Here is a 57420-nt window from a genome sequence, read left to right as displayed (position 1 = left end):
CGTCTGAAGAAGTCACGCCCGACGCTATTGAAGACACCTTGGCGATGCTGTCCGAAATGGGCGTCAACGTCGTGGAGGCCGAGGAGGACGCGCAGGAGCAGCAGTCCACCGACGTCGCGGCTGCCGCCGGCACCGCCGTGGCCGAAACGCCCGCCAAGTCGGCCTATGACCGCACCGACGACCCCGTGCGCATGTACCTGCGCGAGATGGGTTCGGTCGAACTGCTGAGCCGCGAGGGCGAAATCGCCATCGCCAAGCGGATCGAGGCCGGCCGCGACGCCATGATCTCGGGTCTGTGCGAAAGCGCTCTGACCTTCGAGGCCATCATGGTCTGGCGCGACGAGCTGGAAAACAACCGCATCCTGCTGCGCGAGGTCATCGACCTGGACGCCACCTATGGCGTTCTGAACCCTTCGTCCCTGCCGGGCGCCGCCCAGCCTGAAGGCGAAGAGGAAGAAGAGGCCGAGGACAAGCCGGCCGCCGAAGACAAGCCTGAGTCCGACGACGACGATGACGACGACTTCGACGACGGCGGCGGCATGTCGATCTCCGCGTTGGAAGCCGAGCTGCGCGACGGGGTTATGGACGTCCTGAACGCGATCGCGGCGGACTTCGGCGCCTTCCGCGCCCTGCAGGATAAGCTGGTTCAGACCCGCCTGAAGGGCGAGGTGCTGAGCGCCAAGGATGAAAAGGCCTATCAGGCGCTGACGACGTCCATCTCGGATCGTCTGAAGACGATGAAGCTGAACAACAACCGCATCGAGGCGCTGGTCGAGCAGCTCTATGCGATCAACAAGCGCCTGATCGGTCTGGAAGGCCGTCTGCTGCGCCTGGCCGACAGCTACGGCATTTCGCGGCCCGAGTTCCTCAAGGCCTATTTCGGCTCGGAGCTCGATCCCACCTGGACCGACCGGATCAAGGATCAGGGCGTGCGCTGGACCAAGTTCAGCGAGAATGAAGCCAGCCAGATCGCGACCATCCGCTCCGACGTCGCCGCCGTGGCGCTGGAAGCCGGCCTGCCGATCGACGACTATCGCCGCATCGTCCAGACGGTGCAGAAGGGCGAGCGCGAAGCGCGGCAAGCCAAGAAGGAAATGGTCGAGGCCAACCTGCGCCTCGTGATCTCCATCGCCAAGAAATACACCAACCGCGGCCTGCAGTTCCTGGACCTGATCCAAGAGGGCAACATCGGCCTGATGAAGGCTGTCGACAAGTTCGAATATCGTCGCGGCTACAAGTTCTCGACCTACGCCACTTGGTGGATTCGTCAGGCGATCACCCGCTCGATCGCCGACCAAGCGCGCACCATCCGTATCCCGGTGCATATGATCGAGACGATCAACAAGATCGTCCGCACCAGCCGCCAGATGCTGCACGAGATCGGCCGCGAGCCGACCCCGGAAGAGCTAGCCGAAAAGCTGGCCATGCCGTTGGAGAAGGTGCGCAAGGTCCTGAAGATCGCCAAGGAGCCGATCTCGCTGGAAACCCCGATCGGGGACGAGGAAGACAGCCACCTGGGCGACTTCATCGAGGACAAGAACGCCGTCCTGCCGATCGACGCCGCCATCCAGTCGAACCTGCGTGAGACCACCACCCGGGTTCTGGCGTCACTGACGCCGCGCGAGGAGCGGGTCCTGCGGATGCGCTTCGGCATCGGCATGAACACGGACCACACGCTGGAAGAAGTCGGCCAGCAGTTCTCGGTGACCCGCGAACGCATCCGTCAGATCGAGGCGAAGGCGCTGCGCAAGCTCAAGCACCCGTCGCGGTCGCGCAAACTGCGGTCCTTCCTGGACAGCTGATACGATCAAGGGCGGCCCCGACGGGCCGCCCTTTTTCCTGGCAGGCGACATGGCCCGAAAACACGTCAATCTCGGCACGGCGCCGGCCAAGTCCGACCTGCCGGAAAAGCTCTGCGCCGCCTGCGGCCTGCCGTTCGCCTGGCGCAAGAAGTGGGCGCGGGACTGGGATCAGGTGCGGTTCTGCTCGGATCGGTGCCGGGCCAAGGGCGCGTCCGAAGACCGCCGATAGACGGCTCTCCGCCTCGTGACCACGGCGGCGGCGGGAATCAGCTAAGCGTCGCGACCATGCTTTCCGTGTCGCGCGTCTCTCCCATTCTCATCGGCCTCGGCGTCCTGCTGATCCTCAGCGGCTGCGTGCGGCGGCCGCCCGAGCCGTTGCGGCCGCCATCGCCCTATCCGTCACGCACCGAAGCGCCGCTGGTCGGGGGACTGGTGGATCGGATGATCGACGGCGGGACCCAGGCCCTGGTCGTGCGCGAAGGCGGCGATCTGGGCCGTTGTCTGGCCGAGTTGAACGCCGCGCGCGTGCGGTTCAGCCCCGTGCCGGATCGCCAGAACACGGCCACCTGCGGCTTGAGCAAGGGCGGGGTGCTGGGCGCCGATCTGGGGACGGTAGCGCGCATGGCGCCGGGCGATGTGGAGATGACCTGCCAGACCGCGCTGGCGCTGAGCATCTGGCGTCGCCAGTCGCTGGAGCCGGCGGCGCGTGAGATTCTGGGCTCGGACGTTGTGCAGATCGATCACATGGGGGCCTACGCCTGTCGCAATGTGAACAACGGCGTGGGCTCCAACCGCGTCAGCGCCCATTCCCAGGCGGCGGCGCTGGACTTCGCCGGGGTGCGGCTGAGAGACGGGCGTCGCATCACCGTGACCAGGGACTGGAACGGCGACACGCCCGAGGCGCGCTTCCTGAAGCGTATTCGCGACGACGCCTGCCGCATCTTCGGCACGACGCTCAGCCCCGACTACAACGCCGTCCACTACGACCACCTTCACCTCGAGGCGACCGACACGCGCTTTTGTCGCTGAGGCAACGCTTTGGCGCGGGGCGGATTACGCCCCTATGCGCGGTGAACTGAAGACCTATCAGGCCAAGCGCCGGTTCGGCGAAACGCCCGAGCCGAAGGGCGCGAAGGGCAAGCGCGGGAAGGGCGGCTTCCGCTATCTGATCCAGCGCCACGCGGCGACGCGTCTGCACTATGATTTCCGCATCGAGGCGGACGGGGTGCTGAAATCCTGGGCCGTGACCAAGGCGCCGTCGCGCGACACGGCGGTCAAGCGGCTGGCGGTCGAGGTCGAGGATCATCCGCTGGATTACGGATCGTTCGAAGGCACGATTCCCGACGGCAACTACGGCGCCGGCACGGTACAGATGTGGGATGTCGGCACCTGGGAGCCGCAGGAGCCGGATCTGGAGGCGGCCTGGGCCAAGGGTCAGATCAAGATGATCCTTCACGGCGAGCGGCTGAAAGGCAAATGGGCGCTGATCCGGCTGAAGAGCGACAGGGGCAAACCCTCCAAACGCAACAACTGGCTGCTGCTGAAGGAGAAGGACGACTTCGCCGTGGCGGGCGAGGGTGATGCGCTGGCCGAAATCGACGCCTCTGTGACGACCGGGCGGTCGCTGGCCGAGATCGCGGATGGGACGAAGGAGTGGACGGCGTCCAAACCGACGGGGCGAAAGGGCCCGGCCAAACCCACGCCCTCGAAAGCGGCGGCGAAGGCCAGGAAGCCGCCGGCCTTCGTGCCGATCCAGCTGTGTAAGGTGACCGACCATCCACCGGGCGGGACGGGCTGGGCGCACGAGATCAAGTTCGACGGCTATCGCATCCAGATCGGGGTCGGCGGCGGTCGGGCGGTCTTGCGGACGCGCAAGGGTCTGGACTGGAGCGACAAGTTCTCGGACCTGGCGGCGGACGCGGCGACCTGGCCCGACGCGGTGATCGACGGGGAGCTGTGCGCGCTGGACGACGATCACATGCCGGACTTCGGGGCGTTGCAAGCCGCGATCTCGGACGAGAAGACGGAAGGCCTGGTCTACTTCGCTTTCGACCTGCTGTTCGAGGGGGCGGAGGATCTGCGCAACCTGCCGCTGTCGCATCGCAAGGCGCGGCTGCAGGCCTATGTGGACCGGATCGGAAAGGCGGACGCAGGGCGGCTGCGCTACGTCGAGCATTTCGCCTCGACCGGCCAGGCGGTGCTGGAGAGCGCCTGCCGGATGGATCTGGAAGGCGTGATCTCCAAGAAACTGGACGCCCCCTATCATGCCGGGCGGTCTTCGACCTGGCTGAAGTCCAAATGCCGGGGGCGCGACGAAGTGGTGATCGGCGGCTGGTCATCCGAGGGCGGCACGCGGTTCCGCTCTCTGCTGGTCGGCGTTAGGGAAAAGGGCGGCCTTCGCTATCTGGGCCGGGTCGGGACCGGCTATGGCGAGGCGGTGACGAAGACGCTTGTTCCGGCGCTGAAGGGCGTGGCGGCGGAGAAATCTCCCTTCGCCGGGGCGGGCGCGCCCAAGGCGGCCAAGGACATCCATTGGGTCAAGCCGGTGCTGGTCGCCGAGGTCGAGCATGGCGGCTATACCGAATCCGGATCGCTGCGGCAGGCGGCGTTCAAGGGGCTGCGCGAAGACAAGACGGCCGCCGAGGTCACCGAGGCGCCGCAACCGCCCACGGACATGGTTGAAGCCAAGAAGACCACGACCACGGTGCGACCGGCTGGAAAGCCCGGCAAGGTGGTCGTGGCGGGCGTGACCCTCTCCAGCCCCGATAAGATGTTGTGGCCCGCCGTCGGCGACCGGCCGGCGATCTCCAAGGCCGATCTGGCGCGCTACTACGAGGCGGCGGCTGAGCGGATCCTGCCCCAGGTGGCGGACCGGCCGACCTCGATCATCCGGGCGCCCGAGGGAATCGGCGGCGAGACCTTCTTCCAACGCCACGCCATGGCGGGGTCGAACCCGCGGCTGAAGCTGATCGACGTCAAGGCGCGCACGCCCTATGTGGCCGCCGTCGATGCGGGCGGCCTGGTCGCCATCGCCCAGTCAGGCGGGCTGGAACTGCACCCCTGGGGCTGTGCGCCCGGCCAGCCAGAAATCCCTGACCAGATCACCTTCGACCTGGATCCGGACGAGGGGCTGGACTTCGCCGACGTCATCGCCGCGTCTAAGGTCGTGAAAGCGAAGATCGAGGCGCTAGGTCTGGCCGCCTTCGTCAAGACGACCGGGGGCAAGGGGCTGCACGTCGTGGTGCCGATCAAGACCGACGCCCGCTCTCGCGTGACCTGGGATCAGAACAAGGCCTTCGCCAAGGCGGTGGCGGAGGCCATACGCGTCGAGGCGCCGGACCGGTTCACCACGACCCTGGCCAAGAAGGCGCGGGGCGGAAAGATCTTCATCGACTATCTGCGCAACGGGCGGATGGCGACGGCGGTCGCGCCCTGGTCGCCGCGCGCCCGGCCGGGGGCGGGGATCGCCTTCCCGCTGTCGTGGGGGCAGGTGAAGGTCGGGCTGGATCCCGCCGCGTTCAACCTTTGGACCTATGCGTCCTTGCTGAAGAAGCCCGATCCCTGGGCCGATTTCCGCGCTTCGGCGGTCAGTTTGAAATCGGCGCTGAAGGCGATGGGCGTCTAGGCCGCTGTCTTCTTCTTTGCCGCAGCCTTCTTGGGCGTCGCCTTCTTTGCCGGGGCCTTCTTTGCGGCCGGCTTCTTCGTCCCCGTCGCCGACCCCTTGAGGCTGTTCCGCAGTGCGGCCATCAGGTCGATGACATTGGTGTCGTCGGGTTCGGCGACATCGACCACGCCCTTGCCCCCCTTGGACTTGGCCTTGATCATCGCGCGCAGAGCGTCGTCGTAGCCGTCCTTGAAGTCGGTCGGGTCGAAGTCCGCTTCTTTCTGTCCGATGATGCGCGCGGCGATCTCGACCATGTCGGGATCGGCCTTCACTGTCGGAATGTCGTCGAAGTAGTCGTCGGAATCGCGCACCTCGTCATGGGCGCGCAGGGTGTAGGCGATCAGCCCCTTGCCCCGGACCTCCAGCGCCAGCTGACGCTCCTTGCCGCGCAGGACCAGCTGGCCCAGCGCCACCTTGCCCTGTTTCTCCATGGCGTCGCGGATGACGGCGAAGGCCTCGACGCCCGCGCCTTTCTCGGGAACCACGAAGAAGGGATCGTCCCAATACAGTCGGTCGATATCGTCCTCGTCGACGAACTTGTCGATCGAGATGGTCTTGGTGCTTTCCAGCTTCACCTTGTCGAAGTCGGCGTCGTCGAACAGGACGTATTCGTCCTTGGACACCTCATAGCCGCGCACCAGATCGTTGCGCTCGACGGGCCCGGCGTCCGGGTCGGTCGGCACCATGCGGATGCGATTGTTGGTGTCAGGATTGATCAGGTGAAACCGCACGTCGTTCGTGCTGGTTGTCGCCGTGTAGAGGGCCACCGGACAGGTGACCAGCGACAGCTTCAGATGTCCTTGCCAGGTGGGGCGGGCGGCCATGTCGGTTCTCCTCGATCCGTGACAATGCGTCAGGGCGATTTGCGTTCGAACAGGGCCGCCGCCAGGCTCAGGCCTTGCCTTCGAAGGCGACGCTGAACCCGCCCCACATCATGCGCTTGCCGTCGAAGGGCATGTCCATGTTCGCAAAGTCGGGGTCGTCCTGCATCTTGCCGAAACAGGCGTCGGCGGTGGCGCGGTCGGGCCAGGTCACCCAGGAGAAGACGACGACCTCGCCCTCTTGCAGCTTCACCGCCATCGGAAAGCTGGTCAGGGCGCCGTCCGGCACGTCTTCGCCCCAGGTCTCGACCTGGGACAGGGCGCCGTATTTCTGAAACAGGGGCCAGGAGGCCTCGGCGGACTTGACGTAGCGCGCCTTGTCCTCGGTTTTCACGGGGGTCAGGAAGCCGGTCACATAGGTCATCGGTCGTCTCCTCTTTCTGGATTCAAACATCGGCGACGGCGCGGTCCAGCGCCGCGATGTCGATCTTGATCATGCCCATCATGGCCTGCATGGCGGCCTTGGCGCGCGCGGGGTTCGGATCGGTGGTCAGTTCCATCAGGCGACGAGGCGTGATCTGCCACGACAGACCCCAGCGGTCCTTCAACCAGCCGCAGGCGTTCTCGCTGCCGCCGTCGGCGAGCAGGGCGTCCCACAGCCGGTCCGTCTCGGTCTGATCCTCGGTCATCACCATGAAGGAGACGGCTTCGGTGAAGCGGAAGGTCGGTCCGCCGTTCAGCGCCAGATACTCGCGACCCGCCAGCACGAACTGCACCGTCAGGACCGTGCCTTCAGCGCCGGAGGGCGTATCGACCGGCGAGCGGTTGACGGCGGTGATGCGGCTGTCGGGCAGGAGGCTGACATAAAAGGCGGTCGCAGCCTCGGCTTCGCCGTCGAACCACAGGCAGGGAATGATCTTGTCGCTCATGCCGCATCTCCCTGCGCCAACGCCGCCAGTTGATCGGCGACGGCGCCCCAGCCCTGTTCGAAGCCCATGGCCTTGTGGGTTTCGGCGGCTTTTTCGTCCCAATGCCGAGCGGTGGCGGTGTAGCGGGTTCCGCCGGCCTCGGGCTCGAAGGTGTCGATCCGCACGAAGTTCATGTCGCCGGCCTGCGGAACCCAGCCCTCTGTAAAGGCGCCGGTCGAGACCAGTTTGCGGCCCTGCACCACCTCCAGAAATACGCCGGAATAGGGGTGGCGTTCGCCCTCCGGTGAGGCCAGTTCGACATTGGCCCGCCCGCCGACGCGCAGGTCCCAATCCACGACCGGCGTGGTCCACGGGCGAGGGCAGAACCACTCGCCGGTACGCTCGGTGTAGATCTTCCACACCGTTTCCGGCGAGGCCTCGATCAGACGGCTGATGCTCAGCTCGCGACTGTCAGCCATCACGACACCATGGCGTTGGCGGCGAAGGCTTCGGGACCGGCGGCGACGGCGGCCGGGTCCATCCACATCGGCTCCCAGATATGGCCGTCCGGATCGGCATAGCCGCGCCCATACATGAAGCCGTGATCCTGAATCGGGTTTGGATCCATAAGGCCGCCCGCTGCACCCGCGCGTTCGACCACCGAGTCCACGGCCTCTCGGCTGTCGAAAGAAATGCACAACGACATCTGCGCCGAGGCATGGGCGTCGGGGATCGCCCGGTCGGTGAAGGTGCGCCACTTGTCGTGGGTCAGCAGCATGACGTGGATCACGTCCGACACGACCATACAGGCGGCCGTGTCGTCGCTGAACATCGGGTTCTTGGTCGCGCCGACAGCCTCATAGAAGGCGATCGATCGGGGCAGGTCGGCGACCGGCAGGTTGATGAAAATCAGCTGGGCCACGGCGTTTCCTCTCCTTGTTATTTGCGAAACCTGACTCCGATGATTACGATAGTCAACTATGAAGTCAGAAAAGATAACCTATAGGGCTGGTCGTCGATATCACGACGCCTGTGGCACCGCGCACGGACTGGACCTGATCGGCGAACGCTGGGCCCTGCTGGTGATCCGCGAACTGATGATGGGCCCGCGCCGGTTCGGCGATCTGCGAAAGGATCTGCACGGCATTTCCGCGAACGTGCTGACCCAGCGGCTGGAGGGGCTGGAGGCTTCGGGCATCGTGACCCGCCGCAAACTGCCGCCGCCCGCGTCGGTGCAGGTTTATGAACTGACGCCGTGGGGATACGAGATCAAGCCGGTCTTCATGGTGCTGGGCGGCTGGGCGGCGCGCTCGCCTCGCCACGACCCGACCCTGCCGATCAGCGCGGTGTCGATCATGCAGTCGTTCGAGACCATGTTCGATCCGGCCCTGGCCGGGGACGCGGCGATGACCGTCGGCTTCGTCTTCGGCGACGAGCCTTTCGTCGTTCAGATCGAAAAGGGAACGATCACGACCCGCCGCGGCGCCACGGACGCCGCCGACGTCGTCCTGACGACCCAACCGCCGCTGGTCGCGGCCTGTGTCTACGGCAAGGTTCTGCCCGCCGCCTTCGAGGCCGACGGCTTGATGACCCTGACCGGCGACCGGGCCGTGTTTGACCGCTTTGCGGGCTTCTTCAACCTGCCGGAGAAGGCGCCGGTCTGAAGCTTCAGGCCAGCATGTCCAGCAGCGTGCCGGTCATGTCGTCGGCGGTGCGCAGAACGGCGGCGTTGGCGCTGAAGGCGGTCTTGGCCTCGATCCGCTCCACGGTTTCCTCGGCGAGATTGTCCAGCGGCGCGGCGGCGGTGCGGCGCGCGCTGCTGTCGAACCGGTTCTGCGCGGTCGTCATTCCGGCGGCGGCGATGGCCAAACTCGAAAGGGATTGGGCTTGCATGGCGAAGCTCCGGACGCGGTGGGTTCGATCGCCAGACTGCGTCTTTCAGGTCAACGTCGCCTGAAGGAACAGGGTGAACGGCGTTTTCCGCCCCGCTTGCGCCCTTATTGATGTATACAGCGCCATCATTCGCCCGGCCTGAGGTCTGACCTCGGCCGGGCGCGGTCGTTTCGGCGACCGCCCTTGTCCGTTGTCCCAGGTTTCCTATGCCCTTTCCCGCCGTCCATCCCGCGCTCGACCGCGCCCTGATCAACAAGGGCTATGCCGAACCCACTCCGGTTCAGGCCGCCGTCCTGGAGGCGGAGCATGCGGATCGCGACCTGCTGGTCTCGGCCCAGACGGGCTCGGGCAAGACCGTGGCCTTTGGTCTGGCCGCTGCGCCGACCCTGCTCGGCGACAAGCCGATCTTCGGCCCCGGCGGCGCGCCCCTGTGTCTGGCCATCGCGCCCACGCGGGAACTGGCCATGCAGGTCGCGGCCGAGCTGCAATGGCTGTACGCCGACGCCGGCGCCAAGATCGCCACCTGCGTCGGCGGCATGGATGCGCGCCGTGAAGCCCGCGCGCTCGGCTTCGGCGTCCACATCGTCGTCGGCACGCCCGGCCGTCTGAAGGACCATATAGACCGAGGCAACCTGGACCTGTCCGAGCTGAAGGTCGCCGTCCTCGATGAGGCCGACGAGATGCTGGACATGGGCTTCCGCGAGGACCTGGAGCACATCCTGGACCAGGCGCCGGCCGAACGCCGCACCCTGCTGTTCTCGGCCACCATCGCGCGCGACATCGCCACCCTGGCCAAGCGCTATCAAAAGGACGCGGTTCGCATCGACGCGACCGACAAGACGCGCCAGCACGCCGACATCGAGTACCGCGCTTATCGCATCGCGCCCAACGAGATCGAGCACGCGGTGGTCAACACCCTGCGCTGGTTCGAGGCGCCGCGCGCCATGGTCTTCTGCTCGACCCGCGACAGCGTGCGTCACCTGCAATCGTCGCTGCTGGAGCGCGGCTTCTCTTCCGTCAGCCTGTCGGGCGAAATGGGTCAGCGCGAGCGCACCGACGCGCTCCAGTCGCTGCGTGACGGCCGCGCCCGCGTCTGCGTCGCCACCGACGTCGCCGCGCGCGGTCTGGACCTGCCGGACCTGGGTCTGGTCATCCACGCCGAACTGCCGATGAACCGCGCCGGCCTGCTGCACCGTTCGGGCCGCACGGGCCGGGCGGGCAAGAAGGGCATCTCGGTCATGCTGGTCCCCCATTCGCGCCGTCGCAAGGCCGAGCGGCTGATGGACGAGGCCGGCGTCGACGCTGTCTGGACCGGCGCCCCGACCTTTGACGAAATCCGCAAGGCCGACGAGGACCGTCTGCTGTCGCCGTCGCACTTCGAGGCCGAGGTCTCCGACGAGGACATGGTCGTCGCCAAGCGGATGATCGCCGAGCGTACGCCTGACGAGATCGCCGCCGCCCTGGTGCGTCTGCTGCGCAAGGAACAGCCGGCGCCGGAAGAACTGTCCGATCCCGGTTCGGATCGCGGTCCGGCCAAGCGCGATCGCATGGTCCGCAACGATGACGGCACGGCGGCCCAACCCTGGCCGGGCGAGCGTCTGGGCGCCGACGACGTGGTCTGGTTCCGCCTGGACGTGGGCCGCAACAAGAACGCCGACCCCAAATGGCTGATCCCGCTGATCTGCCGCATCGGCGGCATTTCCAAGCCTCAGATCGGCGCCATCCGCACCTTCCCCGAAGAGACGCGCTTCGAGGTGGCCAAGACCCACGAGAAAGCTTTCCGCGAAGCCGTCGCCGCTTCCAAGGACGAGGTGAAGATCACGCCGTCGGAAGCCCCGACGCCCGGCTCGATGAAGGCCAGCCGCTTCGCCGGCAAGCCGCGCGAGGATGGCGACCGTCCCTTCAAGAAGACACCCTACAAGCGCGCCGACGGCGGCGAGGGCGACGCCCGCCCGCCGTTCAAGAAGAAGCCCTGGGCGCCGAAGAACGACGGCGGCGCCAATCCGCGCTCGAACGCCTCGGGCGACAAGCCCTATGTCAAGAAGCCCTTCAAGGCCAAGCCGGGCTTCAAGAAGGACGTCTTCAAGGGCAAGCCCAAGGGCTGATCTTGCGGGCACTTGCCTGATCGTGGGCGGAGGCGCACCCTCCGCCCATGAGCACGCCGTCCGCACCTGAGGGCCGTTACGCCTCGTTCGAGGCCTTCTATCCCTATTACATCCACGAGCATTCCAACCGGACGTGCCGGCGCATCCACGTTGTCGGCACCTTTCTTGTGATCTCGGCCTTCATCGCCTTCGTGGCGACGCGGAACGCCTGGTGGCTGCTGGCCATGCCGCTGCTGGGCTACGGCTTTGCCTGGGTCGGGCATTTCTTCTTCGAAAAGAACCGGCCCGCGACGTTTAAATATCCGCTGTGGAGCCTGATGGGCGACTTTCGCCTATTCTTCGAGACGGTGACGGGCAAGCGCCGCTTCTGAGACCGCATTTCAAGCTGCACGGTTCGGCGAAACGGATTAACCTCCGCCTGCGGCATGGCGCCGCTGCTGCTGGAGGGAGCAACATGAAATCCATCGCCGTCATCGCCGCTGCGTCCGTGCTGCTCGCCCCTGGCGTCAGCCTGGCGCAGAAAAGCGGGGCCAAGCCCGACTTCACCCTGGACCCCAACTACGGTTCGGTGCGGCTGGAAACCGGCTTCACGCCCGATCCCTGGACCAAGTCCATCCTCGCGGGCGGTTCGATCGCCGCCTCGGCCGCGCAGTCGGGCTGCGAGGGCAAGGTCAGCGCCGCGCCCGACCTGCAACTGAACTTCGAAGCCGGCGATCTGGACCTGACCATCAAGGCGGTCGCCAGCGAGGACACGACGCTGCTGGTCAACAGCCCCGGCGGCCGCTGGTACTGCGACGACGACAGCGGCGGCGACCTGGACCCGATGGTGACCATCTCCAATCCCGAGAGCGGTCGCTACGACATCTGGCTGGGCACCTATAACGACAACATGGTCCAGTCGACGCTGCAGATCAGCGAACTGGGCGGCACGGACACGACGGCGGGCGCGGCGCCCAATATCGATCTTGAGCCCAACTACGGCACGGCCAATCTGCGCGGCGGCTTCACGCCCGACCCCTGGACCAAGTCGATCCTGGCCGGCGGCTCATCGCCCGCCTCGGCCGCCAAGGCGGGCTGCGAAGGTTCGGTCAGTTCGGCCCCCGACATCCAGATCTTCTTCGAGCCCGGTGACGCCGATCTGACGTTCCGCGTTCGCGCTGACGAGGACACGACCCTGCTGATCAATACGCCCAACGGCCGCTTCTACTGCGACGACGACGGCGCGGGCGGCGTCGATCCGAAGGTGACGATCACCAACCCGCAGAGCGGCCGCTACGACATCTGGGTCGGCACGTATAACGGCTCGATGGTCCAGTCGACGCTGGAAGTGTCCGAGTTGGACTGATCGGCGCAAGGCTGCAGACACGAAAACGCCGGCTGACCTTCGCGGTCAGCCGGCGTTTTTCATGATCGGCCGGATCAGTTGGAAGCGGTGGTCCAGGCCGGGGGGCAACCGTCGAAATCGCCGGCGTCCACGATGGTCAGGGTGCGCATGTTCAGGCGCTGCGCCTGGTTCATCGAGCCGCGACCGGTGCCGGTATAGAGGTCAATCTTCTGGCCCTTGATCGCGCCGCCGGTGTCGGAGGCGTACCAGTAGCCGTCGTGGATCGAACCGTCGGCCAAGCGCATGCCGACCGTTTCGCGGATGAACAGCTTGGTGCGGCGCGGGATCACGCGGGGATCGACCGCGACGGTGCGCATGGCGATCGGACGGCAACCCAGCGAATCGTTGCCCGTCGCGCCGCCGCCGCCTGCGTGATACAGGCGCGCCGACGCGCGCCAGTCCGGATCGGAGGCCATCAGCTCGGCCTGTTCGGCGTTCAGGGCGGTCTCGACTTCATCGGAACCGACGATGGCGGCAGGGGTTTCAGTCCTGACTTGATCCGCCGCTACGACGTCATTGTAGGGGACAGGCCCGCCCGTCACAGACGATACGGCAGCCCAAAGCATGGCGATAGCAGCGGAAGCGCCGATCATGAGTTTCGCTCAGGAGACACCGGCTCCCAACGCCGCCGGCGCTGGCCTTGTCGCGTTAACCTGTGGCGAGAAAGTGGCGAAACGCGCCTTGGCGCTGTCTGTTACGATTTGTTTCTAAGTTAATGCCTTGTTTTCCATAACCTATTTATCCCCAACCTTCGCGCTCGGCAACGACGCCCTTAGGCGTCAGAACTTGAAGTTCAAGCCTGCCTGAATCACCGGCAGGACCTTGTAATCATCGGCCTCGGCCTGGATTTCACGCTCTTCCTGATCCAGACGCGCACGGAAGGTGGGATCGTTCGACAAGGTCCCGCCGCGGGCGTCCAGATTTACTTGCGGCGCATCGCCAAAGGCCGCGCCGGCCAGAAGGCGGAAGCCCAGCCTGCCGCCGCGCGTGAAGGTGTTGTCATAGCCCAAGCCGACGAACGGCGCGGTGCTCTCCAGGTCGATGCGGCCGGTCAATGTCCCGACCTGGGCCGGTGTGAAGGTCGCGCCGCCGACATTGACGTTTCCGGTGGGCGTCGCATCCAGATCGACCTTGCGATCGCCGAAATAGGCCCCGCCCGAGATCAGAAAGCCGTTGCGGAACGGGTGCAGATCGACAAAGGCGCCCGGCGACTTGAAGTCGATCTTGGCGTCGTAATCGATGCCCTTGTAGGTCTGGTCCCGATCCCATTTCAGCACGTCATAGCCGCCGCGCAGCACCACGACCGGGTTCAGCGCAAACTGGGCCTGCAGGCCCGCGCCCGGCGTGCCGACCTGGGCGCCGACGGCGAACCGGCCGTCAGCCTGCGCCAGGGCCGATGTGGCGGGCAGGGCGGCCGCGATGACGGCGGCGATCAGCGGGGTCTTCATGGCGTGCAGGTCCGAAACGGCAGGGTTCTCTTAACCTTGCCGGCCAGCTCTGAAGATTGGGTTACGCCGCCCAGTCGCCGGGCGCCGTGTCGCGCCTCGCCTCGGCATCGCGCACAGCCTCCGCCGCGCGGTCCAGCACCTCCAGCCCGGCGCCGGGCTTGATCGCCTCGACCGTCAGAATGCGACGGAACGCCCGCGCGCCCGGCCGGCCGTGCATCAGGCCCAGCATATGCCTCGCCATCGCAGGCAGGGCGACGCCTTCGTCCAGACGCGCGGCCATATAGGGCCGATAGCGCTCCAGCGCGGCGAAGGCGTCGGTGTCCTCGACCGGCTCGCCATACAGGCGACGATCCGCCTGACCCAGAATGGCCGGCTCGTGATACGCGGCGCGACCCAGCATGACCCCGTCCAGCTTGACGCCGTCGATCTCGGCCAGATGCGCCTCGGCCGCGTCCATTGAGGCGATGCCCCCATTGATCGAGATGTTCAGATGCGGCCGCTCGCGCTTCAGCCGGCGCACCAGATCATAGTCCAGCGGCGGCACGTCGCGGTTCTCCTTGGGTGACAACCCCTTCAACCAGGCCTTGCGCGCATGGACGACGAAGACCTCGATCCCGACGGCGGCGCAGGCGTCCGCCGTGGCGAACAGGCTGACGGCCGGGTCCTGATCATCCACGCCGATGCGGCATTTGACGGTGGCGGGCACGCTGACGGCCCCCTTGATCGCCGCCATACAGTCGGCCACCAACTCCGGCTCGCGCATCAGGCAGGCCCCGAACCGACCCGACTGCACCCGGTCCGACGGGCAGCCGACGTTCAGATTGATCTCGTCATAGCCGAAGGCCTCGCCGACCTTGGCGGCCTCGGCCAACTGCACCGGATCCGACCCGCCCAGTTGCAAGGCCACTGGATGCTCCAGCCCGTCGAAGCCCAGCAGCCGCTGGCGATCCCCATGCAACACCGCCGGCGCCGTCACCATCTCGGTGTAAAGCAGCGCCCTGCGCGTCAACGCCCTGTGGAACGCCCGGCAATGCCGATCGGTCCAGTCCATCATCGGGGCGATGGAGAGCGTGCGCGCTTGATTTATCGATCTGGTGGAAGGCATCAAACAGTGACGGGTGACATGGGCGCTCGATCAGGGAGAGGCGCTATATAGGCGAGACCTTCCTCAAACGCGATAATGCGCAGCCTGCGTGAGCTTTGGTGGCTATCGGCGTCACGCAGGCCTTGCTCAATCGGGGCGGATCAGTCGGGAACCGCATCCGCTTTGCGCCATGCCGCGAGCACCGGCAGGACGATCAGGGTGAGGACTGTCGCGGTGGTCAGGCCGCCGATGACGACTGTGGCCAGGGGTTTTTGCACCTCGGCGCCGGCGCCTGAGGCGAACGCCATGGGCACGAAGCCGAGGACGGCGACCAAGGCCGTGGTCAGGACGGCGCGCAGGCGGCTGACGGCGCCGTAGAGCGCCGCCTTGGCCGGCGGGTCGCCCTCGGTCAGGCGTTGGCGGATGGCCTGCATCAGCACCAGGCCGTTCAGCGTCGCCACGCCCGAGACGGCGATGAAGCCGACGGCCGCGCTGATCGACAGCGGCATCCCGCGCAGCGCCAGCGCCAAGGCGCCGCCCACCAGGGCCAAGGGCACGCCCGCGAACACCAGGGCCGCGTCCTTCCATGATCGCAAGGCCATCACCAGCAGCAGGCCGATGGTCAGGAAGACGATCGGCACGATCAGCGCCAGACGGGCCGACGCGCGTTGCAGGTTCTCGAACTGACCACCCCAGTCGATCCAGCCGGATGGGGGCGGCTGGACCTGTTCGGCGACCTTGGCTTGCACTTCCGCGACGAAGCCGCCCAGGTCGCGTCCGCGGACATTGGCCTGGACGATCATGCGGCGCTTGCCGTCGGCGCGGCTGATCTGGTTCGGTCCTTCGCCGACGTCGAAGCGAGCGACGGAGGACAGGGGCACGGTCGGCGCCCCGGACTGGGCGTTCTCGGGCATGACCGGCAACTGCTCCATAACGGCTGGATCGGCGCGCAGGGCGTCGTCCAGCCGCACGACCACATCGAAGCGTCGGTCGCCCTCGTTGACCTGACCGGCCGAGCGACCGGCGAAGGCGATGGCCAGGGCGTCCGCAGCGTCGGAGGCATGGATCCCTTGCGCCGCCGCCACCGTGCGATCCACGCTGGCGGTGATGGTCGGCTGGCCCGAAACCTGCTCGACCCGTACGTCCGCCGCGCCCTCGATGCCGTTCAGGACGCCCGCGACCTGCTGGGCCGTGCGCTCCATGGCGGCGAAATCATCGCCATAGACCATGACCGCCACGTCCGAACGCACACCCGCGATCAGTTCGTTGAACCGCATCTCGATGGGCTGGGTGAACTCGTAACTGTTGCCCAGCAGGGTGGAGAGCCGCGTCTCCATATCCGCCACCAGATCGACTTTCGGCAGTCGCGGATCGGGCCAGTCTTTGCGATCTTTCAGGATAACGAAGGTGTCCGAGATCGATGGCGGCATGGGGTCAGATGCGACTTCTGCTGTGCCGGTGCGGGTGAAGACCCGATCGACCTGGGGCATGGCCTTCAGCGCGCGCTCGACCTGAAACTGCATCGCCTGGCTCTGTTCCAGCGAGGTCGAGGGCACGCGCAGCGCCTGGACCAGCACATCGCCCTCATCCAGTTGCGGCACGAACTCGCGCCCCAATGTCAGGAAGGCGAGGACGCCGGCCAGCAAGGCGACACCCGCGCCGGCCAGGACGCGCCGTGGTCGGGCGATGGCGTGTGCGAGAAGCGGCTGGTAATGCGCCTTGGCCGCGCGGGTCAGCCGCGTCTCCTCATGATCCGCCCTGGGCTCGCGCACCAACAGGGCGGCCATGGCGGGCACGAAGGTGAAGCTGAGGATGAAGGCGGCGGCGAGCGCCAGCATGACGGTGGCGGCCATCGGGCCGAACATCTTGCCCTCGACCCCCTCGAACATCAGCAAGGGTGCATAGACCAGCAGGATAATCGCCTGGCCGAAGGCCGCCGGCCGGGCCATTTCGCGCGCTGAGGCGGCGGCGACCGACAGCCGTTCGGCGGTCTTCAGAGGCCGACCCGTCTCCGTCCGCTTCAGGCTCAGGCGGCGCAGGGTGTTCTCGATCACCACCACGGCGCCGTCGACGATCAGGCCGAAATCCAGCGCGCCCAGGCTGAGCAGATTGGCGCTGATCCCGAAACGGTTCATCGCCGAGGCGGCGAACAGGAAGCTCAGCGGAATCACCAGGGCGGTGATGATCGCCGCCCGAACGTTGCCCAGGGCGAAGAACAGCACGGCGACGACCAGCAGGGCGCCGAGCAACAGATTGTGCTCCACCGTGCGGATGGTCGCCTCGACCAGTTCGGTACGGTCCAGTTCGGGCTTGAGGACCACGCCGGGCGGCAGGCTGGGCGCGATGGCCTTCAGCCGTTCGCCGACGCGGTGCGCCACCTCTCGCGAGTTCTCCCCCTGAAGCATCAGGGCCGTGCCGACCACCGTCTCGCGGCCGTCGGCGCTGGCGGATCCTAAACGAGGCGCGCGGCCGATCTCGACCGTGGCCACGTCGGACACTCGGATCACCTGGCCGCCCCGGTTCAGGATCGGCGTCTGGGCGAGGTCGTTCAGGCTCTTCAGCCGAGCGTCGGCGCGTACGATATAGGCCTCGCCTGCACGATTGACGTATCCGGCGCCGGCGATGCGGTTGGCGTGCTCCAACGCCTCGACCAGTTGCACCAGGCCGACGCCATAGGCGGCCAGTCGGCTGGGGTCGGGGTGGACCGCATATTCCTTCACATAGCCGCCCAGCACATCGACGCCGGCGACGCCGGGCACGGTCTTCAGCTGGGGCGCGACCAGCCAGTCCTGAACCGTGCGCAGATAGGTGGCCTTTTCCTGGTCGGTGACGAGGCGTTCGCCCTCGGGCGTGACATAGACCGCGCCGGTCCGCGCCGCAGGGCCGGTCAGTTTCAGCGTCCAGATGTAGACTTCGCCCAGGCCGGTCACGACCGGACCCATCGAGGGAGAAAGCCCCTCTGGCAAATCCTCACGCGCGGCCTGCAGTCGTTCGTTGACCAGATTGCGGGCGAAATAGATGTCGGTCGCGTCAGTGAAGACGGCGGTGATCTGCGAGAAGCCATGGCGCGACAGGGAGCGGGTCTCGGTCAGGCCCGGCAGCCCCGCCAGCGCCGTCTCTAGCGGGAAGGTGACCTGGCGTTCGACCTCTTCGGGTCCCAGCGCCGGCGCCACCGTCGTGATCTGCACCTGGCGATTGGTGATGTCGGGCACGGCGTCGATGGGCAGATGCAGCAGTTCGCGCCCACCCAGCACGGCCAGGACGACGGCTAGTCCCACGACCAGCCAGCGGAAACGCACGGAGGCGTCGATGATCCGGTTCAGCATGATCAATGTTCGTGCTCGGCTTCGCCCTTGGCCAGTTCGGCCTTGAGCAGGAAGGCGCCGACGCCGGCGATGCGCTCTGTCCAGGTCAGGCCGGACACGATCTCGATCCGACCGTCCGAGGTTCGTCCGGTCACCACCGGGCGCGCACGGAACCCGCCGTTCTCCTGAACGAAGACGGACGGCGCGCCCTTTATGGTCTGCACCGCGTCAATCGGCACGACAGTTGTTCCTGAGCCGACGCCGGCCGAAACGCGGGCCGAGACGACCGATCCCGCCGGGGGCGTCTCGCCAGCAGGACGGGCGCGAACTACGACGACCCCGTTGGCATTGGCCGGGGCGATGGCGACGACGACGCCGGACATGACGCGGGATCCGGCGACCGTGCTTTCCAGCCTGTCGCCGACCTTCAGAATCGCAGCGGCGGCGGGCGGCGCCTCGAACACCAGTTCGACACGGCCGGGATCGGCGACGGCGGCGACCTGCAAGGCCTCTTCGTGCAACACCTGACCCGGTGACGCGCTCAAACGCGTGACGACGCCCGCGATGGCGCTGCGCACCACCGTCAGCCCGTCCGCTCCGGGCGCGCCGAATGCGCTGACACGAGCGCGGGCGGCGCGGTGTTGCGCCTCCGCACGACGGGTCTCGGCGGCGGTGACGTCCAGACGCGCCTGTGACACCCAGCCCTGTTCGAACAGGGTGCGATCGCGCCGTTCGGCGGCGCGCGCGGCCTGAACCGTCGCGCCCGCCGCGTCGGCGTCCGCCCTTGAGGCGGCCCCGTCCGGACTGCGCACAGTGATCAGCGGTGAACCGGCCGCCACGCGATCGCCCAGGCCGACGTGGACGCGCACCACGGCGCCGCCCAACGGCGCATCCACGGCGGCCTCGGCGCCGGGCGCAAAGGCGACGCGGCCCGGCAGCTTCAGTTCGGCGCCGCCGCCGCGCTGTACGGCGACGACCGACACCCCGGCTCGCGCAGCCTCCTGAGGCGTTAGGGCGACGAAGGCTGCTTCGCTGGGTTCTTCTTCGGCGTGGCCTGCCTCGGCGTGTTCGGCCTCGGTTGGCGGTCGGTCTAGAATGCGCGCGGCGCCGAAGCCCGCGCCTAATGCGATGACGACGGCGGCGCCGGTCATCATCCAGTATGTCTTCGAAATCATGATCGATCCTCGCCCGGCGCACGGCCGGGCCCAGAGTTCGGGACGCGCGACGTCTCCGGCGCGCGCAGGGCTCAGGAAGGGCCGGACGCCAGGTCCAGCCGAGGATCAGGCTCTTGGCGGGCGCTCGGGACCGTCAGGCCGCCCGAGCGGGTAAGCGACGCTGTCGCTCCACGCCTGAGGCTGGCCGAAGACCGCGATGAAACGCGGCGTCGCCAGGTCGCTGGACATGGCGGAATGCGGCGCATGACAGCAGCCGTTGGCGCACGCCGGGCCGCAGTCAGGACATTGACCATCAGCGCCGCCGACCGTCTCGACCACCTGGACGCCGCCTGAAGCTTCTGCCGCGCAGGCATGGCTTTCAAACGCAGGCATGGCGAAGGCGACCGTCAGCAGCAGAGCGCTGACGAAGCCAATTCGACGCACCATTTCCCGCAGCGCTTTGGTCATCCGCGGCCTTCCTAACACCCTCGTCCAGAAAAGTCCTCGCTGCAAAAAAACGGGCTCCTCGCCCTCGCGCCACACGCCGTGCGTGTTCGGACTTGCGAACATCAGGCTGTTCTTTCGCCTCGCCCGTCTGCTAGTCAGCCATGGTGACATCCGTCGGGGGAGGGATTTGCGTTGCTCAGAGAGATGATTTTTCTGGCCGTGTCGGCCTGGCTGGTCGCAACTTCGGCGTTTGCGGGCGAGACAATTTTGCGCCAGCCCGCGCCGGACTGGCTTCCTGACGTCGCCCCCCATCAGTCCAATCGACCGGATAATCCGTCCCAGCCTCTTCGCTACGAGGTTGTTGAAAATCACGTGCGAGCCTTCGGCGACCATTCGCATGCCTACATGCACATGCGTTTGAAGGTGCTGTCGCCGCTGGGACTACAGCAGGCGTCGCGACTCAGCCTGCAATGGAATCCCGCCCTGCAGACGCCCATCGTTCACCACGTCCACATTATCCGCGACGGTCAGACCATCGACGTGCTGGACAAGTCCGACTTCACGGTCCTGCGGCGGGAAGCCGGCCTGGAACAGTCCCAACAGATCACAGGCATTCTGACAGGCGTTCTGATCAATCCCGACATCCGGGTAGGCGATACGATCGACTTCGCCTACTCGACAGAGACCCGGTTTGACGTGTTTGAGAACCCGCTTGAAGCGGCCGGATATGCCCGCTCCGCGCTGCCGCTCGATCTCGGCGTGACGACGGTCAGCTGGCCGTCGACCATGGCTGTGCAGACCCGCGCCGGACGACATGCCGATCTCCCACCAATCGGCCAGCAAGGCGACTTCAAGGTGCTGACGTACCGCGTCACCGACGCGGAGGGTGAGGCATACCCCAGCACGCTCGCCCCTCGCGCCCTGCCAGATTACGGGTGGCAGCTCAGCAGCCTGCCGCAATGGAGCGCGGTCACCGATCATGTCCGCCCAGCTTTTGATCAGGCGGCCCAACTGCCCGCCGACGCCGATCTGGCTGCTCGCGTCGCGCGCATCCGGTCAGAAAACGCCACTCCGGAGGCGCGGGCGTTGGCGGCGTTGCGGCTGGTTCAGGATGAAGTCCGCTACATGGCGCTGACCTTGGGCGAGGGAGGCTGGTTGCCGGCTTCGGCAAGTGAAGTGTGGGCCGGCCGCCAAGGAGACTGCAAAGGCAAGACCGTCCTGCTGGTGGCGCTGCTACGCGCGCTCGACATCGACGCGGTTCCGGCCTTGGTGTCTTCCAATAATCTGCCGCTCGACAAGTATCTGCCCATGGTCAGCGTGTTCGATCATGTGATCGTCAAGGCGCGCATCGGCGGTCAGACCTATCTCTTGGATGGCGCGCGCATCGGCGATCGCAGCCTGACGCCGGATGTGCCGCTGGTGCACGAGTTCATCCTGCCAATCACCGAGCGCGCGCGGCTGGAGCGAATACCCCTCGCTCTTCCGACCCGTCCGATCAGCGCCATGGCGCTCGAGATCGACTTCTCCGACGGCATCTACAGTCCCGTGCGCATCACCATCACCGACATCGACCGCGGCAATAGCGCCGCCCAAATGCAGGCTCTCGTCGCACAGGCTCCGGCCGCCGAAGTCACACGCCTGTTCGATGAGCGATGGAAAGCGCTCCTCGAAGGAAACGGCGAACTGTCCGATGTCAAGAGCCAATGGGCGTACCGCGAAGACACGCACGAGTTCGTCGCCACCGCCACGGCCCGCATGGCCTTTGATTGGACGGGGACGCCGATCAACATCCCTCTGGCCCACGTCTCTTGGCAGGGGTTCGATCCGAATACCGATCCCCGATACAAGGACGCTGATTACGTCAAGGACTTCCCTCAGTTCAGTTCGTTCCGCACCACGGTCATCCTGCCCGAAGGACAGAACGACGTGGACTTCTCGGTCCAGCCCTATGAGGTCGAGGCGGGCGCAACCCGCTATTTCCGCACGGTCAAACGTGATGGAAGCCGGCTGGAAACCGATCGCGGCTCCATCACCTTGCGCCCCTATGCGACCGCAGCGGAAGTCGGAACCGAACAATCCGAAATGGACCGGTTCAAGGATCTGAAGGCCACGATGCGTTTGCGGTCAGGCTACGTTCTGACGGCCGCAGATCGTCAGACCCTGACGACGACCTCCGACAACGATCCCGAGGCCGCACTTCGCCGTGGCTATGCGCTTAATGATCAAGGCGATCATCTTGGCGCCATCGCGCAGTTCGACGCCGCCATCGCAAAGTTTCCGACGCCGCACGCCAATGCCTTGGCCAATCGCGCCTTGGCCTATCTGGCTCTCAATGACCTTGAGAAGGCGCGCGCCGACATTGCGGCGGCCGAGGCTGTCGATGCGGACGACGCGATCCTGTTCCACGCGAAGGGTCGCCTCGCCGAGATCGAGCAGGATGATCTTGAAGCCGTGCTGGCCTTCACGGGCGCGATTCGGTCGTGGCCGGAGGATGTGCACGCCTTCTATCGCCGATCCGCCGCCTATGAACGGATGGGCCAGTCCGCCCGCGCTCTGGCTGATCTGGAGCGGGTAGTGACGCTCCAACCGCAAGACGAGACGGCCATAACAGCGCTGGCGACGCAACTGCTCCGCATGGGACAGGCTGATGCGGCGAACGACCAAGCGAAAAAGCTGGCGCAAGTGCTCGGACATCCCGACGCCCAGACCCAGATATTCATCGTCATGGCTCAGTCGCTGGCGTCCAAGCTGAAGACGTCGGACCCGGCGAAGGCGGAGGCTGTCCTGACCGCGGCCCTTGTCGTCGAGAGCGATTTCCCCGCCCTGCTGATCGATCGCGCGAGCATCCGCGACAAGCTCAACGATACGCGAGGGGCTACAGCCGACCGCGCACGATTTAAGGAATTGACCAGGTTCTCGCTGGATGACGCCGACGAGGCGTGTCTGTCTCCTCGGCTGCTCAGGATGAGTCGGGATGTCGCTCTGGACATGTGCGATAAGGCGATAACGGACAACGCTGACGACGTCGCCCTGCATATGCGACGCGGGTTTTTGCTTCAGATCATGAACCGTAAGCCCGACGCCGTCGCCGCCTACCGTCGGGCGACGGAGATCGAGCCGTCCAACCCAAGAGCTAAGTATCGCCTGGGCAAACTTCTCCGTGAGATCGGGGAGGCCGAGGAGGGCCAGGCCATGATGGCGGAGGCGCTTCGTGCGGATGCGACCGTCGCGGATGAGGACGAGCCCATGCTTGAGGTTCGGCGCGCGGGCTGAGCCGATCAACGGTTCAAGGAATGCGCTGGCGAGGCTGCGGTGCAGCTTCTAAAACCGTGCGACGCATCAGCAGGGGAGGCAGGTTTGCGGGGTGAGGTTCAAACGTTCGACGAGGCGACCGGATTCGGTTTGATCCTCGGCGACGACGGCGAGCGCTATTCGTTCACGAAGGAGGACGTTCAGCCGCCTTCAGTTCTCGAGCGCAGTCAGCGAGTCGATTTCATCGCCGAGACCGACGGACGCGCACAGCAGATCATCGCCATGCGGCCACCGAGGGTGACCCCCGCGATCACTGGCGGCGCAGGCAGCGGGGTGTTTGACCTTGGTCGTGTGATCCAGCGGACCTTCGGCGCGATCAAGCAGAACGCCGCCGTCTTCTTCGGCGCGGCGGCGCTTCTGGTCGGCGCGCCCAGCATTCTGTCGGCCTTTGGCCAAAGCGCGATGTTGAACGAAGATTTCGGACCGGGCGTCTTGATGATGATGGTAGGCGTGGTGTTGAACTTCGTCGGCCTGTATCTTTTGCAGGGCATGGTGGTGAAGGCGGCCGTGAACGGCTTCAACGGCAAAACGACCGCGTTTGGCGACGCCTTCAACGTCGGGGTTCAGAAATTCCTGCCGCTGTTGGGCCTGGCGATCGTCGCCTCCATCGGGATGATGCTGGGCTTTCTGTTGTTGATCGTGCCGGGCATCATCTTGTCGGTCATGTGGTCGGTCGGCGCTCCGTGCGTGGTGGTCGAAAAGCGCGGCGTCTTCGCCAGTCTGCAGCGCAGCCGAGAGCTGACCAAGGGTTATCGCTGGCAAGTGTTCGGCCTCCTGGTGATCTATGTGATCCTGTCGTGGATCATCGGCGCGGCCATCGGCGGTCTCAGTCTGGCGACCGGGGGAACTCTTACCGGCGGCACGCCCAACCTGGCCGTCAATCTGATCACCGAGCCCGTCGTCAACATCTTGTCCGGGGTCGTCGCATCGGCCGGCGTGGCGGCGCTTTATCACGAGTTGCGCTCAGCTAAGGAAGGCGTCGGCTCTGAGGAACTGGCCTCGATCTTCGATTGATCGCGCGATCCGTCAGACGTCGTGCTTGTCGCGGCGTCTGACACCCATAAGCAGCTTCTGCTCCAGACGGCCACGCAGGGCGGCATAATAGGCGCTGAGGAAGTCCCGATCCGTATCGTACGGGCCACGCGTCCAGCCGATCTTTTTGGCGATGCGGTCGGCGACGTCTCGAAAGGTCTTGCGGTCGCCCTGTCGAAGCAGGGTCTCCAGAACATGCAGTTCCTTGGCGCCATAGGCGTCGAGCTGCGCCGGGGTGAAGGCGTAGGCGGCCATCCGCGTCGCCCCGTCTTCGGCCATGTCGCGGATCAGCTTGCGACGCGGCGCGCGCACGACCCAGGTGCCCCCGATCAGGTCGCCGATGCGCAGCCGATCCTTGTTGAACAGGGGGAAGAAGACGAAGATCGCCGCCCAGACGAAGGCCAGCAGATACATCCAGCCGTCGACGCCGCCCTCCTGGCTGCGGGCGACCAGGATGGACAGGGGCAGGAAAACCTCCAGTTCGCGCATGGCGTTGCGGGCGAAGACGGCCTCGGCCTTCAGCCGTCCGCCGTCGCGCGAGGCGACGCGCAGTCCCATGATCCGCTTGCCCGGCGTGGCGGCCGCCGCCGACAGCTCGAAGGCCGTGAAATAGAAGTTCCGCAGCAGGAAGAAGACGATCAGCCAGATGACAGCGACCATTTCGGCCCCCGTCACGCCGGCGACGCTCGCGCTGGCGCCGAAGGCGAAGGCTGAGGCGATGGTGAAGACGATCAGCACGCCGATGATGACGGCCGCGTCGAGCAGAAACGCGCCGGCCCTCTGACCCGCATCGCCGATGTTCAACCGCAGGTCCACGCCCTCGGGCGTGACGAAGGCGCGCTCGGTGCGGGGCGCGATGGGATTAGCGGACATGAATGGACTCCGCGACGGCGGGGCGGGGCGCATAGAAATACAGACCCCAGATCAGGGCGGTCGCCGCCGCGACCGCGTAACGCAAGCCGGTGTCGACGATCAGCTGGCGGCCGAACCCTTCCAGCAGCCCCGCGAACATCAGCATCACCACCACGCCGCCCATGGCGATGCCCGCAGTGCGCCCGGCCTCCACGGCCGCGTCCAGCCGTCGTCTTTGACCGGGGAAGGCGCCGGCCCAGCCGATCCGCAGGCCTGCCGCACCCGCCAGGATGACGGCGAACAGTTCGGTCACGCCGTGGATCAGCAGCCAGCCGCCCAATTCGAGCCCCAGCCCGCGACTGGCGAACAGGGCGAAGAAGGCGCCCAGCGTCGCGCCATTGTAGAGGATCAGCAGGCCCGTCGGCAGGCACAGGGCGAACCCGAGCGCAAACGCCAGCAGGGCGACCTGGGCGTTGTGGGTGAACAGATAGGCGGCGAACGCCGACAGGCCGTGGGGGCCGTCCGCGCCGTTCAGGGTGGCGCGCAAGGTCTCGGTCGAGGCGGCGGGATCGCGCCCGCCGCTCAGGTCGGCGGGCACGAAGGCGTAGAACCATTCCGGCTCATGCATCACCAGCCAGCCTCCGACCAGGGCGCCCAGCAGCATCAGGGCTGTCGACACAAGGGTCTCGCGCCACAGTCCGCGCACGGCGGCGGGCCAGTCGGTGCGGAAAAAGGCGACCATCCGGTCCTGGATTGTCGCGCGCGAGCCATAGACGAAGAAATACGCCCGCGCCGACAGGGTCTCCAGATAGTCGATAAGCCCCTGATCCAGAGAGGTCTCGCGCGCCACCGACAGGGCCGACAGGGTCGAACGATACAGCACCGGAACCGCCAGAATCTCGGCGTCGGTCAGTTTGGACGCGGAACCCTTCTCGGCCTTGTCCATCAGCCGCTCCAGGCGTCGCCAGTCGTCCTCGCGCGCCTGGCGGAAGCGCTGGCTCTTCAGCAGCCCGGAGGGAGGCACGTCGGTCACAGCAGATCCCTCCGTTTCAGGTCCAGATAGGCGTTGACAACCTCGGTCCCGACGCGATCGGCTGGGGCATCGACGATATGCGCCCCCATGCGCCGCAGCCGTCCGATCACCGTCTCGCGTTCGCGAAGCAGCGTTCCGGCGACGACGGCGCGCGAGACGTCTTCGGGCGTCTGGGGATCGACCCCGGTCAGGCCTTCCAGCTCATCGTCGCGCAGGACGACGAACAGAACGAGGTGGCGCCGCAAAAGCCGCCCCAGCGACTCGATCATCAACTCGGCGGCGGTGGTGTCGGTGAAGTCAGTGAAGACCACGATCAGCGAGCGGCGCTGGAGCTGGCCCGACAGGGTCGCTAACGCCAGGGTGTAGTTGGTCTCGCGCGTCGAATAGTCGATGCGGCCAACGACAGTCTGAAGCGTGCGGAAGGCGTCCAGACCACCCACGGCGCCGGTGGCCAAGCGTGGCTGGGAATCGAAGGCGAAGACGCCCGTCCGGTCGCCCGATCGCAGGCAGGCGTAGGACAGCAGCAGCGCCGCATGAATGAACCGGTCGATGCGCGGCATCCCGCCGACTGGCTCGCTGGCCGCCCGACCGCAATCCAGCGCCATGATGACGTTGTGGTTTCGCTCGGTACGGAATTCCTTGGCAAGCAGTACGGCGTGGCGGGCCGACTGCTTCCAGTCGATGGAGCGACGGTCCATCCCGGCCTGAAAGTCGCGCAGGGCCTGAAACTCCGACCCCTCGCCGATCTCCAGCTGGGTTTTGGCGCCGAACAGGGCGTCGCGGGCGAACAGACGAACGGCCTGATCGCGCACCCATTGAAGGTCGGTCAGGACCGGCGCGGCCAGGTCCAGAGCGAAGGTCTTCTGCTTCCAGGCCAGGCCCATCGGCCCATGCCAACGGACCCACAAGGCCTTCAGGTCGGCGGCGCCTCGGCGATTTGGCGTGAAAGGAAAGGCCAGGACCGCGGCGCGATCCGAGACCGTGGCGCGGCGCGAAACCTCTTCCAGCCCCAGCCGTGCGTCGCCCGAAAGGGCCGCTTCAACGCTCTTGGGAGCCGGGCCTCCGGCCTCGAAACGCACGGTCAGTTCGGCCCGGTCTGAACGGCCCACGGCCGCGCGCACCGGCCGAGGCTGGTCCAGTTCTAGCCGGGAGCGCGAGCCGCCGCGCAGGGCGTCCAAGGCGACGAGCACTAGGACGCCCGCGATCCAGGCCGGCCCGGCGAGCCAGCCTGCAGGCGTCAGGACGCCGGCCAGCAGGGCGACGGGCACGCCCGCCGCCATCGCCGTCACCGCGCGTCGGGTGGGATAGATCACCGGGGCGCCGCCACCTGATCCACCAGGCCGGCCAAGACCTGTTCGACGCGCCGACCCTCGATCTCGGCCGCCGGCGACAGGACCAGGCGGTGACGCAGGGCCGGAATGGCCAGGGCCTTCACATCGTCGGGAATGACATAGTCGCGACCATCCAGCGCGGCGCGCGCCCGCGCCGCGACGGCCAGCATGGCCCCCGCACGCGGGGACGCGCCGGTCTCGACATCGGCGGACGTCCGTGTCGCGCGCACCAGTCCGGTGATATAGCCGATCACCTCGTCGGTCAGGCGCACGTCTGCGACCGTGTTCACCGCCGTCTCGATGACGGAGGCCTCGGCCACCACTTCCACGCCCAGGGCGATGGGGTCCATCAGGCCGGTGCGCGAACCGTGGGCGGCGACGATGGCGCGCTCCTGATCCAGGCTGGGATAATCCAGCACCTGTTTGAACAGGAACCGGTCCAACTGGGCCTCGGGCAGGGGATAGGTGCCTTGCTGCTCGATGGGGTTCTGGGTGGCGACGACGGTGAAGCGTGGGCTGAGGCCGTGAGCTTCGCCGTCGATGGTGATCCGACGCTCCTGCATGGCTTCCAGCAAGGCGGCCTGGGTCTTGGGCGGCGTGCGGTTGATCTCGTCCGCCAGCAGCAGTTCGCAGAAGATCGGCCCGCGCGTCAGGGTGAAGCTGGACGTCTGGAAGTTGAACAGGTTCGATCCGATGATGTCGCCGGGCATCAGATCGGGCGTGAACTGGATGCGGCCGTAGTCCAGACCCAGGGTGCGCGCGAACGTCTGGGCCAGCAGGGTCTTGGCCGTACCGGGCGGACCTTCCAGCAGAACATGGCCGCCCGCGAACAAAGCCGTCAGCAGCATATCCACGGCGTCTTCCTGGCCGACCACAGCCTTGGCGATCTCGGCGCGAATGCGCTCGGCGATCGCCTTCACTTCATTGACGTGCACGGGTCAGCTCCTGGTTCCAGCGATGGAGGGCTCCGGCGACCCGCATCAGGTCGGCCGGCGACTTGGCGGCCGGGGCCTGTTCGGCCAGGGCGGTGTAGGTTTCGGTCGCGCCGGTGGTTCGGCCGACACGGTCGAGGAAGGCGTCCAGCGCCCCCTCGTCCAGATTGCGCGGCGCCCCTATGGCGCGGGCGACTGCGGCGCGCACCAGAAGGGCGTAGGGCGCGGCCATCCGGTGTTCGCGCCGCGCCAGGCGAACGAGACCGGCGGTGTTGTCCGCCAGTCCGCGCTTGCCCAGAGCGATGACACGGCTCCTCTCGCGCGCCGGGCCGAAGCGAACGGCGGCCTGGAAACCGGCGAAGACGGCGAGCGCGACCAGCACCAGGGTCATGCCCAACAGCGGCGGTTCCAGCATCAGCCGCAACATGTTGCGGGTGCGCTGGAAGCCGTGGAGCGTCAGGTCGAACATCACAGGCGCCTCATCGGCGCGCACGATGTCGATCAGGGCGACGGCGGTTGTCGCCCCGTCGAGGGTCTTCAGCGCAGCCGTGTCGATCAGGTCGGGATCGGCCAGGACATAGGTGCGCAGTTCGCGGTGCATGGCCAGGACAGCCCGGCCCTGGTCGTCGACGACGACCGGGATCCAGTCGGGGCCCTCCAGGGTGCGCAGCGCCTCGATCCGGACCGGCCGTCCGAACGACGCGCCATCGGGACGGCGCAAGGCGACGGTCGCGCCGCCTTTGCGCTCGGTCAGTTTCAGGCCGCTGCGCAAATCCTTCGGCAGAGACGCCACAATGCTCTGGGCCGGTTGCACGCCCACAGTCTTCACCCAGCCGGCATGGTCCGCATCCGGGATGGATGTCCATTTGGGCAGCACGATCAACGTCGCGCCGTAATGCTCGATGTCGTCGATCTGTTCGGGTTTGGTCTGGATCGACGGCGTCAGGATCAGCAGGCTTTCGTCCGACGTTTCCGAAAGCGTCCCCCGGTTCATCACCACCGGCACGCCCACACCACGCAACAGGGCGGGCAGACCGCCAAAGCCGGTGGACGACCGCGACAGGGCGTGGCCGCCGCCGTCGTTGCCGGATCGTAGCTCAGGCGCGTAGGCGGACAGGACGCCCAGACCAGCCAGCGCCACCACCCCGACCAGCAGGACGACGATCATGGTGATCGGCGAGAACCCGCCGCTTGCGGCGCCTTCGGATCGGCTCATGCGCGCCAGCCTTCGGGCAGGGCGAAGGCCTCATAGGCTTTGCGGCAGTCGGCGAAATCCTGGGCGCCGACAGGTGCGCCGCCGAACAAGCTGCGCTCCACCATTCGGCCGATCAGGTCGAAGGCGGGTCGCGCGGCGTCCGGCAGGGCCTTCAATCGGGCGATCTCGCGGGTGGTCAGCGAGACGCGCACCGCGCGGGGCTGGCGCTGTTCGATGTCCTGAACGCTGCGCAACAGAAGCAGATGGGCGGCGTCGGCATACAGGCCGCGCGCGGCCAGGGCGTCGGCGTCGGCCAGCAGATCGCGCGCGGCTTGCGCCTCCGGACGCCACTGCGCCTCCGCCACGATCCTGGTTTTCTTCGGTTTCGCCGGCGGGGCGCGCATTCGAAGAATTTCGCGCACGATGGCGTAGAGGATCAAGCCGGCGACTATCACCAAACCGATCCAGAAGACCCATTTCAAAACAGGCGCGATGAAATGAAGTGCGTCGCCGATCCAGTGCAACCAGCCGGGCGGCTTGATGTCGGGGCGCTCGAAACCGACCCGGTCGAATTGGAGAGATCCATCCTTCAGCAGGCGGGCATGCGCCTTGGCCAGGGCTTCATCTGTGGGCGAAGCCCGATCCTGCATCTCGAAAACGCACCCCTACCCAACAGCCAAGCCATACCGCCCCGTCAGATCGAGTCAACCACAGGCGCCCGTGTGATACGCTCTATGCTATTTTTCTCACGCGACCGGCGTGAAATCAGGCGCGGTCGTGCAGCGTCGCCTTCCAGGCCGGATAGTCGCGGATCAGCAGGGTTTCAGGCCATTCGCCGACGTAGCGATAGCCGTTGCGGCGTTCGTGCTCGATCTGCATCAGGTCGCGTCGGATGATGGAATCGCGCCCGATGTAGATGGGGCGGCCGTCCTCCAGATCGTAGAACCGGGCCCAGATGCGCGCGCCGGGCTTGGGGGCCAGGATGCGGTCGCGGCGGCCTTGGGCGTCGGTGACGAAGACCTCGGTCGTGTCGTGGAGCGCCGCGCTCTCCAGCCAGGCGACGGCGCCGTCCACGGCGGCGACGACGTCGGGACGGGGGGCGGGCAGGTTCATCAGGAAACGCACGATGCCGACGCTTTCCTGGCCCGACAGGGACGGGGGCTCGAAACGACGCGCCCAGGCGGGCGCCAGGGTCTGGGCGTCATGCTGGGCGCACCAGCCGGTCAGGACGCCGTCGCGCCGCACCTGCGTCTTCAGCAGGGTCTCGACCCCGCGCGCCACGGCCTGACGCGCCCGCTCGCGCCGACCTTCATCGACGAAAGCGTAGGGCGCCGCGCCGTCGCCCACATCGCGCAACAGCTCCATCACATGGACCATGGCGTCGTCGTTGTAGGTGATCTGGTCGTGATAGCCGCCGCGCAGCGGATAGAACTGGGCCCAGCCGCCGTTGGGCTGTTGCGCCGCCAGCAGATAGTCGAGGCCCCGGTCGAAGGCGGCGCGGCTTTCGGCGTCCCCGGCCGCGATCGTTCGCGCCAGAAAGGCCAGCGGCTGGGTCGTGCCGCCATTGTCGATCGTGTTGTTCAGCGCCGGGTCCGCATCGGGGCGGGGCGGGACGAACAGGTCGGTGTTCTTGGGCCAGCCGCCTTCGGCCGATTGATGCTGGATGACGATCGCGGCCAGTCGACGCGCTTCGGCCGATCCATACCAGTCGGTCGGATGGCGCAGGGCGGCGCTGCTCCAGGCGACGGCGGGCGAGGCGGCGACCGGCTCCTGCGCTGACGCCGGCGCCGACGTGAAGCCGGCTGCAATCGTCAGGACGCCGAGGATCAAGACTATCTTTTTCATCAAGAGACCTTCGGGTTCGGCAAAAAGAAAGGGACGCCGATGTTTCGCGGCGTCCCCTGAAGGGACAGCGTCCCGGGAGAAGTCAGCTGTCGATCGTCGTCATCAGAATACGAACCGTGCGCCGACGAAATACTGGCGGCCGGTCGAGCCATAGTTGTTGACCACCGGATCGGCCTGATAGGCCCAGCGGGTGTCGGTCTGGTTGGTCAGGTTCAGCGCCTCGGCGGTGAAGGTGACATTGTCCGTCAGCTTGTAGGTGAAGGATGCATCCACGTTCAGCGTCTCTTCCGAGCCGATGAAGTCGTTGATCAGCGGCGAGTCGCACACGCCCGGATCGCAACCGCCCGACGCCAGTGGATAGGTGGTCTGATAGGCGGCGCGATAGGCCGAGGAGACACGCGCGCTCCACTTCTCGACCTCATAGAAGATCGTGGCGTTGAACGATTTGGGCGAGGCGCCCAGGAAGGGCGCCGTGCCGGTCAGATTGCGGGCCGGGTCCAGGATGTATTCCAGCTCGGATTCGATCTGGGTGTAGTTGGCCTGGATGCCGAAACCGTCGAACGGCGCGGGCAGGAAGGTGAAGTTCTGCTGATAGGCGATCTCGAACCCGTCCAGCTTACCGCCCGGCGCATCGTTGTACTGACGCACCTGGAAGGGCAGGTCCTGGTCGATATAGGCCCGGCGGCTGTCGGAGGCGACGTCGGTCAGGCCGTCATAGGCGGCGCGCAGATTGGCGATCTGTTCGGCGTTGAAGATCTCGCTGAGCTTGCCTTCGCGCAGCACCACCTGCGGGAAGCTTTCGATCTCCTTGTGGAAGACCGCGACCGACAGGATGGCGTCGCGGGCGAAATACCATTCGACGTTGAAGTCCAGGTTGGAGGCGCGGAACGGCTTCAGCTTGGTGTTGCCCAAGGTGATTGCCGCGTTCGAGCCGTCGAACTGCGCCGGGTCGGCGCCGATGCCGACCGGAACGGTGAAGGCCGTGACGCCGGGCTGCAGAGCCGTCATCTGCGGGCGGGCCATGACCTTGGCCGCCGCAAAACGCAGCATCAGCTTGTCGTTCAGCTCCCACACCAGGTTCATCGACGGCAGGGTGTCGTTGTACTGGTTGTCGTTCTCGACCGGACGGCCGCTGGGCGAACGGCCGCGGGAATCGATCTTGGTCTCGGCGCGACGCAGCCCGGCGTTGCCGCGCAGTTCGCCCATGAACAGCGGCACGCGGAAGTCCATCTGGCCATAGTAGGACAGGCTGTCCTCATCGACCCAGAAGGTGTTGACCCCGCCGTTGCGCAGGTCCGACAGACGCCAGTCGCCCCAGGCGTTGATACAGTCGCAGTCGAAGCCGAAGCGGTTCTTGAAGGCTTCCAGATTGGGCGCGAAGAAGCTGGTCGGCGTACCTTCCGGCACATTCAGCCCGTCGCCCCAGCTGACCAGTTGTCCCATCTGGCCGACGGTCGTGGCGGCCGCCAGTCCGGAGCGCACGCCCTCCAGCAGCGACGGGTTCATCGTGTCGCTGATCAGCCGTTCATACCGCGTGTAGTAGAAGTCGAACTTGCGCTTGCCGATGCCGAACTTGAACGTGAAGTCGTCGTTCAGATCCCAGACGAAGTCGGCCTTGGCGGTTTGGTAGCCGTTCTCGGTGATGGTCCGGTAGTTGCGAATGGCCGAATAGCCCTTCACGAAGTCCCAGCTGTTCGGATTGGCGACGTCGAAGCCGAACTTCATGATCGGCATGTCGCCGCCTTGGCGGTCGTCGTAGACGAAGTAGTCATTGCCCGCGACGCCCTGGCCCGAATCGAGCCGGATGAAGTCGACCAGCAGGCCGGTGTTCTCATTGGTCGACTTGGAATCGCCGACCAGCAGCGACATGCGGAAGGTGTCGCTGAACTCGTGCTCGATATTGATCGAGTTCTGGCGGAATTCGGTGGTGTAGCCGCCCTGATCGACCGCCGAGCGGAAGTCGACATTGCCCAGCACCAGATAGTTGGCGTTGGCGCCCGTCTCGCTCAGTCCCGCATCGATCAAACGCACCGAGGGCCGGCCGATGAACGCGCCGCGCATGGCCAGATACTGGGGGTGCGCGACGTAACCGACCGATCCCGGCTGGTTGTAGTAGTCGTAGACGTCCAGGTTGTTGGGATTGAAGCTGCCCGTTCCGGCGGCCAGGTTCTGGTTGGTCGCGCCGGGCGCCGTGGTGAAGATCGGGGTGGAGCCATACAGCGACTGGCCGCAGTCGATCGCGTCGCGGAACTCTGTCGCGGCCTGGGTCGCGCAGTTGGCGTAGGCGGCGCGACGGTTGGCGTAGGAGTTGTTGGTCGCGCTGGTCGTCGGATAGGTCTGGTAGCTAAACGCCGTGGTGGTGCGGTTGCCGTTGGTGTTGTTGCGGTTCAGGCCTACCGGACCGATCTGATAGTTGGTCGAGATCTGCGTCATCTTCGAATACAGATTGTCGAAGTTGATCGTGGTCCGCTCGGTCGGACGCCATTGACCCGACAGGGTCACCCCCAACCGGTCCTGCTCCACGTCGCGGTGGTTCAGCGTCGCCAGCGCCGGGATGCGCACCAGCGAGCCGCGCGTCGCACTGCCGTTGATCAGATTGTAGGCGGCCGGGTTCGAGCCGATCAGATAGTTGCGCGCCTCCGGATTGGTGACGCGGGGCAGGGCGGTCGCGGGATTGGTGCCGATGGGCAGGGCGAAGCCCTGGTGATCGCCGGCCGCGTTGGTCCCCACATTGTTGAAGGTCGCGCCGCGATAGGTGTAGTCGAACGAGCCGACCTGACGCGAATAGCTGTCGATCGCCTGGGTGCGCTCATTGTAGGCGACTGAGCCCAGAAGCCCGAACTCGCCGATCTTGCTGGTCCAGCGGTCGGACGCCAGCAGGGCGAGGCGCGGATTGTGAGTGCCGCCGTTCTCGTAATAGGCGTCTTGAAGCGTCAGGGCCAGGCGACGTTCCTTGAAGTCGAACGGACGCCCCGAGATCAGATCGACCGTGGCGCCCAGCGAGCCCTCGTCCGTCTGGGCGTCGGCGGACTTCTGAACCTTCAGCGAGTTAAACAGCTCGGAGGCGAAGGTGTTGAACTGGAAGCCCCGGTCGCGACGCAGGGCGCCGTCGGCGTTGCTGGCGCCCGAGGTGGACAGGGTCTCCAACCCGTTCAGACGCACGCGGGTGAAGTCGCCGCCCAGGCCGCGCACCGAGATCGAGTTGCCCTCGCCGTTCTCGCGGTCGATCGACACACCCGGGATGCGTTGCAGCGATTCCGCCAGGTTGGCATCCGGGAAGTCGGCGATGTCCTCGGCGTTTATGACGTCGACGATCGTGTTGGAGCGGCGCTTTTCGGTCAAGGCGCTGGCCAGCGACGCCCGGATGCCGGTGACGACGATCTCACCCACTTCGGTGGCGTCCTGGCTCTGGCTCTCTTGAGCTTGAACCGGGGCCGTGAACAGCATGGCCCCCACAACGAGCGCCGCTGGCGAAACGGCCGCGCGCAGGTATCCCGTATGTTGGTTCCGCATAGTTCCCTCCGCTCTTGTCGTGCTCCGTGCCTCTTGGCGGGCCAGATGCCGACACTCCCCTGTCCCTCGAAAGCCGAGGAACTCCAAAAATCTCGTGATGAGATCGACGCGTCCTAGGCGTCAATGTCACCGGTGTCATAAAACGAAAACCCGTGTTTCGCCACACCAAAATGTTCTCGCGTATTACAGCGCCTTGAACTTGAAATTCTTGAACCGAGCTTCGCCCTCGCCAGCGGCGTAAATGCCGGGGCGCAACATCATGAAGCCGCCGCGAACGTTCTGGTTGTAGCCCGAGACCTCCATGCCGCGGTCGAACCGCTGCCAGGTCACCCCGTCGCCCGAGGTGTCGAAATAGACGTTCTGATAGGCGTTGGTCAGACGGATGAACATGCGCCGGCCGTGCGGATTGGCCGGACGCCCCCGCTCGATCCCATACTGGTGGGTGACATAGCGGGTCGCGTCGAAACCCAGGCCCGCATACAGGGCGCGGTCGTAGAACAGGATGAGGCCCGCCACCGCGCCGGGGTCGATCTCGATCTCGCATTCGATCTGATAGGCCTGTTCGCCCTGGACGAAGGTCAAAGGCGAACAGTCGACCGGCGCCTTGCCCTTGGCCTTCATGTGCAGCACGCCGTTCTCGCGGCGTAGGCGATCCTTCTCGTTCGGTTGCGGGTCGTAGAAGCTCCACTGGATGCCGAACTTGTCGGTCGAGAAGTCGTCCGACAGCGCCATGCCGTGCGGTACGGCTTCGCCGCCTCGGGGCTTGGTGATCGGCTGGGACAGGTCGCCGCCCTTGGCGCGGAACCAGCCGTCGTCGGTCCACTCGATGGGGTCCAGCAGGGTCTGGCGGCCCAGGCTCCAGTAGGCGTTCTCATAGCCGTGATAGACCATCCACCAATCGCCGTCGGTCGGTCCCTCGACCAGGGTGGCGTGGCCACGCGACCACCATTTCTCGGCGCCCGAGGCGGTGCGGACGATGGGGTTGTGCGGGCAGTCCTCCCACGGGCCGTTGATCGACTTCGACCGGGCGGCGATGACCATGTGGCCGGTCGGCGGCCCCGCCGTGCCGCCAATAGCGGTGATCATGTAGAAATGGTCGCCGCGCTTCAGCAGTTTCGGCCCTTCCTGAGCGAAGCCTTCGACGATCCAGTCGTCAGGATAGCGCCAGGCCTTGTAGACGCCTCGCTCGACCGGGCCGTCGGTGGCCAGGCCGTCATCGGTTAGCTTCACCCGGTCGCCGCCGTTCAGGAACAGATAGCGTTTGCCGTCCTCGCCGACGATGTGGCCGGGATCGATGTTGGCCGGGATCTTCAGGTCGATCGGCTCGCTCCACGGCCCCTCGATCCTGTCCGCCCAGATGACGTAGTTGGAGCGATACTCGGGGAAGCGGCCGGGGATGTAACAGTAGAATTTGCCCTCGTGCTTGATCAGCTCCGGCGCCCAGACCGAACCGATGTTCGTCGTCAGGGCCGCGACGACCGGCTGCCAGTTCACCAGATCGCGCGAATGCCAGATGTGGATGCCCGGCACCGACTCGAACGACGAGAAGGTCATATAGTAGTCGTCACCGTCCTTCAGGATCGACGGATCGGGGTGGTCGCCCGACATGATGGGGTTCAGGAAGGTCCCGTTCCCGAGATCGGCGATCCGCTGGCCCTCGATGCCGCGACGCCATTTCATCGACGCCCATTCGCGACCCAAAGGCGCGGCCTCCTCGTTCGTCTGGGCGAAGGTCGCGCGCACGGGCAGCGCTGAGGCGGCGACGCCGCTCAACAGGCCGGTCAGGGCGGCGCGGCGGTCGATTGTTCTCATGGCGCGTCCTCCCTCCAATCGCGGCCGGTAAGGCGTCGGGCGTAATCCGCCCTCATCCGACTTGGCCGCGTCTCCTATCATGTCTGCCGCTCTGATCGACGGCTTCCGGTTATGACACCGGTAGACATTCTTCTTAGATAGACACGGAAAGGGCGTTCTGACCAGAGGGTTTTGAAGAGACGCTTGTGAAGGACCGCGCTGACGGCAAGCGGCGAGCGGGCTGGCGTTGGAGCCTAGAAGGATGGGGACATCCCGCGCCGGATCGTGCGGGATGTCCTCGCGCAGGCTTAGCGGCGGGCGCGCATTTCCAGTTCGCCGATGCGGCGGCTTAGATAGGCCGTGTCGTCGGAGGAGGGGCTAGTGCGGCTGTAGGCGGTGTCCAGGCGGGCGAGATCGCCGGCCTCGACGCGGATGTCGGCGGCCTCGGTGCGGCTGACGGCGCCCGAGCGTTCGGCGGCGGTCAGGGTGGCTTCAAGGTTCGCCAGACGGGTGCGGGCGGGCAGGTTGGCGGACGGCGTCTGTCCGGCCGGGCCGTCGCCGACCCGCAGGTCCAGGGCGTCCAGACGGGCGTCCAGATCGGCGCGCTCGCTGGCGCTGATCGATCCATCGGCGCTGTAGCGGCTCTCCAGCTGGATCAGGGCCTGATAGTCGGACTTCAGGCGCGTCGCCTCTGTGCGGGTGATGCGGCGCGCGGTCACGGCGGCGTTGACGCGGGTCTCGAAGTCCGCACGGCCTTGGGCGACGGTGTCCATGTCGGCATAGCCCGAGGCGCTGGCTTCCAGCGTCTGGGTCAGGGCGGTGTAGCGGGCGTTCAGATCGGCGCGTTCCTGGGCCGAGATGCCGCCGACGGCGTATTGGTTCTCCAAATCGACCAGCGCCGAATAGTCGGCGCGCAGCCGGGTCGCGGCCGAGGCGGAGACGCTTCCGGCGCGCACGCTGGCGTCCACGCGGGTCGAGAACTGGCTCTGGCCGTCACGCAGCGGACGGCCGCCGCGCAGCCAGGCCTGATCCATCGCCGACAGGCCCAGACGATCGCCGAACAGGGCGCCCACGACTGCGCCCAGCCGATCCTGGGTCGTCGAAGGATATTGCGTCTGGGCGACTGCCGCGCCGCCCGCGAGGGTCAGGGCGGTGGTGGCGATCAGGGCGAGGCGGACGTTGCGCATGGGGAGGCTTCTTGTCGGTTGATGTCAGCCGACAAAACGATGGTCGTCCGGCTTGGTTGCCTGCCTGCGTCTCAGTCGCGGATGAAGTGCGGCACGAAGCGCGAGGTGTTCCTCGTGATGCGCCCCGTGTCCTCGCGCAGGCTGATGCCCGCCGGTTCGGTTCCCACGACCCAAGACCCGACGATCACATGGTTGCCGTCGAACAGGGGCGGATCGCACAGCGCCTGGCGGATGTGACGTCCTTCGCCATAGCCGCCGTCCACCACCTCTGCGGCGCTGACGCCCTGGTCGATCAGTTCGACATTGTCGCCCTCGCGCGAGAACAACGGCTTGCGCACATAGGACGAGCCCAGCGCCGCCTCGGCCGGATCACCCTCGAAATAGCTTTCCAGCAGGTTGGGGTGGCCCGCATGCCGCTCCCACAACAGCGGCAGGATGGCCTTGTTGGACAGGATGCTCTTCCACGCCGGCTCCAGCACGGTCACGTCCGCCGTGGGCAGCGGCGCGGCGTAGTCGTCGCGCAGCATCTGCTCCCACGGATAGAGCTTGAACATCGCCTGGATGATCCAGTTCTCGTGGTCGACGAACCGGCCGTCGGCGTTCAGCCCGATCTGGTCGATAGCGACGAACTGGGGTTCCAGCCCGGCCTGCTGGGCCAGGTCTTCTAGGAAGCGTACCGTCTGGCGGTCCTCGACGAAATCGGCGTCCGAGGCGAAATGCACGAAGCCGCCGTTCGGGAAGATGGCCCGGAAGCGATCGACCAGCTTCTCATGCAGGCTGTTGAACTGATCCGCATCGGCGGGCAGGGCGCCGGCCTTGATCTGGTCCTCCAGCCACAGCCATTGAAACACCGCCGTCTCATAGATGCTGGTCGGGGTGTCGGCGTTGTATTCATACAGCTTGGCCGGACCCGTCCCGTCCCCCGAGCCGGCATAGGCGAAGTCGAACCGGCCATAGAGGGACGGGTCGCCCCGCTTCCAGCTGTCGGCCACATAGTCCCGCATGGTCTCGGGAATATCGAGCTGTTCCATCAGCCGCTCGGACTGAACCGCCTCGTTGACCAGCTCCAGGCACAGGCCGTGCAGTTCCTCGGTCGGCGCCTCGATCCCGTCCTCGATCTCGGCCAGCGAAAAGGCATAGGCCGCCGTCTCGTCCCAATAGGGTTTGCCGTCGGTGTGGCGCCAGGTGAAGCCGAGTTCCTCGGCCTTGGCGTCCCAGTCGGTGCGGGGATCGAAGCGCAGACGCTCCATGGATCAGGCCGGGTCTTTGTCGGGCGTGGATTGGCCGATGCGCGGCGTGACCACCGTCACCTCCGGCTGGCTCAGGCGCGCCAGGACGTCGTCGGCCGAGGAGTGACCGGGCAGAATGCCAGCCTCGCGCAGCTTGGCGTCCAGATCGGCGCCGGTGCGGCGATCCTCCAGCGCCTGGCTGGCGTTCAGCTTCTCTTCCTGGATCGCCTGGCGCTGCTTGATGCGTTGCAGGCTGTCCGCCGCAGAGCCGATGCGCGACTGGGCGCCGGCCGAGTTCAGGGCGACGGAGGTCTGGGCCTTCTGGACGGAATCGTTGACCTTGACGATGTCGATCTCGCGACGAAGCGTCTCGATCTTCTGATCGGTCGAGGCGATGGCCGTGCGCAGGCGCGTCTCGGCGGTCTTCATGTCCTCGATCAGCGGGCCGCGGCTGGTGATCTCGACCTCCAGCTCGGCGATGCGGCCGGCGACTTCGCGCGCCAGATCGGTCTTGCCCTGACCCAGGGCGGTGCGGGCCGAGCTTTCGTATTTGGCGATCTGGTCCCTGAACGATGCAAGTTCGTTTTCGGCCATCCGGCGGCGCGCCACCAGGCCGGCGAGATCGTCTCTGGCCTTGCCTTGCGCATTGTCGGCGTCGCGAATTTCCTGGTCGAGGATCTTCAGCGCATTGGCGTCGACGACGCCCTGGGCCGCATCGTGGGCCGTGCCGCGGAACAGGGCGGACAGTTTTCTGAGCATGGACATGGTCGGTCTTCCGGGATCAGGCGGCGTCGGCGCCGAAGGTTTCACGCAGTTCGGTGGCGTCGATCGCATTCTCGGCCAGGGTGCGCAGTTCGATCAGGATGGTCTGAAGCGTCGTCTTGCAAGAGAGTTCGCCCATCAGCTCATACACGTCTTCGCCACCGACATTGGTGATGGCGAAGTTGGACAGGGGCACCACGCGCTGGGCCTTCAGGAGGAACTCGTTGAAGGCATGGCGGTCCTTCTGCTCCGACACCGGCCACAGCAGGACCGAACAGACGATCTGGGCGCCGCCGACGCTCAGATAGACCGGCAGGTCGCCGTATTCGTGCATGGTCGCCAGCAGCACCGGCTCGGCGCCCTCGACCACGCGCAGGGTCATTTCGCCGTCACGCAGCAGGGTTGAGCCGTCCAGCGCCGCCTTGATGGCGGGCACGGTCCAGGGGGTCTCGATCACGGCGTCCATTTGATGGTCGTCTCCAGGGGGGATGGAATCGGAAGTGGGGCGGCGCGGGCGCCCCGCAAGCTGCGGTCCGCGTGTTGAATCGGTGACGATGGCGCGAACGGCCGCCTTGACGTCGTCGCGGGCGGCGGCCGGCACCCAAAGCTCCAGCTTGACCAAGCCGGCCTCACGACGCGCCTGTCGCCACGCACGGATGCGGTCGTTGGCGGTGGAAGAGGGCGATCCGTCGTTTGGCATATCGTTACATGAAACGCGTAACATGAACGCTTGACTTGATGCAAGATCGGACGGAATGTCGCGCCATGAACCGCCTCATTCGGTCGCATCGCTTCTGTTCGCTCGCCGTCGGCGCGCATCGGGCCTAGATAGTCGCCCATGTTCAAGAAGCTTTTCGGATCGTCGGAGAAGGTCGCGCCTGCCAATCGATTGGCGACGGTGCGCAACATCACCGTGGGCCGCACCGTGTCGCTGGACCCGCTGGCCTGGCGCCGGCTGGGCGACGAGACCCAGTTCGCTCTGGATCGCGACGTGCTGGACATCTCGGCCCAGGGGTTGGTCAGCCTGGACAGCGGCCAGTTCGTCCATCGATTCTACACCGACGACCACGTCATGCTTCAGGCCATGAGCGACGACGAGGCCGGTCTGGAATCCTACGACTTCAGCCTGTTCGTGCCCTGGACCTCGGCCTATCCGCCGGGCGAGCGCGAACGCCGCATCTGGCGCGATCGGTTGTCGGCGCCGGTCTTTCACGGCGCGGCCGAGGAGCTGCCCGACTATCCCCGGTTCTGGTTCGCCGAGAGCGACGCCATCCAGCCGCCCGTCACCCTGTGGGAGACGATCTGGGACGACCGCGCCGCGACCGCGCCCTATGCCAAGATCTTCCAGACCTGCATGCTGTATGCGCGCGAACTGGGCGGCGGGCGCGAGCTGATGCTGGCCCTGGAGCAGCAGCCCGAGGGCGGCGACACCACGCACGAAATCATGATCGGCATTCCGCTGGAAATGGCCGAGTTCCGCGCCTGAGCACGCAATCCGAAGGGGGCAAGACCGATGTTCGACTGGTTCATTTTTCAGCAGGGGGCGATCGCCTTCCTGATCGCCTTCGCCATGGCGGGCGCCTTCACCCTGGCCTTCAAGCTGATCTACCAGTGGGTCACGCCGTATCACGAGCATACGCTGATCCGTGAGGGGAACACGGCCGCCGCCATTGCGCTCGGGGGAGCCCTGATCGGCTATGTCCTGCCTCTGGCCTCGGCGCTGTCGCACACCGTCAGCCTGATGGAGTTCGCGGCCTGGGCGCTGCTGGCCGGCGTGATCCAGATCGTCGTCTTCGTCGCCATCAGCCGCATGGCCTTCCGCAATCTGGTCGTCCGCATCGAGGCGGGCGAGATCGCCGCGGCCGTCTATCTGGCCTCCATCTCCATCTGCGTCGGCCTGCTCAACGCCGCCTGCATGACGTCGTGACCGCCATGACCGATCCCAAAGACCTGCCCCAGAACCTGGCCAAGACCGACACCATGCGCCGGCTCAAGCGCTCGCGCGTCCTGCACGTGAGCAGCATGATGGCGACGGCCAGCTTCTCGCTGGCCGCCTGCGGCTCGCCCCAGCGCGTGCCGGCGCCCGAGCCCGAGCCGACCCTGGCCTATCAGTCGCTGGACGAATGCAAGGCCGCCAACGACATTCCCGACAACGAATGCGACGCCGCCCTGGCCAAGGCTCAGCAGGAGGCCGCCAAGACCGCGCCGCGCTACGCCACCCGCGAGGAGTGCGAGGGCCAGTGGGGACCGTCGCAGTGCCAGCCGAACAATAACGGCGGCTCCTTCTTCAGCCCGCTGCTGACCGGCTTCATCGTCGGCCAGCTGCTGAACGGCGGCGGCTATCGCGGCGGCGGACCGCTGTATCGCGACCGCGAAGGGCGGCTGTCGAACGGCTACGGCGGCGGCTACGCCTACCGCGACTATCGCACCGGCAAGACCCTGACCAATGCGCGCGAGCATGGCGACGTGGCCCGTCAGGCCCCGACGCGGGTGCAGAGCCGCACCACCGTCGTCTCGCGCGGCGGCTTCGGCGGCGGCGGCCGAGGCTACGGCGGCTGATACAGTTCTGGCGCCGGGCGCCGGTCTTCCCCTAATAGGGATCGCTCTCACGCTTCACGACAGACCGGACCGCCTCGCCTCATGACCGCATCGCCGCCCCCGAACGGAGGCCTGGACGTCGAAAGCTGGGGCGACCCCGAGGATCCCATCGTCCTGCTGATCGGCGCGCCCGAGCGTCTGTCCGGCGATTGGCGCCGGTCGGTGCGCGCGCTGGTCGAGGCCGGCCGCAACGTCATGCTGACCGCCCACTTCGACGAGGCGGATGACAGCTCCGCCGCCCTGCGTCGACTGCTGACCGAACTTCCCTCTCGACCGGCCATCGTCTGTTCCGACACGACGCTGGCGGCCGTCGTCCCTGCGCTCGCCGTCACCGGCCCGGCCCTCGCCAGCTGTCTGATGGTCGTCGCCGAAGGGCAGGGGGCTGTCTCGCCCGAGCTTGAGACACAGTTGGCCGGCGTCCCGATCCAGACGATTGCGCGCGCCGAGGCGTCCGACGCGGTCGAGGCCGAGAACGCCGCGCTCCTGGGCTTCCTCGAACGCCACGCCCCGCGCGACGCCCTGCATTATCAGGCCGGCTCCGACCCGCGCACCCTGCGCGACGCCCTGGGCTGTTTCGCCACCGGGGTCACGGTGGTCACGACCCTGGACGAGGCCGGACAGCCCGTCGGCCTGACCGCCAACTCCTTCTCCTCGGTGTCGCTGGACCCGCCGCTGATCCTGTTCTGCCTGGCCCGCTCGTCCACCAATGTCGACCGTTTCCGCCAGGCCGAACATTTCGCCATCAACGTCCTGCATATCGGCCAGCAGCCGACCTCCGGCGTCTTCGCCCGATCTCAGGCCGACCGGTTCCAGGACGTGGCGTGGGAGACATGGGACACCGGCGCGCCCATCCTTTCGGGCGCCCTGGCCAGTTTCGAATGCGGAACCGAACAGATCGTCGAGGCCGGCGATCACCTGGTCATCATCGGCCGGGTCCGGCGCGCCCGGTTCGAGCCGCGCCGCGATCCGTTGCTCTATTTCCGAGGCAAGTATCGGCGGCTGCACTTTTCCTGACCGGCCGGGATCGCTATCTCTCGCCCGAAATAGAGGAAGCCGTCCCCATGTCCGCGACCACGTCCGCCGATCCCGTCGTCATCGTCTCCTACGCCCGCACCCCGATGGGCGGTTTCCAGGGCGCGCTGTCCGACGCCAAGTCCACTGACCTGGGCGCCGTCGCGGTCAAGGCGGCGCTGGACCGCGCGGGCCTCGATCCGCACAAAGTCGAGCAGATCATCATGGGCTGCGTCCTGCCTGCGGGCCTGGGCCAGGCGCCGGCGCGACAGGCGGGCATGGGCGCGGGCCTGCCCACCTCGACCGAGGCCACCACCATCAACAAGATGTGCGGCTCGGGCATGCAGGCGGCCATGATGGCGCACGATGCGCTGGCCGCCGGTTCGGCCGACGTGATCGTGGCGGGCGGCATGGAGTCCATGACCAACGCCCCGTATCTGATGCAAAAGCACCGGGGCGGCGCCCGCATCGGTCACGACGTCATTTCCGACAGCATGTATCTGGACGGGCTGGAGGACGCCTACACCCCCGGCAAGCTCATGGGTCAGTTCGCCGAGGACACGGCCAAGGACTATCAGTTCACCCGCGAGCAGCAGGACGCCTACGCCATCGAAAGCGCCGGCCGGGCCAAGCGCGCCCAGGAGACAGGCGCCTTCGACGCCGAAATCGCCTCGGTCGAGGTCAAGACGCGCAAAGGTCCCGTCACCGTCGACCGCGACGAACAGCCGACCCGGTCCGACCCGTCCAAGATCCCCAATCTGAAACCTGCCTTCGGCAAGGACGGCACCATCACCGCCGCCTCGGCCGCCTCGATCTCGGACGGCGCCGCCGCCCTGGTCATGATGCGCCAGTCGACCGCCCAGGCCCTGGGCCTGACGCCGGTCGCCCGCGTGGTCAGTCAGGCCGCCCATGCCCACGAGCCGCACCTGTTCACCACCGCCCCGGTCTTCGCCCTGCAAAAGGCGCTGAAGAAGGCGGGCTGGAGCGCCGACGACGTCGATCTGTGGGAGGTCAACGAGGCCTTCGCCATCGTGCCGATGATCGCCATGCAGGAACTCGGCATCCCCCATGACAAGATCAACGTCAACGGCGGCGCCTGCGCCCTGGGCCACCCGCTCGGCGCCTCCGGCGCCCGCGTCCTGACCACCCTGCTGTCCGCCCTGAAATCCCACGGCAAGACCCGCGGCATGGCCGCCCTCTGCATCGGCGGCGGCGAAGCCACCGCGATGGGCGTGGAGTTGGTTTAGGGCCGGCGTGTTGTCTTGAGCGAACGCTGCGAGCGTCCTCTTCGGGTGGCTAGCATATCTAGTTGCTAGAGGCCTGCTTGCGTTAAGTGCGGCCAATCGTGAATGAAATCACGGTTTGGTCGCCGTTCTCGTGAAACGCGATGTCGCGCCCATCCACCTGACGACGACTGCTACAGCCAAGCAAGTCCCAACTGGCGGTCGCGGGCTTGCCAATGGCCGAAGGCCATCGTGCATATGGCAGATCTCGAGGCGGAGTGAGCGCATCGCAGGGCCGTAGCAAAGCGGATTCGACAGCCGACCTGATCTCTGGATCTCTAAATAATGCGCTGTTCAATGTGAGCCGGATGCAAAGCTCCAGTTCGCGGCAGTCTTGATTGTCGCCTGGACCGAGCAGCGCACATCCCTGCTGCAGCGAGAAGAACTGCTGGAGCGAGTCTTCCGCGCAAAGGCCGGACTTGCCGATCGTATAGGCCTTGTCGCCGAAGGCTTCGTAGAAGCTCTTTCCCAGCTTTTTCCGGATGACCGCTTCCGTCGCCGCCGCCCGGAATGCGTCGCCGTAAGGAGCCGGATCGTACCCGATCAAAGGCGGCCCTTTCGGAAATGGAGCGCATCCGGCGAGAGTGAGGAGACCAAGGGCGAAAAGGGATCGGAGGCTCATGGATGCACTCTGATCGGGCCGCCGAAAAAGCTCAACAGTTCGCGCTCGCAGCCTACGGGCAGAAGGTCTCGGATAGGCCGAAAACCGCAGCAGCTTTTCGGCTGGCCATATATGCCAAAGCCTTAAGCCGCGAACGCCGCCCGAATCGGCTGCACCGTCTGATCCGGGCGTTTCACCGGCAGGTCGAAGCTGACGACCGTGCCGACGCCCGGCTGGCTTTCCATGCTCAGCTGACCGCCATGCATTTCGATCAGGGACTTGGTCAGGGCCAGGCCCAGGCCGGTGCCCTGGGTGGTCTTGGAATGCTGGCCCTCGACCTGTTCGAACGGGCGCGCCAGGCGCACCAGGTCTTCGGGCGCGATGCCGATGCCGGTGTCGGCGCAGGCGACGCGGACACGGTCCTCGCCCTGCGCGCCCACGAAGGGTTTCAGCGACACGACGATGGAGCCGCCCTCAGGCGTGAACTTCACGGCGTTGGAGATAAGGTTCAGCATCACCTGTTTGACGCCGCGTTGATCGGCCTCGATGTCGGGCAGGTCGCCGGCCTCGACCGCGATCTTCAGGCCTGCCTCCTGCACCTTGCCGCGCATCAGCCGCACCGCGTCCTCGCACACCTCGCGCAAGGACACCGGCTCATAGTGCAGGGTCATCTTGCCGGCCTCGATCTTGGCCATGTCCAAGACGTCGTTGATCAGGCTGAGCAGATGCTGGCCCGACTTCAGGATGTCGCCGGCGTATCCCTTGTATTTCTCGTTCAGCGGCCCGAACAGCTCGCTGGCCATGATCTCCGAGAAGCCGTTGATGGCGTTCAGCGGCGTGCGCAGTTCGTGGCTCATATTGGCCAGGAACTCGGACTTGGCCTGGTTGGCGGCCTCGGCCCGGGTCATGGCGACCTCGTATTTGCGCGCCAGCAGCGACAGCTTCTCCTGGCTGGATTCCAGCTGATCGACGGTGGCCCGCAGATCGTCGGCGGCGCGGCGGCGCTCGGCCTCCTGGCGTTTGATGGCGGTGATGTCGGCGGCGGTGACGACCGAGCCGCCTTCGGAGGTGAACCGCTCGGACAGTTGCAGCCAGCGCCCGTCGTTCAGCTCGACCTCGCGCAGGCCCGCACGACCGCTGGCTGGGCGATGCTCGGCCTTGATGGCCAGGCCGGCGATCCGGTTCAGCTCGTCCTTCATGGCGCCGCGCCGCACCACGCCGTGATCGAAGCCGAAGGCGTCCTCGAACGCCTGGTTCCACAGGATCAGCCGCCCCTGACGATCGAACAGGACGAAGGCCTCGGAGATGCTCTCCACCCCGTCGCGCAGCCGGCTTTCGGCGGCCTGGGCGGCGGCCTTGGCGCGGCGGGCCTCGGTGATGTCCAGCGCCACGCCCAGGATGGCGGAAAAGCCCATGTCGCCGCGCTCGCCGCGCGCCTGGCCCCGCGCGTCGATCCACCGCGCCCGCCCGTCCGGTCCCGCCACCGGGAAGGTGATCTCAAAGGCGCCATAGGCCGCCGCCTGGCGCAGGGCGTGGCGGAAATCTTCCTGAAAGCGGGGATGGACGCGGCTGATCACATCTTCGGCGTCGGTCACACCGCCGCGCGAAAAGCCCAGCAGCGCGGCCATATAGTCCGAAAGCGACACCTCGCCCTTGGCCAGATCCCACTCCCATACCCCGCACCGCGCGGCCTCGACGGCGATGCGGAACCGCTTTTCGGTGGCCACCCGTTCGCGGTGCTGGCGCGTCTGGCGCAGGCCATAGAGGACGAACAGGACCACGACCCCGACCCCCAGCATTAGTGGCGCGAGCACCACCCAGGCGTCGTCGAAGAAGGAGGCGGTCGTCCCCTCCGAGATCGCGACCACATACGGGCCGCCCGCCCGGGCCTGAGCGGCCGCAGCGAGGCCGGCCTGGCCGCCCAGTTTCACGGCGCGCGGTTCGGCCTGAACGACCAGGGCAGAGGCATCGACGCCGATCAGGGTGCGGATGGGTTGGCCGATCTCGGCGGCGCGTGCGGAGGCCAGCACCACGCCGCCCGCCGACACGATCCGCGTCTCGCCGCCTTTCGGCAGGACCGGCGCGATCCGCGCCTCCAGCCTCAGGCCGTCGGCATTGGCCTGGCCGGCGACGACCGATCCTTCGCCCTTGGCGGCCTGCACCGTCTCGCCGGGACCGACCAGGGTGAAGGCGACCTGGGGCGCGGCGGCCTGCGCGGCCTCGACGACCTCTATGGGGGCGCGTTTGGCGGCGACGGCGGTGCGGCCGGCGGCCAGGCCCGCTTCGGCCGACTGGATCAACGCTGCTGTCTGGCTGGCGACCAACTCGGCGTTGAGCTTGAGGTTTTCGGCCTCCAGGCGGCTGATTTCGCGTGTCGGGCGGCTGAACTCGCGCGACGCCATCAAGGCGTAAGCGGCCGCGATCAGCGCCAGGACAAGGACGGTGATCCGCAACCAGGCGGGCGCGCCGGCGGCGCGGTCGGAGGCGCGACGCCCCGACCGATTTTCCCGCCGCTCCTCGTCCCGCAAGCCCCGACCCTCCGACAAACACTTCGTCGCGGGAATCTAGGCTGCGTCGCGGATTCGTGTCGAGGCTCGGCGCGCGCTTTTAACGGGTTTTTAAGCGGCGGCGACCGGCGACAGCAGGCGGTCGGGCGCGGGCTCCAGCACCCGCGTCACCCCATGCAGCACATCGCGCGCCTGTCGGGCCAGGGTCAGGACGGCCGGCGGCGCATCCTCCGGTGTTTCGGCGACCAGATCCACCAGATCCTGGGCCAGGCGCATCAGTTGGGGCGCGGCGGCGATCAGCCGGGCCTGAAACTCGATGTGCTGGGGGTCACGGTCGTATTCGGCGCCCGGCACACGCCAACCGCCCCAGTCCGCCCGATCGGTCACGACGACCGGATAGGTGCCGGGGTGGGGGTGATGCAGGCAATCCTCGGGCAGTTGCCACTTGTTGCGCGCGCGCAGCAGCCGCCACTCGCCCAAGCCCTGATCCGAGGCCGGATCGTCGGTCGCCAGCAACAGTTCGTTGGCGGTGAACTCGCGCCCCAGACCGACGTCGTAGGTGACGCGCACGGGCTCTTCGAACCCCTTGGCCCAGACGGGCTGGACCTGTTCGATGAAGGCCCAGGCGCCGACGCATTCGACCCAGACCTTCTGGCCCTTCTGGAACTGTGCGCGCGCCATGCCATCCTCCGATATTCGAAGGAACAGCATGAACGACGATCCTTGACGCCCGGTGTCGGGGCGCGGTTACGCAGGTCTTAACGCGAAATGCTTTCCAGCGTCTCGCCGGCGTATTTCTCTTTCACGCGCGTCGACAGGTCGCCCAGCGACACGACGCCGACCACGCGGCCATGCTTGTCCACGACCGGGGCGCGGCGGATCTGCTTGGCGCCCATCAGGTCCAGCACGACCTTCAGGTCGTCGGTGTCCAGCACTGTCTGCGGATCGCGGGTGATGAACTCCACCACAGAGGCGCTCGAGGCGGCGCCCGTCGCCAGGGCGCGCACCACGATGTCGCGGTCCGTGATCGTGCCGATCAGCTGATCGCCGTCCGCCACGGGCACGAAGCCGAAGCCGCCCTTGGCCATGCGGCTGGCCACGTCCTGGATGGTGTCGGCGGGGCGGGCCAGGTGCACGTCCCTGGTCATCACGTCGCGGATCTTCATGGCGGGTTTCCTTGGTTGAAGCGTTGCGCTGGAAAACCCGCCGCGAGCGTGGCGGTTCCGGTCAGGGCGTCCGCATCGGGGGTAGGCCCTGGGCCGCCCGCACCAGCTGAACGAACTCGGCCCGGTCGCCATAGGGGTCTTCGCCCCTGGCCCCTTGCGCCTGATCGATGATCCGGTCCCAGCCATAGTCGGCCGTCATCCACGGATCGCCCCGCAGCTTCTGACCGAAGCCGGCGACCGCGATGGCCCAGCGCGTGGCCTCGGGCGGCTGGGCGCTGACCGACCCGCCCGCGCGATTGGTCAGCGGCTGCTGGATCAGGTCCGATCGGCTCTGGCCCGGCTGTTTGTAGCGCACCTGGATAAAGCCGATCTCGCCGTTCGGATCGCCGCCGCCGACCCCGATACGGTTGTCGGGATAGCGCCGATCGGGAATCTGCGCCGGGCCGCCGACGGGGGTGATTTCGTACAGGGCCGTGACGCTGGCGCCGGATCCGACCTCGCCTGCATCGACCTGATCGTTGTTGAAGTCTTCCTCGTTCAGCAGCCGGGTCTCATAGCCGATCAGCCGCCATTCGGCGACGCGGGCGGGATTGAACTCAACCTGGATCTTGACGTCGTCAGCGATAGGGAAGGCGCCCTTGTCGAAGGCCGGCCCGAACAGCCGGCGCGCATCCCTCAGGTCCCCGACATAGGCCGCGACCCCATTGCCCGCCTGGGCGATGGTCTGCATCCGCGCGTCCTGATAGTTGCCGCGCCCGAAGCCATAGACCGACAGATAGATGCCCGTCCCGCGCTTGTCGGCGACATAGTCCTCCAGCCGCTTGTTGTCGGTCACCCCGACGTTGAAGTCGCCGTCGGTGAACATCAGGATACGATTGACCTTGTCGCGCGCGAAGTTCGCCTGGGCCTGGTCATAGGCGTTGGTCATGCCGGTCGCCCCGGCCGTGCCGCCCGAGGCCTTCAGGCTGGCGACCGCACAGCGCATCTTCAGCTTTTCGTCGCCCTTGGTCGGCTGCAGGGTCGTGCCGGCGCCTTCCGCATAATAGGTGACGGACAAGGTATCCTGCGGCCTCAGCCGGTCGATGGCCAGATTCATCGCCTTTTTGGCCAGATCCAGCTTGTCGGGGCTGCCCATCGAGCCGGAGACATCGACCAGGAAGGTCAGGTTCAGCGGCCGCTGCTCGCCCGCCGGCAGTTGATAACCTTGCAGGCCGATGTGCACTATCTGACGCCCGTCAGCCCAGGGCGAGGCCGCGACCGCCGTCGTGATGGCGAAGGGCCGGGTCTGGATGGTCGGCCGGGCATAGTCGTAGTCAAAGGCGTTGATCAGTTCCTCGACCCGCACCGCATCCTTGGGCGGCGCACGACCTTCGTCGATGAAGCGTTTCACGTTCGAATAGGACGCCGTATCCACGTCGATGGAGAAGGTCGACACCGGCTGATCGCTGGCCCGCTTCACCGGATTGGGCGTCGCATCCGGATAGCGTTCGGTGTCGACAGGGGGCGGCGTCATCATGCCGGGCGACGTCGGGGCGCCTGGTGATCGCGTGATCCGGGAGGCTGTGACGACAATATCTTGGGCCGCCGTCGATGACGGCGCGGGGGCAGGCGATGGAGGCGGAGGAGGAGGCGGAGGCGGAGGCGGAGGCGGAGGCGGCGCGCCGTAGGGGACGCGATCTTCCTTGCGGGTCGGCGTGATCCTCACCGGCGGCGTCGGCGGACCGGCGCGCGGCGCGGGTGGTGCGGCGACGGGCTCAGGCGATCCCAGCTCAAAACCAAGGGGCCGGCATGCCGCCGGCGTCGGTTCGCCATCCAGCGGCTTGGCCAGGGCGACGGTCGGCATGGCGACCGGCGGTGCGGCGAACGACAGGCTCAGAACGGACAGGGCCGCGATCCTGATGACGCGTGACATGGCTTCCTCCGGTTGTTTTGTTGCCGCCAGTCGCGGGTCGTCATGGGGCGAAACTGTGGCGCCAAATCCCCCTCGACGCACGATGATCTTTCAGCGTGTCTTTCGTGTCCTCTCGCAATCGCCGCTCAGGACCTCCACAATAGAGGCCAAGCTTGGGGGAATGCGATGGCTGAGGCGACGACGGGACTGGATCTGGGCGCGGCGGCCGCTTTGCTGGCTGCGGGCGTGCTCGCCGTGCCGGTGTTCAAGCGCATCGGCCTGGGATCGGTGCTGGGCTATCTGGCGGCGGGCCTCGCCATCGGTCCCTTCGGCCTGAAGCTGTTCCGCGAGCCCGAGACCATCCTGCACGTCGCCGAGTTCGGCGTGGTCATCTTCCTGTTCATTATCGGGCTGGAGATGCGGCCCAAACGTCTGTGGGGACTGAGGAAGGAAATCTTCGGCCTCGGCGCGGCCCAGGTGCTGTTCTGCGGCCTGATCCTGACCCTTACCGCCATGCTGGCCGGCTTCTCAGCACCCGTCGCGTTTGTCGGCGCCATGGGCTTTGTCCTGTCGTCCACCGCCGTCATCATGCAGATGCTGGAGGAGCGCGGCGAGATCGCGGGCGGGCCGGGCCAGCGGGCGGTCTCCATCCTGCTGCTCGAGGACCTGGCTATCGTGCCGCTCCTGGCCATCGTCGCCGTCCTGGCCTCAGTGCTGGGCGTGGCCAACGAACAGGCGCCGCCACTGTGGCAGACCGTCGGCTTCGCGGTCGCGGCGGTCGGCGGTGTGCTGCTGGCCGGCAAATATCTGGTCAATCCGGTCTTCCGCCTGCTGGCCCAATATGGCGGACGCGAGGTGATGACGGCGGCGGCTTTGCTGGTCGTAGTCGGCGCCGCGTGGGCCATGTCGCTGGGCGGCCTGTCCATGGCCATGGGCGCCTTCCTGGCCGGGGTCCTGCTGTCGGAATCCACTTTCCGCCATCAGCTGGAGGCGGACGTCGAGCCGTTCCGCGCCATTCTGCTGGGCCTGTTCTTCCTCAGCGTCGGCATGTCGCTGGACGTCTCGGTGGTCGTTGCCGACTGGCGTCTGGTGCTGGGCGGGGTCGTGGCCTTCATGCTGGTCAAGGGCGTGGGCATCTATGCCGTCGCGCGCCTGTTCAAGGCCTCGCACCATGAGGCGATCGAGCGTGCGGGCCTGTTCGCGCAAGGCGGCGAGTTCGCCTTCGTCCTGTACGGCGCCGCCGTCGCCGCCGGCCTGTTCGACGCGCGCATCGGGGCGATGATGTCGGCGGTGGTCATCCTGTCGATGGCCCTGACGCCCCTGACCTCGCTGCTGATCGCGCGGCTGTCGCCCAAGCCGGTCCAGGACGCCGAAAGCGCCGAGGGCGTGGATTTCGCCAAGGACCTGCGCGGCCAGGTGCTGATCATCGGCTTCGGCCGTTTCGCCCAGGTCGTGTCCCAACCCCTGCTGGCCCGCGACGTCGATGTGTCGATCATCGAGAACGACGTGGAGATGATCCAGGCCGCCTCCCAGTTCGGGTTCAAGGTTTATTACGGCGACGGCACCCAGCTGCACACCCTGCGCGCGTCAGGCGCGGAGGAGGCCGAGATGGTCCTGGTCTGCGTCGACAAGCCCGAGGCGGCCGACCGCATCGTCGAACTTGTCAAGTCGGAGTTTCCGACCACCCGGATCATGGCCCGCGCCTTCGACCGAGGGCATTCGATGCGCCTGATCCAGGCCGGCGTGGACTACCAGATCCGCGAGACCTTCGAGTCGGCGCTCAAGTTCGGCGAGCGCGCCCTGGTCGAACTGGGCTTGGACGAGACCCTGGCGGCCGAGACCATCGGCGACGTGCGCCGTCGCGACGAGGCCCGTCTGGACCTGCAGCTGACCGGCGGGCTCAAGGCCGGCCGTCAGCTGATGCGCGGCAATATGCCGACGCCCCAGCCCGCCCCCTACATCAAGCCCCGTCGCGAAGGCCGTCTGCTGAACGAGGATGAGGCGGGTCCGGCCGCGCCGGACACCCGGCGCGAGCCCGCCGACACCTGATCCCTACTGGCTAACGCCTTTTTCCAGACGCGCGCCGGCCAGTTGCGCCTTGGCCTGAAGATAGGGCGTAGCGGACACCAGTTGCGAGATGGCGTTGAAGCGCTCGGTCGTCAGGCCGGACGCCTCGACCGCCGCCGTCAGTTTGGCGCTCTGCTCGGGCGTCGCCTGATTGTTCTGCACCTCGGCTGTGACGGCGCGGATCTGCGTCATGGCGGTGACGAAGCGGTTCAGTTCGTCGTCCGTCACGGCGGCGGCAGGGGTGCCGGGCGCTGGCGGCGTGGCGTTGACCACCCGAATGCGCGCCGACAGGGCCGGATCGGCGGCGACGGCGTTGGATAGGGTGTTGAAGCGCGTCACTTCCAGCCCCGAATCCTGCACTGCGGCGGCCATCTGCGCCTGCTGTTCCGGCGTCGGCTGGGCGCCGTTCAGCGTGTCGCTGACGGCTCTCACCTTGGCCATGGCGTCGTCAAACTTCTTCAGCTCGTCATCGGTGAAGGTGGTCGAGCCGGCCATCGGCGCGGCCACCGGCGTCTGTGCCGTCGTCGATGCCTCTTGGGCGTGAGCGGTCGCGGCGGTCGCAAGAAGGGCGACGGAAGCAAGAAGGGCGATGCGGGGCGTGCGCATGGGAATGTCCTTTCGGTCTGGCGTCCACTGGAAGGGCCGTCCGACGACGGCGACGACGCAATCACGTCATCGCTCCCCAAGGGCGTGGAGCCTGAAACAGACGAAGGGGGAGCCTTCATAACCTAGGCGCCGATGCGCCTCGCACCACCCCTTGGACGCTGGAGGCGCGATCAAGGATGCGTTAGACGGGCGTGATCCTTGTTGAGGTTTATCCATGAAACGTCTCGCCATCGCCGCCCTGGCCCTCGTCGCGGTCGCCGCGCCGGCTGTCACCGTCACCGCCTGGGGCAACACCGGCCACCGCCTGATTGGCGTGGCGGCGATGCGGGCCCTGCCGGACGATCTGCCGGCATTCCTGCGCACCCCCGCCGCCATCGCCGATGTGGGCGAACTGGCGCGCGAGCCGGACCGCTGGAAGGGCGCCGGCCAGCCGCACGATCGCGAGCGCGACACCGCCCACTTCGTCGACCTGGACGATCAGGGGCGCGTCTACGACCAGCGCGGCATGAGCCTCAACGACCTGCCGCGCCTGAAGTCCGAATATGACGCCGCCCTGACCAAGGCCGGTCTCGACGTCAACGACGCCGGCTATCTGCCCTACGCCATGATGGACGCCTGGCAGCAGCTAGGCCGCGACTTCGCCTATTGGCGCGTGCTGAACGCCGCCGAGAAGCGCGAGACCAATATGGAGCGTCAGGCCTGGTATCGCGCCGACCGCATTCGCCGCGAGGCCCTGATCCTGCGCGACATCGGCGTGATGGGCCACTACGTCGGCGACGGCTCGCAACCGCATCACACCAGCATCCACTACAACGGCTGGGGCGATTTCCCGAACCCGGAAGGCTTCACCAACTCGCGCCAGACCCACGCTGTGTTCGAGGGCGAGTTCACCAACCGCGTCGCCCGTCTGGACGCCGTCGAGGCCGCCATGCCCGCCGCCAAACTGGACGGGTTCGACGTCAAGGCGCGCACCGTCTCCTATCTGACCACGACGCTCGGCACGGTGATCCCCTTCTATCGCCTGGAAAAGGCCGGCGGTTTCCGTGACGCAGACCCGCGCGGCGCGGCCTTCGTCAACGAACGCCTGGCGGCGGGCGCCGGTGAACTGCGCGACTTCATCGTCGCCGCCTGGACCGCATCCGGCAGCGCCTCCATCGGCTGGCCCGCCGTCAAGGTCGCCGAGGTCGAGGCCGGAACCACCGACCCCTGGATCGCCATGGTGGGCGAGGACTGATTGCGTTGTCCGAGCTGACACCTCCCGCCGTCATCCTCGACAAGTCGCAGATGGCCGAGAACATCGGCGCCGTGGCGCGGGTGATGGCCAACTTCGGCTTGTCGGACCTGCGCCTGGTCAGTCCCCGCGACGGCTGGCCCCAGGAGCGGGCCTGGGCCACGGCTTCGGGCGCCGACTGGGTCTTGGACGGGGTGCGGGTGTTCGACAGCGTCGCCGAGGCCATCGCCGACCTGAACACCGTCTTCGCCACGACGGCCCGCCCGCGCGAGACGCGCCAGCCCGTGCGCACGCCGCGCGAGGCCAGCCGCGTCCTCTATGACGACACGGCCTCGGGCCTGAAGACGGGCCTCTTATTCGGCGGCGAGCGCGCCGGGCTGGAGACGACCGATATTGCCCTGTGCGCTGGCATCGTCACCATTCCGATCGACCCGAAGCACCACTCGCTGAACCTGGCCCAGGCCGTGGCGATCAACGCCTACGAATGGCGCACCCTGATCCTGGACGCCCCGCCGCCGCGCTTTCGCGACAGCGAGCCGCCGGCGTCGAACGACCTGCTGGTCGGCATGTACGAGCACCTGGAGGAAGAGCTGGAAAACGGCGGCTTCTTCTATCCGCCCGAGAAGAAGCGCTCGATGAGCCAGAACCTGCGCGTCATGCTGGGCCGCGCCGCCTTCTCGGAGCAAGAGGTCGCCACCATGCGCGGCGCCATCCACGCCCTGTCGCGCGGCCGCGGCCGGGTCCTGGCCAAGCTGGCGGCCGAGCGGGCGGCGAAGGCCAAGACGGACACTCCCGAGTGAAACCTTGGCTGATCTATCCGCTGTCGGCGTTGGCGGAGATCGGCGGCTGTTTCGCCTTCTGGGCCTGGCTGAAGTTGGATCGTTCACCCCTGTGGCTGGCGCCCGGCGTCGCCTGCCTGATCGCCTTCGCCTGGCTCCTAACCCTGGTCCCCAGCGACGCGGCGGGCCGCGCCTTCGCGGCCTACGGCGGCGTCTATATCTGCGCCTCCCTCATCTGGATGGCGCTGGTCGAGAAGACCCCGCCGGATCGCTGGGACATTCTGGGCGGCCTCGTCTGTCTGATCGGCGCCGGGCTCATCCTGTTCGGCCCGCGCGGCTAACCTGCTTTGGCTTGGCTTGGCCGCCCTGATCCTCTATTCTGGCCCCAGCCATCAGGTCGCCCCGTGCGGCCAGGCCGGCGCGCCGAGTTTGGTTTGCGAATCCGGTCCGACGCCCGTCGATAACCTGGCGTCACGACGAAACTTCCGTTCGATTGGAGGCCGCCGTGGCGCGCAAACTGACACTTGATTTCCTCAAGACCGAGGCCGCATCCGGCTCGGCCCTGGCGCTCGCCGCCATCGCCGCCGTGGCGATCGCCAACTCGCCCTGGTCGGCCGACTATTTCGCCTGGCTGAAGAGCGACCACGTCTTGCAGATCGGCCCGATCCGGCTGGAGGAGACGATCTCCGACTGGATCAAGGAAGGTCTGATGGCGATCTTCTTCCTCGTCGTGGGGCTGGAGATCAAATACGAGATCGTGCGCGGCGAACTCAGCGACCCGAAGAAGCTGGCGACGCCTGTGCTGGCGGCGCTTGGCGGCATGGCGGGGCCTGCAGCGGTCTATCTGCTGCTGTCCGGCGCCATCGGCGCGCCGCATGCGGGCTGGCCCATCCCGCTGGCGACCGACATCGCCTTTGCGCTGGCCATCTTCGGCTTTGTCGGCAAGGGCTTGCCCTCGTCGCTGCGGGTCTTCCTGCTGACCCTGGCCATCGTTGACGACCTCGGCGCCATCGCCCTGATCGCTGTGCTGTTCAGCGAGGGCGCGAACTGGACGCCGCTATTCTGGGCGCTGGGCGCTCTGGCTGTCGGCGCGGTCGCGGCGCACCGCATCCGCATCCCCGCGCCCTTCTGGGTGCTGGGGTTCGCCCTGGTCTGGTATCTGACCGTGCTGTCGGGCCTCAGCACCTCCCTGACGGCAGTGGCCTTCGCCATGATCGTGCCGATCAAGGGGCGCGCCGAAGACGGTCAAAGCCCGCTGAAGGAGGCGATGCACGATCTGCATCCGTGGAACGCCTTTTTGGTCCTGCCGCTGTTCGCCTTCGCAAAGGCGGGCGTCTCCTTCGCCGGCCTGTCGATGGAGCAGGCGTTCGCGCCCCTGGTCATCGCCATCGCCCTGGGCTTGTTCTTTGGCAAGCAAATCGGCGTCCTGGGCGCCGCCTGGCTGGCCTCGGCGCTGAGGATCGGCGCGCGGCCGACGGGCGCCAGCTGGCTACAGGTTTACGGCGTCTCCCTGCTGTGCGGGGTCGGTTTCACCATGAGCCTGTTCATCGGCGTCCTGGCCTTCCCCGGCGCGGTCGATTCGCCCGAGCAGGTCGAGGTCAAACTGGGCGTCATCGGCGGCTCGATCCTGTCGGCGATCGCGGCGGCCTTG

51 protein-coding genes (2 of these 51 only partly in view) are annotated in these 57420 nt (G+C 66.8%); 20 read left to right on the top strand and 31 right to left on the bottom strand.

Translation table 11 applies throughout. The annotated features are described in order from the left end of the window. The 4 genes in view from rpoD to ligD are tightly spaced (at most 56 nt apart) and all read left to right on the top strand, a layout consistent with a single transcriptional unit that may run on beyond the window. Positions 1-1802, top strand: the 3' portion of a protein-coding gene (gene rpoD / locus BLR19_RS06870; RefSeq protein ID WP_091748719.1) for an RNA polymerase sigma factor RpoD. The gene continues 145 nt to the left of window position 1, outside the view; the window shows 1802 of its 1947 coding nt (coding positions 146-1947); its start codon lies off the left edge, out of view; the stop codon is at positions 1800-1802. A gap of 49 nt (positions 1803-1851) precedes the next feature. Continuing rightward, a complete protein-coding gene (locus BLR19_RS06865) occupies positions 1852-2031 on the top strand; it encodes a DUF2256 domain-containing protein (RefSeq protein WP_091748716.1) in 180 nt (59 codons plus the stop codon). 56 nt (positions 2032-2087) lie between these two features. Further along, positions 2088-2831 carry an extensin-like domain-containing protein gene (locus BLR19_RS06860; protein ID WP_091748713.1) on the top strand — a complete coding sequence of 248 codons (744 nt, stop codon included), beginning with the start codon at positions 2088-2090 and terminating at the stop codon, positions 2829-2831. Between the two features lie 34 nt (positions 2832-2865). Further along, entirely contained in the window at positions 2866-5427 is a 2562-nt protein-coding gene (gene ligD, locus BLR19_RS06855; RefSeq protein WP_091748710.1) for a DNA ligase D, read from the top strand. Here ligD and BLR19_RS06850 read toward each other — a convergent pair. From BLR19_RS06850 to BLR19_RS06830, 5 genes are all read right to left on the bottom strand, one after another. Next, positions 5424-6290 (bottom strand): non-homologous end joining protein Ku, encoded by an 867-nt coding sequence (locus BLR19_RS06850; protein WP_091748707.1) that lies wholly within the window; start codon positions 6288-6290, stop codon positions 5424-5426. The genes ligD and BLR19_RS06850 overlap by 4 nt on opposite strands. Before the next feature lie 67 nt (positions 6291-6357). Continuing rightward, positions 6358-6711 carry a DUF1428 domain-containing protein gene (locus BLR19_RS06845; RefSeq protein ID WP_091748704.1) on the bottom strand — a complete coding sequence of 118 codons (354 nt, stop codon included), beginning with the start codon at positions 6709-6711 and terminating at the stop codon, positions 6358-6360. Positions 6712-6733: 22 nt separating this feature from the next. Beyond that, positions 6734-7216, bottom strand: coding sequence for a VOC family protein (locus BLR19_RS06840; protein ID WP_066552499.1), 483 nt, complete (start codon positions 7214-7216; stop codon positions 6734-6736). Next, positions 7213-7674 (bottom strand): SRPBCC family protein, encoded by a 462-nt coding sequence (locus tag BLR19_RS06835; RefSeq protein WP_091748701.1) that lies wholly within the window; start codon positions 7672-7674, stop codon positions 7213-7215. The genes BLR19_RS06840 and BLR19_RS06835 overlap by 4 nt, the downstream gene beginning before the upstream one ends. Beyond that, positions 7674-8117: a VOC family protein gene (locus BLR19_RS06830; protein WP_055752855.1), complete on the bottom strand. Its 444-nt coding sequence runs from the start codon at positions 8115-8117 to the stop codon at positions 7674-7676. The genes BLR19_RS06835 and BLR19_RS06830 overlap by 1 nt, the downstream gene beginning before the upstream one ends. Before the next feature lie 58 nt (positions 8118-8175). Between BLR19_RS06830 and BLR19_RS06825 the strand changes: the two genes are divergently transcribed. Next, positions 8176-8859 carry a winged helix-turn-helix transcriptional regulator gene (locus BLR19_RS06825; RefSeq protein WP_091748698.1) on the top strand — a complete coding sequence of 228 codons (684 nt, stop codon included), beginning with the start codon at positions 8176-8178 and terminating at the stop codon, positions 8857-8859. A gap of 4 nt (positions 8860-8863) precedes the next feature. Here BLR19_RS06825 and BLR19_RS06820 read toward each other — a convergent pair whose 3' ends face one another. Then, complete coding sequence (locus tag BLR19_RS06820; protein WP_091748695.1) at positions 8864-9088, bottom strand: flagellar basal body rod C-terminal domain-containing protein; 225 nt, start codon at positions 9086-9088, stop codon at positions 8864-8866. A gap of 206 nt (positions 9089-9294) precedes the next feature. On the opposite strand from BLR19_RS06820, the gene BLR19_RS06815 reads away from it, so the two are divergent. From BLR19_RS06815 to BLR19_RS06805, 3 genes are all read left to right on the top strand, one after another. Beyond that, positions 9295-11193: a DEAD/DEAH box helicase gene (locus BLR19_RS06815; RefSeq protein ID WP_091748692.1), complete on the top strand. Its 1899-nt coding sequence runs from the start codon at positions 9295-9297 to the stop codon at positions 11191-11193. 47 nt (positions 11194-11240) lie between these two features. Further along, positions 11241-11564 carry an Mpo1-like protein gene (locus BLR19_RS06810; RefSeq protein WP_091748689.1) on the top strand — a complete coding sequence of 108 codons (324 nt, stop codon included), beginning with the start codon at positions 11241-11243 and terminating at the stop codon, positions 11562-11564. Between the two features lie 83 nt (positions 11565-11647). Continuing rightward, entirely contained in the window at positions 11648-12538 is an 891-nt protein-coding gene (locus BLR19_RS06805) for a hypothetical protein (protein WP_091748682.1), read from the top strand. Between the two features lie 74 nt (positions 12539-12612). On the opposite strand, the gene BLR19_RS06800 is transcribed toward BLR19_RS06805, so the two are convergent. The 6 genes from BLR19_RS06800 to BLR19_RS06775 all read right to left on the bottom strand — a co-directional run bounded on the left by BLR19_RS06800 (position 12613) and on the right by BLR19_RS06775 (position 20036). Continuing rightward, positions 12613-13170: a 3D domain-containing protein gene (locus tag BLR19_RS06800; protein ID WP_091748678.1), complete on the bottom strand. Its 558-nt coding sequence runs from the start codon at positions 13168-13170 to the stop codon at positions 12613-12615. A 186-nt stretch (positions 13171-13356) separates the two neighbouring features. Then, positions 13357-14025: a hypothetical protein gene (locus tag BLR19_RS06795; protein ID WP_091748675.1), complete on the bottom strand. Its 669-nt coding sequence runs from the start codon at positions 14023-14025 to the stop codon at positions 13357-13359. A gap of 61 nt (positions 14026-14086) precedes the next feature. Next, on the bottom strand, positions 14087-15130 hold the full coding sequence (dusA, locus tag BLR19_RS06790; RefSeq protein ID WP_091748672.1) for a tRNA dihydrouridine(20/20a) synthase DusA: 1044 nt from the start codon (positions 15128-15130) through the stop codon (positions 14087-14089). Positions 15131-15270: 140 nt separating this feature from the next. After that, positions 15271-18435 (bottom strand): efflux RND transporter permease subunit, encoded by a 3165-nt coding sequence (locus BLR19_RS06785; RefSeq protein ID WP_091748669.1) that lies wholly within the window; start codon positions 18433-18435, stop codon positions 15271-15273. Positions 18436-18437: 2 nt separating this feature from the next. Next, entirely contained in the window at positions 18438-19589 is a 1152-nt protein-coding gene (locus BLR19_RS06780; RefSeq protein ID WP_255366479.1) for an efflux RND transporter periplasmic adaptor subunit, read from the bottom strand. A 105-nt stretch (positions 19590-19694) separates the two neighbouring features. Then, positions 19695-20036 carry a hypothetical protein gene (locus tag BLR19_RS06775; RefSeq protein WP_091748666.1) on the bottom strand — a complete coding sequence of 114 codons (342 nt, stop codon included), beginning with the start codon at positions 20034-20036 and terminating at the stop codon, positions 19695-19697. 384 nt (positions 20037-20420) lie between these two features. Here BLR19_RS06775 and BLR19_RS06770 point away from each other — a divergent pair, with 384 nt between their 5' ends. Beyond that, the gene (locus BLR19_RS06770; protein ID WP_176758282.1) at positions 20421-23288 is read left to right on the top strand and encodes a DUF3857 domain-containing protein; all 2868 of its coding nucleotides are present in this window, start codon (positions 20421-20423) and stop codon (positions 23286-23288) included. Positions 23289-23549: 261 nt separating this feature from the next. Beyond that, positions 23550-24341, top strand: coding sequence for a DUF7847 domain-containing protein (locus BLR19_RS06765; RefSeq protein ID WP_143007342.1), 792 nt, complete (start codon positions 23550-23552; stop codon positions 24339-24341). A 12-nt stretch (positions 24342-24353) separates the two neighbouring features. On the opposite strand, the gene BLR19_RS06760 is transcribed toward BLR19_RS06765, so the two are convergent. The 13 genes from BLR19_RS06760 to BLR19_RS06700 form a co-directional block, all read right to left on the bottom strand. After that, positions 24354-25232, bottom strand: coding sequence for an RDD family protein (locus BLR19_RS06760; protein ID WP_091748655.1), 879 nt, complete (start codon positions 25230-25232; stop codon positions 24354-24356). Further along, positions 25222-26244 (bottom strand): stage II sporulation protein M, encoded by a 1023-nt coding sequence (locus tag BLR19_RS06755; RefSeq protein WP_255366477.1) that lies wholly within the window; start codon positions 26242-26244, stop codon positions 25222-25224. The genes BLR19_RS06760 and BLR19_RS06755 overlap by 11 nt, the downstream gene beginning before the upstream one ends. Then, the gene (locus tag BLR19_RS06750) at positions 26241-27557 is read right to left on the bottom strand and encodes a DUF58 domain-containing protein (protein WP_091748649.1); all 1317 of its coding nucleotides are present in this window, start codon (positions 27555-27557) and stop codon (positions 26241-26243) included. The genes BLR19_RS06755 and BLR19_RS06750 overlap by 4 nt, the downstream gene beginning before the upstream one ends. Next, on the bottom strand, positions 27554-28510 hold the full coding sequence (locus BLR19_RS06745; RefSeq protein WP_091748646.1) for an AAA family ATPase: 957 nt from the start codon (positions 28508-28510) through the stop codon (positions 27554-27556). Before BLR19_RS06745 ends, BLR19_RS06750 begins: the two co-directional genes overlap by 4 nt. After that, a complete protein-coding gene (locus tag BLR19_RS06740) occupies positions 28497-29723 on the bottom strand; it encodes a DUF4350 domain-containing protein (RefSeq protein WP_091748643.1) in 1227 nt (408 codons plus the stop codon). Before BLR19_RS06740 ends, BLR19_RS06745 begins: the two co-directional genes overlap by 14 nt. After that, complete coding sequence (locus BLR19_RS06735) at positions 29720-30352, bottom strand: DUF4129 domain-containing protein (protein ID WP_091748640.1); 633 nt, start codon at positions 30350-30352, stop codon at positions 29720-29722. Before BLR19_RS06735 ends, BLR19_RS06740 begins: the two co-directional genes overlap by 4 nt. 115 nt (positions 30353-30467) lie before the next feature. After that, on the bottom strand, positions 30468-31547 hold the full coding sequence (gene pelA, locus BLR19_RS06730; RefSeq protein WP_091748637.1) for a pectate lyase: 1080 nt from the start codon (positions 31545-31547) through the stop codon (positions 30468-30470). A 102-nt stretch (positions 31548-31649) separates the two neighbouring features. Continuing rightward, positions 31650-35060 carry a TonB-dependent receptor domain-containing protein gene (locus BLR19_RS06725; RefSeq protein WP_091748634.1) on the bottom strand — a complete coding sequence of 1137 codons (3411 nt, stop codon included), beginning with the start codon at positions 35058-35060 and terminating at the stop codon, positions 31650-31652. A 183-nt stretch (positions 35061-35243) separates the two neighbouring features. Next, complete coding sequence (locus BLR19_RS06720; RefSeq protein WP_091748631.1) at positions 35244-36872, bottom strand: family 43 glycosylhydrolase; 1629 nt, start codon at positions 36870-36872, stop codon at positions 35244-35246. 287 nt (positions 36873-37159) lie between these two features. After that, entirely contained in the window at positions 37160-38038 is an 879-nt protein-coding gene (locus BLR19_RS06715) for a hypothetical protein (protein WP_091748628.1), read from the bottom strand. A gap of 71 nt (positions 38039-38109) precedes the next feature. Further along, a complete protein-coding gene (locus BLR19_RS06710; RefSeq protein WP_091748625.1) occupies positions 38110-39288 on the bottom strand; it encodes a glutathionylspermidine synthase family protein in 1179 nt (392 codons plus the stop codon). 3 nt (positions 39289-39291) lie between these two features. Beyond that, positions 39292-40032: a PspA/IM30 family protein gene (locus tag BLR19_RS06705; protein ID WP_045811908.1), complete on the bottom strand. Its 741-nt coding sequence runs from the start codon at positions 40030-40032 to the stop codon at positions 39292-39294. Positions 40033-40048: 16 nt separating this feature from the next. Beyond that, positions 40049-40729: a DUF2170 family protein gene (locus tag BLR19_RS06700; protein WP_091748622.1), complete on the bottom strand. Its 681-nt coding sequence runs from the start codon at positions 40727-40729 to the stop codon at positions 40049-40051. A gap of 138 nt (positions 40730-40867) precedes the next feature. Here BLR19_RS06700 and BLR19_RS06695 point away from each other — a divergent pair, with 138 nt between their 5' ends. From BLR19_RS06695 to BLR19_RS06675, 5 genes are all read left to right on the top strand, one after another. Beyond that, on the top strand, positions 40868-41515 hold the full coding sequence (locus tag BLR19_RS06695; RefSeq protein ID WP_066552480.1) for a YjfK family protein: 648 nt from the start codon (positions 40868-40870) through the stop codon (positions 41513-41515). 27 nt (positions 41516-41542) lie between these two features. Next, entirely contained in the window at positions 41543-41956 is a 414-nt protein-coding gene (locus BLR19_RS06690) for a DUF350 domain-containing protein (RefSeq protein ID WP_017506364.1), read from the top strand. 5 nt (positions 41957-41961) lie between these two features. Continuing rightward, the gene (locus tag BLR19_RS06685; protein WP_218119330.1) at positions 41962-42588 is read left to right on the top strand and encodes a DUF1190 domain-containing protein; all 627 of its coding nucleotides are present in this window, start codon (positions 41962-41964) and stop codon (positions 42586-42588) included. Between the two features lie 81 nt (positions 42589-42669). Then, positions 42670-43641, top strand: coding sequence for a flavin reductase family protein (locus BLR19_RS06680; RefSeq protein WP_091748616.1), 972 nt, complete (start codon positions 42670-42672; stop codon positions 43639-43641). A gap of 47 nt (positions 43642-43688) precedes the next feature. Beyond that, positions 43689-44885, top strand: a complete 1197-nt coding sequence (locus tag BLR19_RS06675; RefSeq protein ID WP_091748614.1) for an acetyl-CoA C-acyltransferase — start codon at positions 43689-43691, stop codon at positions 44883-44885. Positions 44886-44967: 82 nt separating this feature from the next. Here BLR19_RS06675 and BLR19_RS06670 read toward each other — a convergent pair whose 3' ends face one another. The 5 genes from BLR19_RS06670 to BLR19_RS06650 all read right to left on the bottom strand — a co-directional run bounded on the left by BLR19_RS06670 (position 44968) and on the right by BLR19_RS06650 (position 51107). After that, positions 44968-45543: a hypothetical protein gene (locus BLR19_RS06670; RefSeq protein ID WP_143007341.1), complete on the bottom strand. Its 576-nt coding sequence runs from the start codon at positions 45541-45543 to the stop codon at positions 44968-44970. 122 nt (positions 45544-45665) lie between these two features. Beyond that, complete coding sequence (locus BLR19_RS06665) at positions 45666-48050, bottom strand: PAS domain-containing sensor histidine kinase (RefSeq protein WP_091748609.1); 2385 nt, start codon at positions 48048-48050, stop codon at positions 45666-45668. A gap of 90 nt (positions 48051-48140) precedes the next feature. Beyond that, entirely contained in the window at positions 48141-48710 is a 570-nt protein-coding gene (locus tag BLR19_RS06660; protein WP_091748606.1) for a hypothetical protein, read from the bottom strand. Positions 48711-48787: 77 nt separating this feature from the next. Then, positions 48788-49195: a CBS domain-containing protein gene (locus BLR19_RS06655; RefSeq protein WP_039244248.1), complete on the bottom strand. Its 408-nt coding sequence runs from the start codon at positions 49193-49195 to the stop codon at positions 48788-48790. A 61-nt stretch (positions 49196-49256) separates the two neighbouring features. Beyond that, positions 49257-51107: a vWA domain-containing protein gene (locus BLR19_RS06650; protein ID WP_091748603.1), complete on the bottom strand. Its 1851-nt coding sequence runs from the start codon at positions 51105-51107 to the stop codon at positions 49257-49259. A 165-nt stretch (positions 51108-51272) separates the two neighbouring features. On the opposite strand from BLR19_RS06650, the gene BLR19_RS06645 reads away from it, so the two are divergent. After that, entirely contained in the window at positions 51273-53135 is a 1863-nt protein-coding gene (locus BLR19_RS06645) for a monovalent cation:proton antiporter-2 (CPA2) family protein (protein ID WP_091748600.1), read from the top strand. Positions 53136-53138: 3 nt separating this feature from the next. Here BLR19_RS06645 and BLR19_RS06640 read toward each other — a convergent pair whose 3' ends face one another. Next, on the bottom strand, positions 53139-53759 hold the full coding sequence (locus BLR19_RS06640; RefSeq protein ID WP_091748597.1) for a DUF4168 domain-containing protein: 621 nt from the start codon (positions 53757-53759) through the stop codon (positions 53139-53141). Between the two features lie 214 nt (positions 53760-53973). Between BLR19_RS06640 and BLR19_RS06635 the strand changes: the two genes are divergently transcribed. From BLR19_RS06635 to nhaA, 4 genes are all read left to right on the top strand, one after another. Continuing rightward, positions 53974-54993 carry a phospholipase C/P1 nuclease family protein gene (locus BLR19_RS06635; RefSeq protein WP_091748594.1) on the top strand — a complete coding sequence of 340 codons (1020 nt, stop codon included), beginning with the start codon at positions 53974-53976 and terminating at the stop codon, positions 54991-54993. A gap of 5 nt (positions 54994-54998) precedes the next feature. Then, positions 54999-55790 (top strand): RNA methyltransferase, encoded by a 792-nt coding sequence (locus tag BLR19_RS06630; protein WP_091748591.1) that lies wholly within the window; start codon positions 54999-55001, stop codon positions 55788-55790. Continuing rightward, a complete protein-coding gene (locus BLR19_RS06625) occupies positions 55787-56110 on the top strand; it encodes a YnfA family protein (protein ID WP_091748588.1) in 324 nt (107 codons plus the stop codon). Before BLR19_RS06630 ends, BLR19_RS06625 begins: the two co-directional genes overlap by 4 nt. 164 nt (positions 56111-56274) lie before the next feature. Further along, positions 56275-57420, top strand: the 5' portion of a protein-coding gene (nhaA, locus tag BLR19_RS06620; RefSeq protein WP_091749180.1) for a Na+/H+ antiporter NhaA. 99 nt of this gene lie beyond the right edge of the window; only the first 1146 of its 1245 coding nucleotides appear in the window; its start codon is at positions 56275-56277; its stop codon lies off the right edge, out of view.

Source organism: Brevundimonas sp. 374, from assembly GCF_900102995.1.
GTDB lineage: Bacteria > Pseudomonadota > Alphaproteobacteria > Caulobacterales > Caulobacteraceae > Brevundimonas > Brevundimonas vesicularis_C.
This window is presented reverse-complemented; position numbering and strand designations above follow the sequence as displayed.

Coding starts and splice junctions, on each gene's coding strand:
- BLR19_RS06720 (WP_091748631.1), bottom strand. CDS start 36,872: ATGAGAACAATCGACCGCCGCGCCGCCCTGACCGGCCTGTTGAGCGGC.
- BLR19_RS06785 (WP_091748669.1), bottom strand. CDS start 18,435: ATGCTGAACCGGATCATCGACGCCTCCGTGCGTTTCCGCTGGCTGGTC.
- BLR19_RS06845 (WP_091748704.1), bottom strand. CDS start 6,711: ATGACCTATGTGACCGGCTTCCTGACCCCCGTGAAAACCGAGGACAAG.
- BLR19_RS06770 (WP_176758282.1), top strand. CDS start 20,421: ATGCACATGCGTTTGAAGGTGCTGTCGCCGCTGGGACTACAGCAGGCG.
- BLR19_RS06680 (WP_091748616.1), top strand. CDS start 42,670: ATGACCGCATCGCCGCCCCCGAACGGAGGCCTGGACGTCGAAAGCTGG.
- BLR19_RS06700 (WP_091748622.1), bottom strand. CDS start 40,729: ATGCCAAACGACGGATCGCCCTCTTCCACCGCCAACGACCGCATCCGT.
- BLR19_RS06650 (WP_091748603.1), bottom strand. CDS start 51,107: ATGTCACGCGTCATCAGGATCGCGGCCCTGTCCGTTCTGAGCCTGTCG.
- BLR19_RS06675 (WP_091748614.1), top strand. CDS start 43,689: ATGTCCGCGACCACGTCCGCCGATCCCGTCGTCATCGTCTCCTACGCC.
- BLR19_RS06815 (WP_091748692.1), top strand. CDS start 9,295: ATGCCCTTTCCCGCCGTCCATCCCGCGCTCGACCGCGCCCTGATCAAC.
- BLR19_RS06685 (WP_218119330.1), top strand. CDS start 41,962: ATGACCGATCCCAAAGACCTGCCCCAGAACCTGGCCAAGACCGACACC.
- ligD (WP_091748710.1), top strand. CDS start 2,866: ATGCGCGGTGAACTGAAGACCTATCAGGCCAAGCGCCGGTTCGGCGAA.
- BLR19_RS06740 (WP_091748643.1), bottom strand. CDS start 29,723: ATGAGCCGATCCGAAGGCGCCGCAAGCGGCGGGTTCTCGCCGATCACC.
- BLR19_RS06715 (WP_091748628.1), bottom strand. CDS start 38,038: ATGCGCAACGTCCGCCTCGCCCTGATCGCCACCACCGCCCTGACCCTC.
- BLR19_RS06695 (WP_066552480.1), top strand. CDS start 40,868: ATGTTCAAGAAGCTTTTCGGATCGTCGGAGAAGGTCGCGCCTGCCAAT.
- BLR19_RS06840 (WP_066552499.1), bottom strand. CDS start 7,216: ATGAGCGACAAGATCATTCCCTGCCTGTGGTTCGACGGCGAAGCCGAG.
- BLR19_RS06860 (WP_091748713.1), top strand. CDS start 2,088: ATGCTTTCCGTGTCGCGCGTCTCTCCCATTCTCATCGGCCTCGGCGTC.
- BLR19_RS06780 (WP_255366479.1), bottom strand. CDS start 19,589: ATGATTTCGAAGACATACTGGATGATGACCGGCGCCGCCGTCGTCATC.
- BLR19_RS06820 (WP_091748695.1), bottom strand. CDS start 9,088: ATGCAAGCCCAATCCCTTTCGAGTTTGGCCATCGCCGCCGCCGGAATG.
- BLR19_RS06670 (WP_143007341.1), bottom strand. CDS start 45,543: ATGAGCCTCCGATCCCTTTTCGCCCTTGGTCTCCTCACTCTCGCCGGA.
- BLR19_RS06865 (WP_091748716.1), top strand. CDS start 1,852: ATGGCCCGAAAACACGTCAATCTCGGCACGGCGCCGGCCAAGTCCGAC.
- BLR19_RS06660 (WP_091748606.1), bottom strand. CDS start 48,710: ATGGCGCGCGCACAGTTCCAGAAGGGCCAGAAGGTCTGGGTCGAATGC.
- BLR19_RS06825 (WP_091748698.1), top strand. CDS start 8,176: ATGAAGTCAGAAAAGATAACCTATAGGGCTGGTCGTCGATATCACGAC.
- BLR19_RS06645 (WP_091748600.1), top strand. CDS start 51,273: ATGGCTGAGGCGACGACGGGACTGGATCTGGGCGCGGCGGCCGCTTTG.
- BLR19_RS06810 (WP_091748689.1), top strand. CDS start 11,241: ATGAGCACGCCGTCCGCACCTGAGGGCCGTTACGCCTCGTTCGAGGCC.
- BLR19_RS06850 (WP_091748707.1), bottom strand. CDS start 6,290: ATGGCCGCCCGCCCCACCTGGCAAGGACATCTGAAGCTGTCGCTGGTC.
- BLR19_RS06725 (WP_091748634.1), bottom strand. CDS start 35,060: ATGCGGAACCAACATACGGGATACCTGCGCGCGGCCGTTTCGCCAGCG.
- BLR19_RS06710 (WP_091748625.1), bottom strand. CDS start 39,288: ATGGAGCGTCTGCGCTTCGATCCCCGCACCGACTGGGACGCCAAGGCC.
- BLR19_RS06760 (WP_091748655.1), bottom strand. CDS start 25,232: ATGTCCGCTAATCCCATCGCGCCCCGCACCGAGCGCGCCTTCGTCACG.
- BLR19_RS06690 (WP_017506364.1), top strand. CDS start 41,543: ATGTTCGACTGGTTCATTTTTCAGCAGGGGGCGATCGCCTTCCTGATC.
- BLR19_RS06805 (WP_091748682.1), top strand. CDS start 11,648: ATGAAATCCATCGCCGTCATCGCCGCTGCGTCCGTGCTGCTCGCCCCT.
- BLR19_RS06775 (WP_091748666.1), bottom strand. CDS start 20,036: ATGACCAAAGCGCTGCGGGAAATGGTGCGTCGAATTGGCTTCGTCAGC.
- BLR19_RS06655 (WP_039244248.1), bottom strand. CDS start 49,195: ATGAAGATCCGCGACGTGATGACCAGGGACGTGCACCTGGCCCGCCCC.
- BLR19_RS06640 (WP_091748597.1), bottom strand. CDS start 53,759: ATGCGCACGCCCCGCATCGCCCTTCTTGCTTCCGTCGCCCTTCTTGCG.
- dusA (WP_091748672.1), bottom strand. CDS start 15,130: ATGCCTTCCACCAGATCGATAAATCAAGCGCGCACGCTCTCCATCGCC.
- BLR19_RS06735 (WP_091748640.1), bottom strand. CDS start 30,352: ATGCAGGATCGGGCTTCGCCCACAGATGAAGCCCTGGCCAAGGCGCAT.
- BLR19_RS06635 (WP_091748594.1), top strand. CDS start 53,974: ATGAAACGTCTCGCCATCGCCGCCCTGGCCCTCGTCGCGGTCGCCGCG.
- pelA (WP_091748637.1), bottom strand. CDS start 31,547: ATGAAAAAGATAGTCTTGATCCTCGGCGTCCTGACGATTGCAGCCGGC.
- BLR19_RS06800 (WP_091748678.1), bottom strand. CDS start 13,170: ATGATCGGCGCTTCCGCTGCTATCGCCATGCTTTGGGCTGCCGTATCG.
- BLR19_RS06835 (WP_091748701.1), bottom strand. CDS start 7,674: ATGGCTGACAGTCGCGAGCTGAGCATCAGCCGTCTGATCGAGGCCTCG.
- BLR19_RS06765 (WP_143007342.1), top strand. CDS start 23,550: ATGCGGCCACCGAGGGTGACCCCCGCGATCACTGGCGGCGCAGGCAGC.
- BLR19_RS06795 (WP_091748675.1), bottom strand. CDS start 14,025: ATGAAGACCCCGCTGATCGCCGCCGTCATCGCGGCCGCCCTGCCCGCC.
- BLR19_RS06705 (WP_045811908.1), bottom strand. CDS start 40,032: ATGTCCATGCTCAGAAAACTGTCCGCCCTGTTCCGCGGCACGGCCCAC.